This window comes from Pseudonocardia sp. NPDC046786 (assembly GCF_040645415.1).
In the GTDB taxonomy this organism is placed as follows: domain Bacteria; phylum Actinomycetota; class Actinomycetes; order Mycobacteriales; family Pseudonocardiaceae; genus Pseudonocardia; species Pseudonocardia kongjuensis.
This window is the reverse complement of sequence record NZ_JBEYYF010000019.1, coordinates 1-55,561: the sequence shown is the minus strand read 5'-3', so window position 1 is coordinate 55,561 and position 55,561 is coordinate 1. Positions and strand designations below refer to the sequence as shown.

The following is a 55,561-nucleotide window of genomic DNA, read 5'->3' as shown; positions in this document are numbered from 1 at the left end:
GCTCCCGAACCTCCCGGATCCGGCCGGCCGCCGCGATCCCGGACTGCAGCGTGCTGAGGTTCTGGCTGAGCTCCATGATCGGCCCCATCAGCCCGAAGGCGTAGAGCAGGAACGCGACCAGCGTCGACACGGTCATCTCGCCGCCCGCGACCCGCCACGCCCCGACGCCGAGGATCAGCACGATCGCGGCCTGCAGCCCGGACCAGGCGACGGTCCAGACCAGCGCCTCCCGGCGCACCGCGCGCACGCCGAACCGGCGCGCGTCCGCGGCGTGAGTGAGCAGCCGGTCCCGCGCGGCGTCCTCGACGCCGGCGGCCTTGACCGTCCGGACCGCGCGCAGCGTCCCGTCCAGCGAGCCGCCGAGATCGCCGAGCGCACCCTGGGCCCGTTGCTGGGCGGTCGCGATCGCGGGCAGCAGCACCGAGAACAGGACGACCACCAGCGCCGTCGCGCCGAACGTCACCAGCGCCAGCATCGGGTCCAGGACGGTCATCAGCACCAGCGACCCGACCAGCATCACCGCGCCGTTGAGCAGGCCGACCAGGCTGGACGACGCCGCCTCGCGCAGCAGCACGGTGTCCGAGGTGACCCGGGTGACCATCTCGCCCGCCGGACGGGCCAGCAGCGGCAGCACCTTGGCCCGCAGGTAGCGGACGATCATGTTCTCCCGGGCGTCGTAGACGATCCGCTCGGCGAGCGTCCCGAGCACGACCCACTGCCACCAGGTGACGCCGGCGCCGACCACGAGCAGCGCGAGCAGCAGCAGCACCGGCCCGGACAGCGATCCGCCCTCGGCGACGGTGTCGAGCACCCACTTGGTCACCAGCGGGCTCGCCAGCTCCATCGCCGAACCGGCGAGTGCGAGGACGAGGCCGAACACCAGCGTCGGCAGGTGCGGGCGGGCGTGGTCCCACAGGATCCCGATCCGGGACGGCGACCCGGTCACGACGGTCATGCCCTCAAGTAAGACAGAGATGTCCGATTTTCGCACATGGATTTCTTGTTAGGGTCGCGACGTGACGGTCGAGGACCAGGAGAGCCCCACCAGGGAGCGGACCCGGCGGGCGATCCTGCGCGCCGCCATCGGGGCCCTCTCCTGCAACCCCGGCGCCGCACTCGGCGAGATCGCCGAGACCGCCGGCGTCGCCCGCAGCACGCTGCACCGCTACTACCCGGACCGGGCCGCGCTCTCCGCAGGCGTCGAGGCGTTCGTCACCGCCGAGTACTCCGACGCGATCCGCCGCGCCCGGCCCGACGACGGCACCGGGCTCGCCGCCTACACCCGGCTCTGCGCCGAGCTGATCGACGGCCGGGAGATCTTCGCCTGGTGGCTGCGCGGCGAGACCGAGGAGGAGACGCCCGCCGAGTCCGACGACGACCGGCTGGTCGCCGGGATCGTCCACCGCGGCCACGCCGACGGCAGCATCGACCGCGAGCTCGACGCCGACTGGCTCGTCGGCCACATCTGGTGCGGGCTGTTCGCCGCGTTCCACCTGCCCGAACCGGCCGGGCGCAGCCCGCGCGAGACCCGCGAGATGTGCCTGCGGACCCTGGTGAAGACGGCCGCCGCATGACGTCGACGGCCCCGCCACCCACCCGCAGGTGGGAGACGGGGCCGTGGAGTCACGCGCTCAGCGGCTGTATCGATCGCGCCGCTCAGCGGCTGTATCGATCGCGCCGCTCAGCGGCTGTGCCGACCACGCCGCTCAGCGGCGGCGCGCCTTGACCTTCTTCGGCGGCGGCAGGTTCCCCTCCGCGCGCAGCTTCGCGGTGTGGCTCGCCAGCGCGTCGACCAGGGTCGGCACCCGGGCCTCCTCCGGCTGCACGTCCACCCGCAGGCCGAACTCGCGGGCCGTCTCCGCGGTGGCCGGGCCGATGCAGGCGACCAGCGTCCTGGCGTGCGGCTTGCCGGCGATGCCGACCAGGTTCCGCACCGTCGACGACGAGGTGAAGCAGACGGCGTCGAACCCGCCGGTCTTGATCGCCTCCCGGATCGGCGCGGGCGGCGGGGCCGCACGGACGGTCCGGTAGGCCGTCACGTCGTCGACCTCCCAGCCGCGCTCCTGCAGCCCGGCGGACAGCGTCTCGGTGGCGATGTCGGCGCGCGGCAGCAGCACCCGGTCGACCGGGTCGAGCACGTCGTCGTGCGGCGGGAAGATCTCCAGTAGCCCCTCGGAGGTGGACGACTGGGCCTCGTCGATGTCCGGGACCAGCTCCGGCTCGATGCCGAACTCGCGGACCTTCTCCGCGGTGGAGCGGCCGACACAGGCGATCTTGACACCGGAGAACGCGCGGGCGTCCAGGCCGAACTCGGCGAACTTCTCCCACACCGCCTTCACCGCGTTCGTGGAGGTGAACACGACCCACTGGTAGCGGCCGTCGACCAGGCCCTTGACCGAGCGCTCCATCTGGGCGGGCGACCGGGGCGGCTCGACGGCGATCGTCGGCACCTCCTCCGGGATCGCGCCGTGCATCCGCAGCCGCTCGCTCATCACGCCGGCCTGGTCCTTGGTCCGCGGCACCAGCACCCGCCAGCCGTACAGCGCGCGCGACTCCCACCAGGACAGCTCGCCGCGGCGACCGGCGGCGTCGCCGACGGTCAGCACCAGCGCGCCCTCCAGGTCGCTGCCGTCGACGGCCAGCTTGCCGACCGACGACGAGATCGTCTTCTGGGTGGAGGTGGTGCCGCCGGAGGTGATCGCGACCGCGGTGTCGCCCGGGACGCCCTGCGCGGACAGCCCGGCGGCGACGTCGGCCAGCAGCGCGCCGGTGGCGTGCAGCACCACCGGGCCCGGGCTGGCGGCCAGCGCGGCCCAGTCGACGCCCGCCCGCACGTCGGCCTCGACGTGCGCCGAGCCCAGCGCGACCCCGGCGTAGGCCGGCACCGCGGTCGAGGCAGGCACGCCCGGCACGACGTCGAACGCCGTCCCGGAGGCCGACACGGCGAGCGCCTCGGCGACGACCGCGTCGTTGGTGAGCGGATCGCCGGAGACCAGGCGGGCCACCGAGCGGCCCTGACCGGCCTCGGCCAGCAGGTCGCTCGCGATGTCGGCGGGCTGGCCGATCGCCGGGCGTACCTCGGCGCCGTCGGCGGCAAGCGCGAGTATGCCCTCCGGCACGTCCGGATCGGTGATCACCAGCGGCGAGCCGGCGAGCACGTCCCTGGCGCGCACGGTGAGCAGTGCCGGGTCTCCCGGTCCGCTGCCCACGAAGGCGATCCGCCCCGAGGTGTTGGCCTGTCCTGTCATTCCGTACTCCCGATCCAGCGGTTGGCGGGGCCCTCGAGGCCCGCGGGGGGCAGGTCCTCGGCTCCCAGGTCGAGAAGCTCGTGCGCGACCGCGGCCCCGAGCTTCTCGGCGTCGTCCATCTCTCCGGTGGCGGAGGCGCGCACCACAGCGCCCTCCGCGATGTCCCCCAGCCCCAGCACGCCGCGCAGCGACAGCCGGTCCACCGCGCGCCCGTCGTCGTCCAGGTCGGAGACGACGTCGGCGAGCGCACCGACCGGAACGTGGCAGCCGGCCTCCAGGGTGGCCAGGACGGCGCGCTCGGCGGCGACGGCGACCCGCACGCCCGGGTCGTCGAGCACGGCCTGCAGCGTCGCCACCAGCTCGGTGTCGCCCTCCCGACACTCGACCGCGAGCGCGCCCTGGGCGGGGGCGGGCAGCATCTGCAGCGGGTCGATCAGCTCGTCCGCCTCGCCGATGCGACCCAGCCGGCGCAGCCCGGCCGCGGCCACGACCACCGCGTCCAGCTCGCCGGAACGGACCTTCCCGATCCGGGTGTCGACGTTGCCCCGGATCGGCAGCACCTCCAGGCCCTGCCCCAGCGCGTACAGCTGCACGCCCCGGCGCGGGGAGCCGGTGCCGACCCGGGCGCCGCGGCCCAGCTCGCCGAGCACCCGCCCGTTGGTGACCAGCGCGTCCCGCACGTCCTCGCGCCGCGGGACGGCGGCGATCCGCAGACCCGGCGGCTGCGCGGTGGGAAGATCCTTGAACGAGTGCACGGCGACGTCGATCTCGCCGGCGGTCAGCGCGTCCCGCAGCGCCGACACGAACACCCCGACCCCGAGCTGGGTCACCGGCGCCATCGAGCGGTCACCGCTGGTGGAGATCGTGACCAGCTCGCAGGGCTGACCGGCCGCGATCAGCCGGTCGGCGATCGCGGTGGACTGCGCGACCGCCAGCTTCGACGGGCGCGTCCCGATCTTCAGAACGCTCACGAGATCTGCTCCGGGGGACGGGACCCGATCGACGGCGTGCGGTCGAGCGGGGCGTTCAGCGCGGCCGTCACGTCGGTGCCGTCGACGGTCGCGTCGGTGCCGCGGACCGGCGCCGCAACGGCGGCGGCGGCCTGCGGGTCGAGCTCGAACAGGGTGCGCAGCGCGGCCGCGTAGCTGTCCCCGTCCGGCCCCTCGGCCAGCCGTTTGACCTGCACCGTCGGCGTGTGCAGCAGCTTGTCCACGACCCGCCGGACGGTCCTCGAGAGCTCCTCGCGGACCCGGCCGTCGAGATCTGGCAGCCGGGAGTCCAGGCGCAGCAGCTCGGCGTCGACGACCTCGGAGGCGCGCCGGCGCAGCGCGGTGACGGTCGGGGTCACCTCGGCCGAGCGCTGCCCGGCCAGGTACTGCTGGGCCTCCTCCTCGACCATCCGGTGGGCCAGCGCGATCGAGCCGCCCGCGGCGTCGTCGGTGACGTCGAGCAGTCGCCGCTGCAGGGTGGTCAGGTCGACCATCCGGACGCCGGGCAGCTCGCCCACCGCGGGATCGACGTCGCGCGGGAGGCCCAGGTCACACACGACCAGCGGCCGCCCCCGACCGGCGGACAGCGCGTCGGCGACCGGGGCGGTGTGCACCACGTGCCCGATCGCCCCGGTACAGGCCAGCAGCAGGTCCGCGTCGCGCAGCTCGGCGGCCATCGAGTCCAGCGGGCCGGTGCGCGCGGCGGTGCCCTGCTCGCGGACCTTCTCCGCGAGCCGCTCGCCGCGCTCGACCGAGCGGTTCAGCACGACGATCTCGGACGCCCCGGCGCGCCGCAGGTGCGCCGCGGCCAGCGCGCCCATCGCACCCGCCCCGACGACGACGGCGCGCGCCCCGTCCAGGCCGGCGCCGCCGAGCTCGCGATCGGCGTCCCGCAGCGCCTCGGAGACGATCGAGGCCCCCGCCTCGTCGATCCCGGTGCCGGCGTGCACCCGCTTCCCGACCCGCAACGCCTGCTGCACCAGCTCGTGCAGCACCTTGCCGACCGAGCCCGACTCGTCGGCGGTGGCGTAGGCGCCGCGCAGCTGGCCGAGGATCTGCGACTCCCCGACCACCATCGAGTCCAGTCCGGCGGCCAGCTGGAACAGGTGCTGGACGGCCGATCCGGCGTAGTGCACGAAGAGATGGTCGGAGAGCTCGCCGATCGGGAACCCGGCATAGGACCCGAGCACGTCGGTGACGTCGCCGAGGCCGCCGTGGAACGCGTCCACGACCGCACAGACCTCGATCCGGTTGCAGGTCGAGAGGAGAACCGCCTCCTCGACGTGCGTTCGGTCGAGCATCTCCTCGAGCAGTTTGGGCACGTCGCCCGGCGCCACCGCGAGGCGCTCCAGCACCTCGACCGGCGCGCTGCGGTGCGACAGGCCGACCACGAGGACGCTCATCGCGGGGACACCACCGATCCGTTCGTCTCGCCCGTTGCGCCGACGGCCCCGTCCGGGGGATCCCCCGGGACCGTCACGTCGCCGGCGATGTGCCGCCGGGCCACGTGGAACGCGAGGACCTGCAGCTCGACCGACAGGTCGACCTTGCGGACCTCGACGTCGTCCGGCACCTGAAGCAGTACCGGAGCGAAGTTGAGAATGGACTGCACCCCGCCCCCGACGAGCAGGTCGCAGACGTTCTGCGCGGCCGGACCCGGCGTCGCGATCATCCCGATGGTCACGCCGTGCGCGGCGCACACGTCGGGGATCTCGCGGACGTGCCGGACCCGGATGCCGTTGATGTCGATGCCCACCAGGTCGGGCTCGACGTCGAACAGGGCGCTGACCGGGAAACCGCGGCCGGCGAACCCGGCGTACCCGGCGAGCGCGTGCCCGAGGTTGCCCACCCCGACCAGCGCCACCGACTGCCGGTGGTCCATGCCGAGCTCGCCCTGCAGCCGGCCCTGCAGCGACGCGACGTCGTAGCCGACCCCGCGGACGCCGTAGGAGCCCAGGTAGGACAGGTCCTTGCGGAGCTTCGCCGAGTTCACCCCGGACGCCCCGGCCAGCTCCTCCGACGAGACCGTCTCGACGCCCTGCTCGCGCAGCTCGCCGAGCACCCGCAGGTAGACGGCGAGCCGGGACACGGTGGCCTCGGGGACCGGGCGCACCGGCCGCTCACCGTCGGTCTCTGGGACGGACGGGACGCCGGGATCGGGCGGCAGGCTCACGGGCCTTCCTCCTCCGGCGTCGGTCTCGGGCGGGCGGGGCGCGGGCGCGTTCCGGCGCTCGTCCGGTGCACGGGGGGTTGTCCGCGGACGGTCGGTCATCGAAACTGATCGTGCTCCGGTCGGGGATGTGCTGGCCGCACCCCTGCGGCCCAGGAGCACGATCGCCACGCCCGGACCACGGCCCCGCCGGCGTGACGGCCGGAAGGTGCGCGCTCGGGCGGGCCCGATGGCGCGAGGTCACCGGGCCGGGCGACGGAAATCCACGGTAGCCGCTTGTGAAGGCCCGCACAAAGTTGCGATCTTGGTCCGGATCGTGCTGGATGCGACCGCTGACCTGGAGCTACCGGTGATCGACCGGCACGAACCGCTCACCGTGCGAGATTGGGCACGTCGAGGGCCGTGCCACCCCGGACCCGGGCGGCCGGGCGGTCGCGTGACACAGCTCTCGGCGGACCTCAGACGGCGGTGACCGGGCGCTCCGGCCAGCCGGTCGCGGCGCCCGGCAGCGGTGACCGGCGCTGCCCGGTCTGCACGGTCCCGGCGTCGTCGGTCGCCCGGCACCGGACCGTGTGCCCGCCGGCCGGCAGGTCCAGCTCGGCCCGCCACATCCGCCAGGTCGCGCCCTCGGCGGGGACCGGGCCGAGCTCGGCGTCCACCCAGCCGCCCGCCGCCGGGTCCCCGACGCCGACCTCGACCCTGGAGATCCCGCGCGGCACCGCCCAGGCGGCACCGGTGACGACCACCCGGCCGGCCGGTACCCGCGCGTAGGGCGTCGGTGAGTCGATCCGGGAGGCCGTCTCGGTCGGCCCTGGCGGCGCCCAGCCGCGCACCCGCCAGTAGTCGGCGCGCGCGGCGAACGTGGTGAGCTCGATGTCGGTGACCCACTTGGTCGCCGAGACGTAGCCGTAGAGCCCGGGCACCACGATCCGCACCGGGAAGCCGTGCTCGACCGGCAGTGCCTCGCCGTCCATCGCCACCGCGAGCAGCGCGCCCGCCGCCGGGTCCAGCACCAGCGACGACGGGCTGCCCGCCGTCCAGCCGTCGACCGAGGTCGAGAACACCTGGTCGGCGGCCGGGTCCGGGACGGCGGCGGCGAGCAGCGGAGCCAGCTCGACGCCGGTGAACCGGGTGGTCGACACCAGGTCGCCGCCGACCTCGTTGGAGACGCAGGACAGCGTCACCCAGCGTTCGACGAGCGGGCGGGCCAGCAGGTCGTCGAGGTCCAGCAGCAGCTCGCGGCCGACCATCCCGTGCACCCGCAGCGTCCAGCCGGCCGGATCGACCGCGGGCACCCGCAGGGCGGTGTCGATCCGGTAGAAGTCGGCGACCGGCGTCGCGAACGCGGTCCCGCCGGGGAACGCGGCACCGGCGGGCACCGGCGGGGCGGGCGGGATCCGGCCCGCGGCGGCGAGTGCCCGCAGCCGCGCGGTGAGCGCCTCCCGGGCCGGCCCGATCCGGCCGGACGGCAGCCGGGGCGCGAGCACACCGGCGCCCGCCGCGGCGGCGATCCCGCCGGCCCCGGCCAGCCCGGCGGCCCGCAGGAACCGGCGCCGGGTGAGCGAGTCGCGCAGCGGGCGGGCGTCCGGCAGCACCGGCCCGGCCGGGATCCGGGCGGCGAGCCGGTGCAGCCTGCGGAAGGCCGTGACCGCGACGACCAGTGCGACGACGGCGGGCAGCACGTCCAGCGGCCCGCCGCCGGTGGCCGTGCCACCGGCCAGCACGCCGAGCAGGCCGAGCACGGCCAGGCCGGCGGTCCCGGGCCGGTCCGAGCGCCCGGACAGCGCGCCGGCCGCGGCGACCGCGGCCGCGGCCACGACCAGCACCCCGGTGACGACGGTGGCCCGGTTGCCCAGGCCGGTCCCGACCGTCGCGATCTCGGCGACCGCGGGTGGGGAGAGCGCGACGACCCGGCCGGCGACCGCGTCCACCGGCCCGGTCCCCGGCCCGGTCACCAGCGCGGCGAGCTGCCCGGCGCCGACGCCGAGCGCGGCCGCGGCGAGCGCGCCGGCCGCGCCACGCAGCCGGCCGGGACGCGCCGGACCCGCCGCCGTCATCCCCGGCTCATCCGGCGGATCGTCCGGCCGCCAGGTCGGCCCGCAGTCGCGCCTCGTCGACCCGGAAGGAGTCGTGCTCCCGCCCGTCGAGCAGGACCACCGGGACCTGGTCGCCGTACTCGGCCCGCAGCTCGGGATCGCCGTCGACGTCCACCGTGTCCCATCCGGTGCCGGTCTCGGCACACACCCGGCGCAGCACCTCGGCGGCGTCCTCGCAGAGGTGGCAACCGGCCCGGGTGAGCAGCCGTACCCGGGCGCTCACATCCGGGCCAGGGTGCGGCGGGCGATCTTGCCGGTCGGCGTGCGGGGCAGCTCCTCGGCGAACGCGACGACCGCGGGCCGCTTGAACCGGGCCAGCCGGGCAGCGCAGTGCTCGTGCACCTGCTCGACGGTCAGGCCGGCGCCGGGCACGGCGACCACCACCGCCTTCACCGCCTCGCCGGTGCGGTCGTCCGGCACCCCGACGACGGCGACCTCGGCGACCGTGTCCAGCTCGGCGACGACCTGCTCCACCTCGCGCGGGTAGACGTTGAACCCGTTCACGATCACCAGGTCCGACGAGCGGTCCACCAGGAACAGGTCGCCGTCGGCGTCGAGGTAGCCGACATCGGCGGTGGTGAACCAGCCGTCGGCGTCCGGCCCGCCGTCTCCGTCCGGCCAGTAGCCGGAGAAGAGGTTGGGGCCGCGCAGCGAGATCAGCCCGGTGTCGTCGCCGGGCTCGGAGCCGACCTCGAGATCGATCTCGTCGTCGTCCGGCTCCGGCTCCGGCTCGTTGAGCGGGCGGCCGGCGGCGTCGACCAGCCGCAGCTCGACACCGGGCAGCGGACGGCCGACCGAGCCGGGCTTCGCCGGGCGGCCGAGCTCGTTGGTCGTGATCACCGGGCCGCCCTCGGACAGGCCGTATCCCTCGTGCAGGTCCAGGCCGGTGGCGGCCCGGAAGTCGGCCAGCCAGGACGGCGGCAGCGGCGCCCCGCCGGAGGTGCACAGCCGGACCCCACCCATCGCCGCGCGCAGCCGGTCGGCCGGCATGTCCAGCAGCGAGCGGAACAGCGACGGCACGCCGGCGATCACGCTCACCCGTTCCCCGACGACGGCCGACAGCAGCCGCTCCGGGTCGAACCGGCCGGGCAGGACGACCGTGGAGCCCGCCCAGCAGACCTGCAGCAGGCCCGCGGCGAACCCGTAGACGTGGTAGAGCGGCAGCGCCAGCAGCACCCGGTCGACCCCGTTCACCGGGGCCGGGCGCAGCTCGGCGGCCTGGGCCCGGTTCGCGAGCAGCGCGCGGTGGGTCAGCTGCACGCCGCGCGGCCGCCCGGTGGTCCCCGAGGTGAAGACGATCACCGCGGTCCGCTCCGGATCGGCCGGTGCGCCGCCGGTGGCCGGGACGTCCGGCGCCGGCGCGGAGGGGTCCGGCGGCGGCAGCAGCCGGGCCCCGCAGCCCTCCGCGCAGCCCTGCGCGACCCGGTCCCCGGGCGCCGCGACGACCACCACCGGGGCCGCCTGGGCGAACACGACCTCCAGCTCGCGGGTCACCGAACCGGTGCCGAACGGCACCACGACCGCGTCCGCGCGCAGTGCGCCGAACACCGCGACGCAGTAGGCCGCACCGTCCGGCAGGCCGACGGCCACCCGGTCCCCCGGCCGTACCCCGGTCGCCCGCAGCCGAGCCGCCTCCGCGCTGACCGCCGCGTCCAGGGCGGCCCAGCTCAGGGTCAGCGGGGAGCTGCCGGACAGGTCGCGGACGGCGTCGTGCCCGGGCCGCTCGGTGGCGTTGCGGGAGACCAGGTCCGCGACATGGACGGGGGCGGGGCGGGTACTCGACACGGGACGTCTTCCTCCTCGGTGCGCGACATCACCAGTCTGGCAAAACCCGGTCACCGGGCACCGCCCGGCAACGGCACCGCTCGTCGTGCACACGGACCGTGTCGATTCGGACACGCTGCGCTAACAGTTCACTGACCGCGCCCAACAGGCCGCTCGACGGAACGGGGCGCGGTGAAAGGCGGCGAGTGCATTGCGCCACCGCCTCAACGTTTATGCTCCGCCGCTACACGAGGTTCAACGCGCGAACCGCCGGTTCGTCGCGCGACTCACCCGAGGGAGTGGCATGCAGCTCGTCGCCAGCGCACCGCTGCGCCTGCCGCGCCGTGCGGCCCGGGGCACCCCGCCCCGCACCGCCCGCCGGGCCGTCCCGCGGCCGGACCACCGGGATCCATGACCCGGCCGATCCGACCGCAGCGGCTGTTCCGCCCCCGAGAACGCCCCGAGAACGATCCCCCACGTTCAGTCGATCACGTCCGTTCAGCCGACCCAGCCGTCCGTCCCGACCGGGCCCCCGATCCCGTTCGAGACCGACCCGACGCCGTCCGCCCCCAGCCGGACGGGGAGGTGTCCGTGACTTCAGCGACCTCTGCACCGTCCGCACCGACGGGGCCGATCGCGTCCGCTCCCCTCGACGCTCCCCCGCACGACTCCCGGTCCGCCGACTACCCGGCCCGGCCGGCCGCCAACCGCGCGGGCGGCGCCCCCACCCGTCCGGGGCACCCGGGCCGGAACGAGCAGGAGATGCCGTCGCCGCGCCGGGCGCCGCAGATCTCGCAGGGACTGCCCCGCCCCGAGCAGGACCCGGCCGACGAGGCCGCCCGCGCCGTCGAGGACGCCAACAGCTCCTGGGCGCTGGTCGAGGCCTGCCAGGCCGGCGACGCCGCCGCGTTCGGCGAGCTGTACGAGCGCTACCACGACGTCGTCTTCCGCTACGTGCTGTTCCGGATGGGCGATCGCGCCTTCGCCGAGGACGTCACCCAGGAGACCTTCGTCCGCGCGCTGCGCCGGATCTCCTCGGTCAGCTACCAGGGCCGCGACATCGGCGCCTGGTTCGTCACCATCGCCCGGAACCTGATCTTCGACTACGTGAAGTCCAGCCGGTACCGGCTGGAGCAGACCACGTCGGAGATCGCCGACCACTCGCCGGCGACCAGCGGCCCCGAGCAGCAGGTCCTCGACATGGCGACCAACGACGAGCTGCTGGCCTCGATCGCGAAGCTCAACCCGGACCAGCGCGAGTGCATCCAGTACCGCTTCCTGCGCGGGCTCTCGGTCGCCGAGACCGCCGAGCTCATGGACCGCAACGAGGGCGCTGTGAAGGCGCTGCAGCACCGGGCGGTGCGCCGCCTGGCCCAGCTGCTCCCGGACGGCCTGCGATGAGCGGCCATGTGGCCCGAACAGCCGCGACGGGAGAGCAGATGCTGATCACTGCGGTGAACGCACTACTCGATGCGGTGAACGGTCCGGGGTCCGTAACCTCTGCGCCGGTCGGTCGTTGTGCAGACGAGCGCGCCGTGAACGCGCCGACGAGCAGCGCGAGACTGCAGTGAGGACGGACGGCATGCCCAGGGCATGGGACGACAGGCACCGGGGCGGGGACGACTTCGACCGGGCCCCGGCGGGCGCACCCGCGTCGGAGGAGCTGGCGCACGAGATCGCGCTCTCCGCCGCGCTGGACCGCTCGCGCCGTGACCTCTCGCCGGATCCGCACGCCTCGGCCCGGATGCGGCAGCGGCTGTTCGACGTGCTGGCGCAGGAGGGTATCGGCCGGCCGGACCAGTCCGGTCCGGGGTCCCCGTTCGGCGGCCGCCCCGCGGACCAGCTGGACCGCGCGGACCTGACCGCCCCGATCGGACCCCCGATCGCCGACGACCTGGACCACGAGGCCGTCTCCACCCGCCGCTCGGCGGGGGAGCACCAGCCGGAGTCCGACGACCCGGGTGCCCGCCAGTCGCGGCCGCGCCGCGGCCGGCACGTGCTCCCGACCCACCATCCCGACCACCCCGAGCAGGTCGTGGGCGCCGCGCCCGGGCCGGCCCGGGAGGCCGAGGCCGGTCCCGGCCGGGACGAGTCGGCCCGGCCGCCGCGGATGCTGGACCGCCGCCGGCCGAGCATCCGAAAGCGGTTCGGCGTCGTGGTCGGCGGGTTCGCCGCGCTCGCCGTGATCGCCGGGGTCACCTCCACGGTCAGCCGGGACGCGCTGCCCGGCGACGCCATGTACGGCGTGAAGCGGGCCAGCGAGAGCGTCGGCGGGGTCTTCACCGTCGGCGAGCAGGCCGAGGCCGACCGGCAGCTCGATCTGGCCCGTTCCCGGGTGGACGAGCTGGAGAACCTGATCGCCCGGGCGACGCCGCCCTCGCCGACCGCGGTCGCCGCCGCCATGAAGGACTTCGACCGGGCCACCAGCACCGGCAGCAGGCTGATGCTGACCGGGGCCGGCGCCGAGGGTTCCGACGCGGCCCGGCTGGCCGAGCTGCGCACCTGGGCGGCCGCCCAGTCCGGCCGGATCACCGGCCTGCAGGAGCAGCTGCCCGCGGAGAGCAGGCCGGAGACGGCCGAGGCGATCCAGCTGCTCGACCGGGTGCTCGCCCGGGCCGAGGCGCTGCGCGCGAACAGCGGCTGCATCGCCGACAGCGGCGGCACGGTCGACGACCTGGGCCCGGTCCCCGGCGAGTGCCGGCCCGGCAGCGGCGGCGCTCCGGACGCGTCCCGCCAGTCGGCGACAGCCACCCCGGACGGCGGCAGCTCGTCGGCGAACCCGGGCCCGACCTCGGAGACGGCCGGCCCGGAGACCTCGAGCCCCGGCACCTCCGAGGCGCCGACCAGCACCGGCGCGCCGGACAGCGGGCTGCCACTGCTCGGCGGGTCCGGGCCGTCGACGAGCAGCTCGCCGAGTTCCTCGCCGTCGGAGAGCTCGTCGTCGACCCCGTCCGACGACCGGCTGCTGCCGCCGATCACGATCCCGCCGCTGCTGCCCGGCCTCGGCCCGGTGACGATCGGCTGAGTTCCCCGGCACCAGTAGGCTGGGGCCGCGCCCGGGTACCGCGGGGCGCGTGACGCCGTCGTACCAGGAAGGCCGCCGTGGTGAGTGATCCCGGGTCCGTTCCCGACGAGGTTCGGGTCGAGCACACCGGTGCCGGTGGCGAGACCGGCCTGGCCGAGGAGCCCGGCGTCCTGGAACGCGCCACCGCACTCGATCCGGCCCAGCGGGCCGGCCAGGCGTCCGCCGCGGCGGCGGTCGCCGCGGAGAGCGCCGACCAGCAGCCGCCGGACGCCGACGCGCCGCCGCCGGATCTGACCGCGGCCGCGTTCTTCGACGTCGACAACACGATGATGGTCGGCGCGTCGATCTTCCACTTCGCCCGCGGGCTGGCCGCGCGGAAGTTCTTCACCACCTCCGACCTGGCCGGGTTCGCCTGGCAGCAGCTCAAGTTCCGGGTCGGCGGCCGGGAGGACAAGGGCGGCATCGCCGGGCACCGGGACACCGCGCTGTCGTTCGTCGCCGGCCGGCCGGTCGCCGAGGTGGTCGCGCTCGGCGAGGAGATCTACGACGAGCTGATGGCCGACCGGATCTGGGCGGGCACCCGGGCGCTGGCCCAGATGCACCTCGACGCCGGCCAGCGGGTCTGGCTGGTCACCGCCACCCCGGTCGAGCTGGCCCGGATCATCGCCCGCAGGCTCGGCCTGACCGGCGCGCTGGGCACCGTCGCGGAATCCGTGGACGGGCTCTACACCGGACGCCTGGTCGGCGAGATCCTGCACGGCCCGGCGAAGGCGCACGCGGTCCGCGCGCTGGCCGCGTCCGAGGGCCTGGACCTGCGCCGGTGCACCGCGTACTCGGACTCGGTGAACGACGTCCCGATGCTCTCGGCCGTCGGCACCGCGGTCGCGGTGAACCCGGACTCGGAGCTGCGCGACGTCGCGAAGGCCCGGAGCTGGCAGATCCGCGACTTCCGCACCGGGCGCAAGGCCGCCCGGATCGGGGTGCCGTCGGTGCTGGGTGCCGGCGCGCTGGCCGGTGCGGTCGCCGCCGGGATGGCCTACCGCAGGCGCTGAGGCCGGGCGCGCGCTCAGCCGCCGCCGCGGTAGCGCTGTGCGTAGCGCCGGGCCGCCTCGGCGCGCTCCCCGGCGCTCGCCCGTGCCCGGGTGGCCCGCGCCGTGCCGGCCGGGTAGCCGGCCTTCACCACCCGGTTCTCCACCGACTCCTCCATCACGAACAGCGCGTACTGCAGCGACACCAGCCAGCCGAGCAGGACGGCGGTCAGCCGCAGCCACAGCGGCCCGGGGACCAGCAGCATCAGCGGCACCGACAGCAGCGTCAGCATCACCGCGGTGCGCACGAAGTGGCGCAGGTGCCAGGTGCGGCAGGTGGTGTCATGCAGCACCCAGGTCCGGTAGCGGGCCGGGAGCGACCCGCCCGCGGCGTAGCGCAGCCAGCGCAGCGGGCCGGGGCGGAGCCGCTCGGTCACCCGCTCAGCCCAGGAAGACGTTCCGGCGCTGGGACAGCAGCCGGTACAGGGTGTGCTGGATGGTCTCCCGGACCTGGTCGGTCAGATTGAAGACCAGCATCGGGTCGTCGGCGTCGGACGGGGAGTGCCGGTCGGTCGGGATCGGCTCGCCGAACTCGATGTACCACTTGGACGGCAGCGGGATCAGCCCGGCCGGGCCGAGCAGCGGGAAGGTCGGCGTGATCGGGAAGTACGGGGCACCGAACAGCCGGGCGATCGGGGCCAGGTCGCCGATCTTCGGGTAGATCTCCTCGGCGCCGACGATCGAGCACGGGATGATCGGCACCCCGGTCCGCAGCGCGGCCGAGACGAAGCCGCCGCGCCCGAACCGCTGCAGCTTGTAGCGGTCCCGGAACGGCTTGCCGATGCCCTTGAAGCCCTCCGGGAACACGGCGACGACCTCGCCGGAGCGCATCAGGCGTTCGGCGTCCGGGTTGCAGGCCAGGGTGGCCCCGGACTTGCGGGCCAGCGAGCCGGAGACCGGCAGCCGGAACATCAGGTCGGCGCCCAGCAGGCGCAGGTGCCGGTGCGCGGGGTGGTCGTCGTGCACCGCGACGGTGGTCATCACCGCGTCCAGCGGCAGGGTGCCGGAGTGATTGGCGACCAGCAGCGCGCCGCCGGTGTCCGGGATGTGGTGGGTGCCGATCGTCTCCACCCGGAACCAGCGCTGGTAGAGCGGCCGCAGTGCGGGCAGCACCATCGCGTCGGTCAGCTCGGCGTCGAACCCGAACTCGTCGACCTGGTAGTCCCCGGCGAGGCGGCGGCGCAGGAAGTCCAGTGCCTGCTCCAGGGCCGCCTCCCAGGCCGGCTGCTCCTCGGCGTCGTCGGTCTCCGGCGCCGGGGGGACCGCGGCCGGCCGCACCTGCTCCTCGCCGCGGACCGGCCGGGCGGGACCGCGCTCGCCCCGGATCGGGATCACCCGTGCCTCGGTCATGCCGTTCCCCCCTGTCGTGTCACGCCGCCCGGGCGCGTCGTCCGCTCCACCCACACGATCAGCGCAGCGCCCTGGCCAGGCCGAGCAGCCCGCGCTCGACCGAGGCGATCCGCTCCTGCCCGAGCACCGGCCGCAGGGCCTTGCCGCGGACGAAGTCGTCGAACGCCTGGGTGGTGGTCCAGCGCGGTTCGAAACCGAAGTCGTCGATCAGCCGGTGCAGGTCGACGACACGGCCGAAGTTGAGGAAGCGCATCTGCTCGGGCGAGAAGTCGACCACCCGGGCGCCGCGCAGCACCCGGCTGACCGGGCTGACCGCGCTGCTCGGCACCGGGACGGCGATCTTGCCGGCCCGCCGGATCGCCTGCGACAGCATGAGCACGCCGTGCGCGGCGACGTTGTAGACGCCGGGCAGCTCGTGGGTCGCCGCCCGCTCCAGCACCGCCAGGCCGTCCTCCTCGTGCAGCAGCTGCATCCGGGCGTCGTAGCCGAGCACGGTCGGCACCACGGGGAGCGCGAAGTAGCGGCTCAGGACGGTGTCGATCCGGGGCCCGATGAAGTTCGCGAACCGCAGCACCGTGGTCGTGACGTCCGGCCGGCGCCTGCTGAACCCGCGCAGGTAGCCCTCGATCTCCGCGGCGTCCTTCGCGTAGCCGCCGGACGGCAGGTCCTTCGGCCCGGTCGCCTCGTCGAAGACGGCGGGATCGCGCGGGCTGGACCCGTACACCGCGGTGGTCGACTTCAGCACGACCCGGCGCACCGTCGACGCCTTCTGACAGGCGGCGAGCAGCTGCATCGTGCCGATGACGTTCATCTCCTTCATCGTCGCCCGGCCGCCGGACGACGCCGGGCTGGCCGACAGCGAGGCATGCACGACGGTGTCGACGCCTGCGGTGGAGATGACCTTCGCGATGAGCGGATTGCGGATGTCCGCGCGGACGAACTCGGCCCGGCCCATCCGGCGCAGCAGGTCGCGCGGCGGCGGGACGGTGTCGACGCCGAGCACCCGGTCGATGTCCGGGTTCGCGGCCAGCCGGGCGGCGAGATGACCGCCGAGGAACCCGCTCACGCCCGTGACCAGCACGACGTTCGGTGTCGGCTGGGACATGGGCGACCTCCCTGGACCTGACCGGCGTGGCCGGCTGGGCGGTGGGCGTGCGGACACGATGGGTGCCTGCTGCACGGGACGACGGCGGCGGACGGACGACGCGGGCAGGCGGGCGGGCCAGGCGGGGCCGGGCGGCGCGGGCACGGACCCCGCGGCCGGGAGAGCGGCGTCGCTGCTCCGGTCGATCGCCGGGCCAGTGGCCGATGGTAGTCCGACTCGTCACCCGCGGCACTCGCCCGCGCACGTGAAACGCGTGACGTGTGGGTGAATTACACCGCCGAACGACACCGGCCGCGCACCCGCCGTGGCGGATGCGCGGCCGGCGCGCGAGTCACTTGCCGAGCTTGCGGCGCTGCACCCGGGTCTTGCGCAGCAGCTTGCGGTGCTTCTTCTTCGACATCCGCTTGCGGCGCTTCTTGATGACCGAGCCCATGGGTGCTCCTCCTGTATCGACGCAGATCGCCCGCGACCGCACCACCGGGTGGCCTCGAGGCGGGCCGCCCGCGTACGGATACGCGGGACGGGCGACCGGTGGGAGTCGGCAGCCGGTTCGTCAGTCTACCGGGGCCGGTGCGGGCGCCCGGACGGGGGACTCAGCCCGCGTCGAAGTAGGCGTTGCGGAGGTAGTCCTCCACGGCCCGCTGCGGTACCCGGAAAGACCGGCCGACCCGGGCGGCGGGCAGCTCACCCGAGTGCACCAGCCGGTACACGGTCATCTTCGAGACCCGCATCATCGAGGCGACCTCGGCCACGGTCAGGAACTGGACCGGACGCAGAGGCTCGGATCGTTCCGCCACCATCGGGCACCGCCTTCCTCCCCCGGTACGGGCCCCCGGACGCCCGGTGGTGGGGGATGCGCGTGCAGTCTACCGGGACGGCTGTGACGATCGGTCCGCCAGAGGGTGCCCCGATCGTGGCACACCTCGGCGCGTCAGGGTGTCATTGCGTCATCCGATGCGCTGATCGGGTGAATACGGAGGGCGATCGGCGCACCGGGGCCCGGCGCGACGGGCCGTGCCGGTCAGCGGCCGAGCTCCACCGACCTGTCGTGCGCGGCGGTGACCGCGTCCGCGAGGGCGGACCGCAGGCCGTGCCGCTCCAGCTCGCGCAGCGCGGCGGCCGTCGTACCGGCCGGGGAGGTGACGTTCTCCCGCAGCACCGCCGGGTGCTCGCCGGTCTCGCGCAGCATCCGGGCCGCGCCGAGCGCGGTCTGCACGGTGAGCTCGGTCGCCGCGGGCCGGGTCAGGCCGAGCGCCACCCCGGCCTCGATCATCGCCTCGGCGACCAGGAAGAAGTAGGCCGGGCCGGAGCCGGAGACGGCGGTGGCGGCGTCCTGTTTCGACTCGTCGATCCGCAGCACCGCGCCGACCGTGCCGAGCAGGCGCTCGGTCTCGGCGAGATGCTCGTCGCCGGCGTGGCTGCCCGCGGAGATCGCGCACATCGCCGCGCCGAGCAGCATCGGGGTGTTCGGCATGACCCGCACCACCGGGGTGCCGCCGGGCAGCGCCCCCTCGAACAGCGAGGTCGGCAGCCCGGCGCACAGGGACACCACCAGCGCGCCCGGCTCGAGGGTGGGCGCGACCTCGCCGAGCAGCCCGACGACGTCCTGCGGCTTGACGGCGACGACGACCGTCCCGGCCCCGCGGACGGCGTCGGCCACCGGGGCGGCGGTGATCCCGAGCGCGGCGGACAGCTCCTGCGCGCGGGCCGCCGACTTCTCCGCGACCACCAGCTCGCCCGGTTCCCGCCCGGCCGCCAGCAACCCGCCGAGCAGCGCCTCGCCGATCCGCCCGCCACCCAGTACCGCGATCCTCGAACCCATGGGCGCAACCCTAGGCGGCGTGCTCAGCGCTCCAGCGGTGCCAGTGCGAGCTGACGGGCCTGGCAGACGGTCCGCCCGGCGGCGTCGACGACGGTGACGTCCTCGTCGAACTGGGTGCCCGAGACGGTCCGGGACCGCGAGACGACCCGCAGCCAGCCCGGCGCGGGGCGGGCCCGCAGCAGCGCGGTGAGCTGCACGGTCGGGGCCCAGCCGGGCCGCCCGCCCAGGTTGAACACGGTCGGCGGCAGGATGTCGCCGGCCAGCAGCGCGAACAGCACGTCCGGTTCCTCGCCGCGCGGCCGCACCCAGCCGGTCATCTCCGGCGGGCCGGTCTCGCCCCGCAGGAACGGCAGCGCGGTTGCCGGGTACCGCAGGTCGCAGGCGGCGGCCAGGCCGCGCGCACCGCCCTGGGACCGGGCCGGGTCCAGCGCGTCGGCGTCCGGCTCGGGCGCGAGCTCGGCGGTGGTCTCCCAGCGCGGCTCGCCGTCGGGCAGGGCGCCCGCGGTGACCGTGGCGTGCAGCATCAGCCGGTCGTCCTGCTCCAGCCGGACCAGGACCGAGGAGATCGTGCGCCCGATCTTCAGCGGGGTCGCCGTCAGCTCGACCGGCCGCAGGTCCGGCGCCCGCAGGAAGTCCACCGACACGGCGAGCGGATCGGGGGCCGGTGCGCCGGCCGGGAGATCGGCCCGGAGCCGGGCGAGCGCCGCCTGCGCCATCAGCACCATCAGCAGGCCGCCGAAGGCCTTCGGGCCAACCGCCCAGACCTCGTCGAGACGGGCCCGGAACCGGCCGTCGCCGAGATCCTCGAGCCCACTGGCGTCAGCGAACGGGCGTCCGGTGCGGAGCGCGGAACTGCTCATGCCGATCAGGCTAACCCGCCGGTTACCCACGGGTAAGGAGATCTCAGCGACGGGCGGACGGGATCGGCGCGGGATGCCGGGTCGGCGCCAGGTGCAGCCGGGCGAACAGCAGCGACTCGGCGAGCAGGCCGATCCGCTCCTGGCGGGTCCGGCACCGCCGGGTCGACACCTCGAGCGCGACCGTGCCGCCGCGCCGGACGAACCCGTCGTCGGCGAGCCGCTGGCAGACCTCGGCGCACGGCTGCTCACCCCGGCCCGGGACCAGGTGCTCGTCCTTCGCGGCGCCCGAGCCGTCGGTCAGGTGCAGGTGGGTGAGGCGCTCGCCCATCCGGTCCATCAGGCCGAGCGTGTCGACCCGGGCGGCGGCGGTGTGCGACAGGTCGAGGGTGTAGGCGCCGAAGCCGACCTCCGTCGGGTCGTGGCCGAGCGCGTACGGGACCGTGCTGATCGATCCGCGGGTCACCGGGAACATGTTCTCCACCGGCAGCGTGATCCCGCGGTACTCCTTCGCCCTGGCGACCTCGTCGGCGAACACCGACGCGTAGCGGCGCTGCCAGCGGAACGGCGGGTGCACCACGACGGTGCCGGCGCCGAACCGGGCAGCGACCTCGACGGTGCGCCGCAGCCGCTGCACCGGGTCCGCGCCCCAGACCCGCTGGGTGACGGCCAGGCACGGCGCGTGCACCGCGGTGACCGGGACGCCGTGCCGCTCCGCGAGGCGTTCGACCGCCCGCGGGTCCTGGCTGACCGGATCGGTCCAGATCATCAACTCGACCCCGTCGTAGCTGAGGTCGGCGGCGATCTCGAAGGCCGCGGCGACGCCCTCCGGGTAGACCGACGCGGTGGACAGCAGGATTCGAGGGGTTCCGGGATAGGTGTGTGCGCGCGGACGGAAAGAGGGTGCCACAGTCCGTGGAGTCGCCTCTCCGTCGCTCATCGTTACCGGTCCAGGAGCACCAGGAGCGCCGGGGACACCGTCAGCAGCAGGCCGACGAGGACCGCGAACAGGGTGGTCTTCAGGTCGTCGTTGCGCAGCAGGGCCCGCACGCCGAGCACCAGGCCGACGGTGAGCACCACCGCCGAGGCCAGCGCGACGATCGGGAACGAGAACCAGAGGAACCGGAACAGCACCCAGATCGCGGCACCGGCGACGGCGCCGCCGATCCACTGCGCAATCACCACCGCCCATGCCTGGCCGGTGCCCGCGGCGCCGGCGGCGGCCGCGTCGTCCAGACCGGCCGGCGGCTCGGCGCCGTCGGGATCGCCGGCATCGTCGTCGTCGGCCGGGCCGCGACGCCTGCCGCGCCGGCCGCCCGGCGCGGCGGCGCCGGTCCGGTCATCGTGACCGGGGGCGAACCGGTCGTGCTCCTCGGGGCAGTCGTCCCACGGTTGCGGGTCGTCCGGGCGATCCGGGGCGAGCACGCCGGTCCGGCCGCCGTCGAAGCCGGCCTCCCGGTCGTCGGCGAACGGGTCGTAGGCGCCGGTCGGTGGGCCGTCATCCACCGGGCCGCCGCCCGGGCCACCGCCCGGGGCCTGGCGGGCCCGGGCGCGACCGGTCGGCGACTCGTCGCCGTCGTCCAGCGGCGGTGCACCGAACTGGGTGGGCGGGCCGCCGTCGTCGTCCGGGTCGACGACCGGGCGGCGGGCGCCCAGCCTGCTGGTCGGGATCTCGTCCGGGTAGCCGCCGAAGGAGTCGGTGTCCGGGTGGCCCTGGGTGTCCGGGTAGCCGTTCGGCTGCGGGCCGCCCCGGTCCTCGTCGGGACGCCCGGCGTAGGCCTGCGGGCGGCCGTGCGGCGGCGGGCCGTCGTCGGTGCGGCCGGGCCTGCCGTACGCCTCGTCCGGGCGGCCTGCGCCGTTCGGGCCGGCGTACCCGGGCGGCGGGCCGCCACGGTGCAGATCGGGGGCCTGACCGTTCGGGGCGTGGCCGTTCGAGGCGTGGCCGTTCGAGACATGGCCGTTCGGCCGGTTCCCGGGGTGCGGCTCGGGGGTGTGCCCGTTCGGCCGGTGGCCGGGACCGCCCGGGCCGAAGCCCTGCGGCGGGTGCCCGTTCGGTCCGCCGCTGCCGTTGGGTGCGTTCCCGTTCGGCACGAACGGATCGGGCCGCTGTCCGCCGGGGGCGCCGGGCCGGCCGCCCTCCACCGGGTCCGGCCGGCGGGCCGGCGGGAACGACGGGTGCTCGGCGAGCGGTGCGGGCGGACGCATCCGGTCCCCGCCCGCGGCCCCGCGCGGCGGCCCCTGCTCGGGGGGTGCCGGCGGCGCGCCGACGGCCGGCCCCGGTGCCGGGGCGCCGCCCGGCTCGTCGTCCTCCGAGGCACGGCGACGGCGGCGGCGCCCGGTCTGGGAGCCGCCGTTCGCCGCCAGCAGCTCGGCGACCGTCCGCTGGCGAGGCTCTCCGAATCCCGCGCTGTCCACACTCATCACGACCACCGTGCCCTGTGTGTTGTCAAGGGTCCAAGTCCGTCCGCGGAAGTCTGCGCCGAGCGGTCGTCCCCGTTCGTTCCGTCGAGCATGTCGAAGCGGCGCAGGATCACGCCCTCGCGCAACGCCCAGGGGCAGATGTCGAGCTCGGTGACACCCAGAGCGTCCATCGCGGCCTGGGCGACGACCGCGCCGGCGACCAGCTGGTGCGCCCGGCTGGCGCTCACGCCGTCCAGCTCGGCGAGGTCCGGCCCGGACATCCGGGTGACGAACGCGGACAGCTGGCGCAGGCCGAGCGCGGTGAGGGTGCGGTGCGCGCGCGGCCCGGCGCTGGACGGCGCCGCGCCGGCGAGCCGGGCGAGCGTCCGGAAGGTCTTCGACGTCCCGACGGCCCGGTCCGGCCGGCCTGCCTCGCGCAGCCGCCCGGCGACCGGGGCGATCTCGTCGCGGACCCGCTCGGTCAGCGCGGCCACCTCGGCCCGCGACGGCGGATCGGAGGTGAACGCCTCCCGGGTCAGCCGGCCGGCTCCGAGCGGCACCGAGGCGGCGACGTCCGGCGTCTCGTCGCGGCCGACGGCCAGCTCCAGCGAGCCGCCGCCGATGTCGAGCACCAGCAGCCGCCCGGCGGACCAGCCGCACCAGCGGCGGACGGCGAGGAAGGTCCAGCGGGCCTCGTCCTCGCCGGGCAGCACCTCCAGCACCACGCCGGTCTCCCGCTGCACCTTCGCCAGCACCTCGGCCGAGTTGGTGGCGTCGCGCAGCGCGGAGGTGGCGAAGGCCATCAGGTCGTCGCAGCCCGCCTCACGCGCGGTGTCCCGGGCCCGGTGAACGCTCTCCAGCAGCGCCTTGACCCCCACCTTGCTCAACGCGCCCCGGCGGTCGAGGTGCTCGGCCAGCCGGAGCTGGTCCTTGTCGGAGGACATCGGCTTGGGATGGGCACCACGGTGGGCGTCCACCACCAGCAGGTGGACGGTGTTGGAACCCACGTCGAGGACGGCCAGTCGCACGCGCACAGGTTACCGAGCCGTTATCGACGGCCGGGCAACCCCATGGCTCCCAGTCGTTACACGTCGAACTTGTAACCGAGCCCGCGCACCGTCACCAGGTGCTTCGGGTTGGACGGGTCGTCCTCCACCTTGGAGCGCAACCGCTTCACGTGGACGTCGAGGGTCTTGGTGTCGCCGACGTAGTCGGCGCCCCACACCCGGTCGATCAGCTGGGCCCTGGTGAGCACCCGGCCAACGTTGCGGAGCAGGTACTCGAGCAGGTCGAACTCCTTGAGCGGGAGCGCCACCTCGTCGCCGTTCACCGACACGACGTGCCGCTCGACGTCCATCCGGACCGGACCGGACTCGAGCACGCCGCTGCCGCCCTCGGCCTCGCCGGCGCCGCCCTCGCCGCCGCGCCGCAGCACGGCGCGCACCCGGGCGATCAGCTCGCGCGCCGAGTAGGGCTTGGTGACGTAGTCGTCGGCACCCAGCTCCAGCCCGACCACCTTGTCGATCTCGCTGTCCCGGGCGGTCACCATGATCACCGGGACGGCGGAGCGGGAGCGCAGCGCCTTGCACACGTCGGTGCCGCTCATGCCGGGGAGCATGAGGTCGAGCAGCACGATGTCGGCACCGTTGCGGTCGAACTCGGACAGCGCGTCGTTGCCGTTCACCGCGACCGCCGTGGTGAAGCCCTCCTTGCGCAGCATGAACGCGAGCGGGTCGGCGAAGGACTCCTCGTCCTCCACGATCAGCACCCTGGTCATCTCATCCTCCGGTTGTCGCGGTCTGGGGGGCGAGCTCGGCGCCGGGGATCCCGAGCCGCGCGGGCAGCCGCACGGTGAAGGTCGATCCGGTGCCCTGGCGGCTCCACAGCCGCACCTCGCCGCCGTGGTTGGCGCAGACGTGCTTGACGATCGCCAGGCCGAGACCGGTCCCGCCGGTGGCCCGGGAGCGGGCCGGATCGACCCGGAAGAACCGTTCGAACACCCGCTGCTGGTGCTCGGGGGCGATGCCGATCCCGCGATCGGTGACGGCGATCTCGACCGAGCCGTCGACCGCGCGCCGGCTCACCGACACCGACGAGTCGGCGGGTGAGTAGACGATCGCGTTCTCGACCAGATTGGTCAGTGCGGTGACGAGCAGCGTCCGGTCGCCGTCGACGACCAGACCGGACGGCGCGTCGGCGATGATCTCGACGCCGTGCGCCTCGGCCGAGTTGCGGCTGCGGGCGAGCGCCTCGCCGACGACGTCGTCGACCTCCACCGCGGCCAGCTCGGGCAGCCGCTCGGCGCCGGTCAGCCGGGACAGCGCGATCAGCTCGGACACCAGGTTGCCCATCCGGGTCGCCTCGCGGAGCAGCTTCTCGCCGAACCGGCGGACCTCGGCGGCGTCCTCACCGGAGCCGGCCGCGGGCTCCAGGCCGTCCAGCGAGTCGAGCAGCGCCTCGGCCAGCAGCGCGACGGCGCCGACCGGGGTCTTGAGCTCGTGGCTGACGTTCGCGACGAAGTCCCGGCGGGTCGCCTCCAGCCGGGCGATCTCGGAGGTGTCGACCGCCTCGACCAGCGCGAAGCCGTCGCCCAGCGGGCGGATCCTGGCCTGCACCTCGACCGGCCCGCGCGGCGTGCGGTCCAGCGGCGAGAGATCGACCTCGACCAGCCGGTCACCGGCCAGCACCCGCTGGCAGGCCGCCCAGGCCCGTGGGTCGAGCCGGTCGCCGGTGACCGCGCCGAGCGCGCCGGCCCGCGGATTGTGCAGCAGCACCTCGCCGCCGGCGCCGACCACGGCGAGCCCCGACGACGACGCGCGGAAGGTGCGGTGCAGCAGCTCGCCGAGCGTCGGGCCGCCCGGCTCCGCGCCCCGCGCGCGGAGCTCCGGATCGGGATCGTGGTCGGGGCGGCCGTGCGACGACCGTCGCGCGAGCGCGAACCCGGCCAGCAGGCCCAGGCCGAGCGCGGCGGCCGCGATCAGCCACGCGAGCGTGGTCACGGCTGCATGGTAGGCAAGCGGGGGTGCCCTCTGGCCAGCGCCGACCCGCGAAGGTGACGCCCGCGACCCGCCCGGGCGACAGTGTTCGGCCCGCGTTCACCGCGGGTTCACGGGCGCCCCCCGCCCGCGGCCTCAGCGGCCCTGGTTCGCCACCCCGGCGATCGCCTCCTGCGCCGCCGCCGGATCGAGGTAGCGCCCGCCCGGGACGGTCGGCGACAGGTCGTCGTCGAGGTCGTAGACCAGCGGGATGCCGGTGGGGATGTTGAGGCCGGCGATGTCGGCGTCGGAGATGCCGTCCAGGTACTTGACGAGCGCCCGCAGCGAGTTGCCGTGCGCGGCGAGCAGCACCACCTTGCCGTCCCGCAGGTCGGGCACGACGGCCTCGGTCCAGTACGGCAGGAACCGGTCGACGACGTCGGCGAGGCACTCGGTGAGCGGCGCGTCGACGCCGGCGTAGCGCGGGTCGGCGTCCTGGGAGAACTCGGAGCCCTTCTCGATCGGCGGCGGCGGGGTGTCGTACGAGCGGCGCCAGAGCATGAACTGCTCCTCGCCGTACTCCTCCAGGGTCTGCTTCTTGTCCTTGCCCTGCAGGGCGCCGTAGTGGCGCTCGTTGAGCCGCCAGTCGCGGCGGACCGGGATCCAGTGCCGGTCGGCGGCGTCCAGCGCGAGATTGGCGGTGGAGATCGCGCGCCGCAGCAGCGAGGTGTGCACGACGTCGGGGGCGACGCCGGCTTCCTTCAGGAGCTCGCCGCCGCGGCGGGCCTCCGCCTCGCCCTGCGGGGAGAGCGGCACGTCCACCCACCCGGTGAACAGGTTCTTCGCGTTCCAGTCGCTCTGGCCGTGGCGCAACAGTACGAGGGTCGGCATGGGCCCAGCCTGCCACCCGCGCGCGGTGAGGTCCTCCCGCCGCGCACCGAACGTGTCCACCCGCACGTTCCCCCGGTACCGTCCCGGACGCCACCGACCGTTCCGACCGTTTCGCCCGTATCACCTGTACCGCCCTGTACGGCCCGGTACGGCCGGACCGCCCTGCCGGCCGGGCCGCGCTGTCGTGACCGTCGCGTTCCCCGACCGGCAGGAGTGCCCGTGCGCCGATGGACCACCGGCGCGCTCACCACCGCCCTGCTCGCCGTGCCGGGCCTCGGCGCCGTACTCCCGGCTCCCGTCACGGCCGAACCGGCAGGCGCGCCCGGCGGGCCGTCGGCAGCCGTGGACGCCGGCGATCTGGCCGGGCGCGTCGAGCGGCTCGCCGCGGCCCACGTCGGGCGCAGCACGCCGGGGGCGGTGGTGGCCGTCGTCGACGCCGACGGTCCGCTGCTCCTCCGGGCGTGGGGGGACACCGGCGGCCCTGCTCCGCTGACCATCGGTTCGCCGCTGCCGGTCGCATCGGTGTCCAAGGTCGTGACCGCGCTGACGGCGTTGCGGCTGCACCACGACGGCGTCCTCGATCTGGACGCCGCCATCACGACGTCGACCGGTGTCGCGCCGGTCGACCGGCGCGACCCGGGCGCGCGCACCCCGGTCACCGGCAGGCACCTGCTGACCCACCACTCCGGGTTGACCGAGCCCCTCCTGATGCATCCCGATCCACCGGGCGGCCCCGGCGACGTGACCCCGCTGCTCGGACCGTGGCTCCGGGAGCAGCCACCCGTGCTCGACCGCCCGGCCGGTACCGGCCTGCACTACTCGCCGCTCGCGGGCCACGCGCTGCTCGGCGCGGCGATCGAACGGGCGACCGGGCTGCCGTTCGCCGAGGCGGCCCGGGCCCTGGTCCTCGGTCCGGCCGGTGCGACGACCGCGGACTTCCCGGCCGATCCCGCATCGGCGGCGGTCGTGCCGGTGGTCGCGGCCGACGACGGCTGGGCCGCCGCGCCGTGGCCCGCCGTGCACGAACGGCCGGCGGCCGGGCTGACCTGGTCGGCCGCCGACGCCGCGGCGCTGCTGCACGCCCTGGTCGCCGACGACGGCCGGATCCCGGTTCCGGTCGTGTCCGAGGCGCTGGCCACCGCGGTCCGCCCGCCGCACGGCGGCCCCGGCCACACCCAGGTGTTCTTCGAGGCGCACCGCGCAGGTGTGCGGGTGGTCGAGCACGCCGGCGCGAACGGGGTCGCCTGGGTCGCGGTCCTCCCCGAGGCCGGGATCGGGGTGTTCGCCGCGGTCCCGACCGACGGCGCCGACGCCATGCCGTTCGCGCCGGGTGTGGTGGACGAGGTCGCCGGATGGGCGGTGGCGTCCGGGCGGGTCGAGGCCCGGGAACGCCCGCCGCAGGGGTACGAGGCGCTGCCGGGGCCCTGGCCGGAGCAGACCCGGGTGGTGGACCCGGTGGGGGTGTTCCAGGAGCGGCTGTTCGCCGACCGGGGCCCGGAACGGGCGCTGCGGACGCTGTCGTCGCGGGTCGTGGTCGGCCGCGACGGCGACGATCTGGTCATCGGGGACCGGCGCTACGCCCCGGCCCCGGGGAACCGGTGGTGCGATCCGGCCGGCTGCATCGCCGGGGTCCGCGCCGACGGTGGCGAGGTGCACCTGCTGCGCGGTGACCGCGCGATGCTGGAGCAGACGCTGGTGCCGGCCCCCTGGTGGTCCGACCGGACCGTCGTCGGCCCGGTCCTGGTGGCCGGGGTGCTGGTGGCGCTCACGGTTCTCGGGAGCGCGGTCCGGGCCGGGTGGCGGCGGCGACGCGGGAACCCGGCCGGGGGTGGGTCGCCGGCGGGCCCCGGCACGTCGTGGGCCGCGCTCACCCTGCTGCTCGTCGTCGCGGGGCCGCTCCTGCCGGTGTGGCCGCTGCTGACCGGTGCGGCCGAGTGGGTGCCGTCGGCGGGTCCTCTCGTCCGGACGTGGCAGATCGCGACGGCGGCCGGCACGGTGGCCGGTCTCGCGTCCGCGGCGCTGCTGGCGGCCCGGTGGAACCGGTTCGGCGGACGGCGCCGGTGGACGGCCCTGTTCGCGCTCGTGGTGGGCGCCGCGACCCAGGCGGTGCTGGTGACCTGGGCCTGGCCGGTCTGAGCCGCCGCCCCACCATCGTCCGGCCGGGCGGTCAGCCGGCCAGGTCCCGGAGCACGGCGCCCAGGGTGTCGGCGAGCAGGTCGATCTCCTCGTGGGTCACCACCAGCGGCGGCGACAGCCGGACGGTGGCGCCGTGGGTCTCCTTCGCCAGCACCCCACGGCGGGCCAGCTCCACGCACACCTCGCGGCCGGTGCCGATCGCGGGATCGACGTCGCAGCCGAACCAGAGCCCGATCCCGCGCACCGCGGTGAGCCCGGGCAGGGCGCGCAACCGCTCCCCCAGGCGGGCGCCGTGCGCGCGGGCGACAGCCTGGAACGAGCCGTCGGCGAGCAGCCCGCACACCGCGGAGCCGACCGCGGCGGCGAGCGGGTTCCCGCCGAAGGTGGAGCCGTGCTCGCCGGGGCGCAGCACGCCGAGCACGTCGCGCCGCCCGACGACGGCGCTGACCGGCAGGATCCCGCCGCCGAGCGCCTTGCCGAGGGTGTAGAGGTCGGCCTCGACGCCGAACAGGCCGGTGCACAGGGTGGCGCCGGCCCGGCCGAGCCCGGACTGGATCTCGTCGCAGATCAGCAGCACGTCGCGCTGCTCGGTGAGCCTGCGCACCTCGGCCAGGTAGCCGGTCGGCGGCAGGATCACCCCGGCCTCGCCCTGCACCGGCTCGACCAGCACGGCGACCGCGTCATCGGTGAGCGCGGCGGCCAGCGCGGCGGCGTCGCCGTAGGGGACGCGATCGAACCCGGGTGCGAACGGGCCGAAGCCGTCGCGGGCGGCGGCGTCGTCGGAGAAGCCGACGATGGTCGTCGTCCGGCCGTGGAAGTTGCCGCCGGCGACGACGATCCGGGCCCGCCCGTCGGGCACCCCGCGGACCCGGTGCCCCCAGGCCCTGGCGACCTTGATCGCGGACTCGACGGCCTCGGCACCGGTGTTCATCGGGAGCACGGCGCCGGTGCCGGTGAGCTCGGCGAGGTCGCGCTGGAAGGCCGGCAGCCGGTCGTTGTGGAACGCCCGCGCGGTGAGGGTGAGGGTGTCGAGCTGGCGGTGCGCGGCGGCGAGCAGCGCCGGGTGCCGGTGCCCGAAGTTCAGCGCCGAGTAGCCGGCGAGCGCGTCGAGGTAGCGGTTGCCATCGACGTCGGTGACCCAGGCGCCGTGCCCCTCGGACAACACGACGGGCAGCGGCGCGTAGGTGGCGACGCCGTACCGGTCGGCCAGCGCGATCTGCTCGTCGGTCCGGCCCGCGAGGGCGGTCACCGCCGGATCTCCAGGGTGGCGCACTTGATCCCGCCGCCGCCGCGGCGCAGCTCGGAGGTGTCGATCCCGACCGTGCCGAAGCCGCGCTCGGCGAGCTCGGCGGCGAACTTCTCGGCCTGCGGGGCGTGCACCACGGTGCGGCCGTCGGAGAAGCAGTTGAGCCCGAGCACCGCGGCGTCCGGCTCGGAGACGATCACCGCGTCCGGGAAGCGGAACCGCAGGACCTCCTGGGCGGCGTCGTCGAACGCGGACGGCAGGTAGGCCACCGAGCCGGGCCCGCCGGCCGGGTCGAGCACGGCGAACGCGGTGTCCAGGTGGTAGTAGCGCGGGTCGATCAGCCGCAGCCCGACGACCTCGCGGCCGAACACCCGGGCGGCCTCGTCGTGCGCCCGCGGGTCGGTGCGGAACCCGGTGCCCGCGTAGATCGTGTCGCCGACCGCCAGCAGGTCGCCCTCGCCCTCGTTGACGTGCACGGCCTCGCGGACGTCGAGGCCGGCCGAGCCGAACCAGGCGCCGTAGGCGGGGCCCTCGGCGGCCCGCTCGGCGTGCCGGAACCGGGCGGTCAGCGCGATCCCGTCGATCACCGTGCCGCCGTTCGCGGCGTAGACCATGTCCGGCAGGCCGGGCAGCGGATCGATCAGCGCCACGTCGAAGCCGAGATCGCGGTAGGCGGCGTGCAGGTTGCGCCACTGCGCCAACGCCAGGGCGGCGTCGGTCGGCTGCTCCGGGCGCATCCACGGGTTGATCCGGTAGCTCACCGTGAAGTGGGTGGGCGGGCACATCAGCACCGAGACGGTCATGGGCACATCGTGTCGCGCCGACACCGTGCGTTTCCCGCCATACCGCGCACGATCGGCGCGTTCTGGACCGATCTTGCGCACGGGACTAGCGTCCGACGCCGTGGACGAGACCGACCGGCGGTTGCTGGACCTGTTGCGGGTGGACGGCCGGGCGGGCTGGGCCGAGCTCGGCGCGCGGATCGGGTTGTCGGCGTCGGCGGTGCGCCGCCGGGTGGACCGGCTCACCGAGCGCGGGATCATCCGCGGCTTCACCGTCGAGGTGGCACCGGACGCCGACGGCGGCCCCGGCGTCGCCGCCTACGTCGAGCTGTTCTGCCGGGGCACGGTCGCCCCCGGCGAGCTGCAGCGGATGCTGTCGGCGGTGCCCGAGGTGGTCACCGCCGGGACGATCACCGGCGAGGCGGACGCGCTGGTGCTGCTCCGCTCCCGCGACGTCCGCTCGCTGGAGGACGCGCTGGAGCGGCTGCGGATGGCGCCGAACGTCGACCACACCCGGTCGGCGGTGGTGCTCACCTGGCTGGTGTCGCGCTGAGCCCCCAGCCGTCGACGATCCGGCGCACCGCGTCCACCACCGGGGGCGCCGGCCGGGTGGCGGGCGGGCGCACGTCGGGCCGGCAGAGCCCGATCCGGGCCAGCGCCTCCTTGACCACGCCGACGTTGTCGGCCGACCGGTCGGCCGCGCGCAGCCGCTCGAACTCGTGGACCTCGTCCCACACCCGCATCGCCGTCGGGAGATCGGCCCGGGCCAGCGCCTGCTGCATCCGGTCGGACAGCTCGGGATGCACGACGGCCAGGCCGGAGGTGAAGCCGACCGTGCCGGCGACCGCGGCGGCCGGGGCGTGCGACTCGGCGAGGCCGGCGATCCAGGCGAACCGGTCGGCGCCCGGGCCGCGCACGACGGCCGCGACCCGCACCGGATCGGGAACCGCGTACTTCACCGCGACCACGTTCGGGCAGGCGTCGGCCAGCGCGGCCAGCTCGGCCGAGCCGATCCGGTCGTCCCGCAGGTAGGGCACGACGGCCAGGCCGGGCAGCTCGCCGGCGATCCGCACGTGGTGGTCGACCCAGCCCTGCGGCGACACGTAGGGGTGCACCGGGGGGTGCACCATCACCGCGTGCGCGCCCAGCTCCCGGGCGCGGCGGGCCGACTCCACCGCGGTCCGCGGGTCGAACCCGACGCCGGCGACGAACAGCGCGTCGCCGGTGCGACCGGCGGCCAGCTCCACCAGCCGGCCGGCCTCGGCGGGCGAGAGCGTGAAGAACTCGCCGGTGTTGCCGTTGACGGTGATCGCGGCGACGCCGCCGGCGGTGAGCCGGTCGAGCAGGCCGCCGAACGCGGCCTCGTCGATCCGGTCGTCGCCGTCGAACGGGGTCGGGACGATCGCGACCACGCCGGCGATCCGGCGTCGTACCTCGTCGGGGTGCACGGGGGTTCCTTCCGGTCGGGTCAGCGGCCCAGGTGGGCGCGCAGCTGTGCGACGACGAACGCGTGGTCCTCGACGTGCGGGAGCCCGGACACCGACACGACCCCGACGGTCCCCGCACCGGTGGTGCGGATCGGGAACGCGCCGCCGCGGGCGGCGTGCCCGTCGGCGGGCAGCCGGGAGTCGGCGTCGAAGTCCTGGCCGCGCTCGGCGAACCAGGCCGCGACGCCGAGCGAGCTGCGCTGGTAGTGCAGGGCGGTGGCGGCCTTGCGCCGCAGCCACAGGTCGTTGTCGGCGGTGGCGCCGTCGAGCACGCAGCCGAACACCCACTGGCCGTTCAGCGCCACGCCGATGCTCAGCCCGTGCCCGGCGCCGACGGCGGTGGCCCGCAGCAGGCAGCCCAGCTCCCAGGCGTCGTCGCGGGTGCAGCCGTCGAAGACCAGCGCGCGCTCGTCGTCCTCGATCCGCTCCAGCGGCGGGGCGTTCACGCGTCCGACGAGGCGGCCCAGATGTTGAGCCCCCCGTCCTGCGCGTACTGCTCGATCTCAGTGAGCTCGTCGTCGGTGAACGGCGGCGCGGCCGGCGCGCCGACCGAGTCGTCGAGCTGCTCCGGCCGGCTCGCCCCGACCAGCACCGAGGTGATCCGCGGGTCGCGCAGCACCCAGGCCAGCGCCATCTGGGCCAGCGTCTGGCCGCGCCTGCGGGCGATCTCGTGCAGCGCCTTGATCCGGGCCAGGTTCTCCTCGCCGAGCATGCCCTCGCGCAGCGTCTTGCCCTGGGTGGCGCGCGAGCCCTCCGGGACGCCGTGCAGGTACTTGCCGGTGAGCAGGCCCTGGGCCAGCGCGGAGAACGCGATGGCGCCGATCCCCTCGTCGCCGAGCACGTCGAGCAGGCTCGGCTCGCCCTGCTCCACCCACCGGTTGAGCAGCGAGTACGACGGCTGGTGCAGCACCAGCGGGGTGCCGAGCCGGTGCAGGATCGCGGCGATCTCCCGGGTGCGCTGCGCCGAGTACGACGAGATCCCGGCGTAGCGGGCCTTCCCGGAGCGCACAGCGGCGTCGAGCGCGGCGGCGGTCTCCTCCAACGGCACGTCGGGGTCGTAGCGGTGGCTGTAGAAGATGTCGACGTGGTCCAGCCGCAGGCTGGTCAGCGAGTGGTCCAGGCTGGTGAGCAGGTGGCCGCGGCCGCCGCCGGAACCGTGCGGGCCCTGGAAGAACGGGTAGCCCGCCTTCGTCGAGACGATCAGCTCGTGGCGCAGCCCGGCGAAGTCCTCGGCCAGGATCCGGCCGACGTTCTTCTCCGCCGACCCGAACGGCGGGCCGTAGCCGTTCGCCAGGTCGAAGTGCGTGATGCCCAGGTCGAACGCCCGGTGCAGGATCTCCCGCTGCCGGGTGATCGGGGTGTCGTCGCCGAAGTTGTGCCACATGCCCAGCGAGATCGTGGGCAGCTGCAGCCCGCTGCGCCCGGCGCGGCGGTGCGGCATCCGGTCGTAGCGGTCGGCGGCGGGGACGTGGGCGGGGGTGACGTGCGTGGTCACGGGTTCTCCTCGCGGATCCGGGGACGGTGGGTCGTGGGGGCCGGACGCTCAGGCGAGCGCGGCGAGCCGGTCGACGGCGGCGAGGTCCTCCAGCGCGGAGCCGACGGCGACCGCGGCGGCGCCCGCGGCCAGGTACCCGGCCGCGTTGCCGGCGTCCATCCCGCCGGTGGCGACGAACCGGGCCTGCGGGAACGGGCCGTGCATCGCGCCGAACCAGCCCGGCCCCAGCAGCGACGCCGGGAACGCCTTGAGCCAGCGCAGGCCGAGCCCGACGGCGCGCTGCACGTCGGTGGCGGTCGCGACACCCGGCAGGTGCGCCAGCCCGGCGGTGGCGCTGGCCACCGCGACGGCCGGATCGGTGCCCGGCGAGACGGTGAAGGCGGCCCCGGCCGCGGCGGCCCGGGTGACGTGCTCCGGGGACAGCACGGTGCCGGCACCGACCGGGCGGCCGCGGCGGCGGCCGGCGTCGACGGTGGCCCGCAGCGCGTCCAGCGACGCGGCCGACTGCACCGGCACCTCGACGGCGCCGAACCCGGCGTCCCAGGCCCGCTCGGCGAGCTCGACGGTCCGGTCCGGCGGCAGTCCGCGCAGGATCGCCATCAGCGGGCGCTCGCCCAGCTCGGCGTCGAAGAAGTGGGTCAGGTCCGCCATCCGAGCTCCTCGGAGATGTGGGTGGTGACCTCGGCCAGCCGCGGGCGCAGCAGATCGAGGTCGTCGAGCGTGGCCCGGGCCTTGAGCGCGGTCACCGAGACCGCCGCCATCACCCGCCCGGCGTGGTCGCGCACCGGCATCGCGATGCAGTTGACGTAGTCCTCGTACTCGCCGTCGTCGACGGCCCAGCCGCGCTCGACGACCCGGGCCAGCTCGGCCCGGTACCGCTCGCGGGTGGTGATGGTGGTGTCGGTGTGCCGGGCGAAGTCGGCGGTGTCGAGCAGCGCGTCGATCTGCTCGGCGGGCAGATGCGCCAGGATCGCCTTGGCGACCCCGGCGGTGTGCAGGCAGACCTTCTGCCCGACCTGGGAGTACAGCCGGACCATGCCGGGCTGCTCGATCTTGTCCACGTAGACGATCGCGCTGTCCTGCAGCGCCGCCAGGTGCACGGTGTGCGAGCACTCGGCGCCGAGCCCGACCAGGTAGGGGCGGGCGAGCGCGCTCAGGTCGAACTGCTCGACGGCGATCGCGGCCAGCCCGGCCAGCCGGTACCCGACGCCGTAGCGGCCGTCGGTGTGCCGCCGGGTGAGCCCGCACTCGGTGAGCGTGTGCAGGATGCGCAGCCCGGTCGACCGGTGCACGCCCAGGTGCTCGGCCACCTCCAGCTGGGTGCGCGGTGCGACACTGACGAACTCCAGGACCTCGGCGGCGCGCTGGATGCTCTGCGACATGATCACCTCGTGGGGACGGGCAGGAAGTCGTGCGTGCTGCTCAGCGCGCGGGCCGCGAGATCGTGACCGGTGCGCAGCCGGCTGGTCGCATTCTCCCCGCGCAGCAGCGCCGACAGGTATCCCGCGGCGAACGCGTCGCCCGCGCCGACCGCCTCGACGACGTCGACCTCGTGTGCGGCCACGAACACCGGCGGCGCGCCGGGGGTGATCTCGGTGGCGCCCACCGGGCCGTCCTTGACGACGACCCGCCCGGCACCGGCCAGCAGCGCGGCGACCTCGGCCGGGCCGCCGGTCCCCCACAGCGTGTGCGCCTCGTCGCGGCCGACGAAGACCACGTCGGCCCGGCGGGCCAGCTCGCGCAGCACCGGGGCGGCGGCCTGCGCCGACCACAGCCCGGGCCGGTGGTTGATGTCGAACGAGACCGTCACGCCGTGCTCGCGGGCCGGGCCGAACACCGCGTCGAGCAGCTCCCGGCAGCCCGCCGAGAGCCCGGCGGTGATCCCGGAGACGTGCACGATCCGGGTCCGGTCCCAGCGCACCGCGTCCAGCACGGACGGATCCATCCGGGACGCCGCCGAGCCGGCGCGGTAGTAGAGGACGCGGGTGCCCTCCGGGCCGGGGTCCTTGAAGTAGACGCCGGTGGGCGCGCCGGGCAGCACCCGGACGGCCGAGACGTCCACCCCGGGGGCGGCGACGGCGGCGACCATCCGCCTGCCCAGCGCGTCGTCGCCGACCTGGCTCAGCCAGGCGCTGCGGTGCCCGCGCTCGGCCAGGTAGAGGGCCACGGTCGATTCGGCCCCGCCGACGCCGAGCGCGACCTCCCCGGCGTGCTCCAGCGGCTCCGGGTGCACCGGGGCGACGAGGATCATGCTCTCGCCGATGCAGAGGACGTCGAGCTCCTCAGGGGGCGCGGACGGCGTCACGGTCTTCCTTCCTGCCGGGGCGGCGGACGATCCGGCGCAGTGCCGGACCGGCCAGTGCGAGCGCGCCGAGCAGCAGCAGCCCGAGCGCGACCGGGCTGGTGTAGATCGCGGCGGCGCCGTCGATGAGCAGTGCGCGGCGCAGGCTGCTCTCGGCCAGCGGGCCGAGGATCAGGCCGAGCACCAGCGGCCCCGGCGGGAAGCCGAACTGGCGCATGAACAGCCCGATCAGGCCGAAGACCATCATCAGGCCGACGTCGAACACGCTGTTCTGCACGGCGAAGGTCCCGACCATGCAGAAGGTGAGGATCACCGCCCACAGGTGGTGCTGCGGCAGCGCGAGCAGCTTGACCACGCCGCGCATCCGGACCAGTGCCAGCGCCAGCGCACCGGCGGTGGCGAGCAGCATGATCGTCCCGATGCTCCACACCAGGTCCGGCGAGTTCACGAACAGCGACGGGCCGGGCTGCAGCCCCCAGATGATCATCGAGCCGAGCATCACGGCCATCACCGAGTCGCCGGGCACACCGATCGCCAGGGTGGTGGTGACCGAGCCGCCCATCGTCGCGGTGCTCGCGGTGTCCGCGGCGGCCACGCCCTCCAGCGAGCCCCGGCCGAAGTCCTGCGGGCGGCGCGACGCGCGCCGGGCCCGGTCCCAGCCGATCACCCCGGCGATGTCGCCGCCGGCGCCCGGGACGATCCCGACGACGGCGCCGACCCCGGCCCCGATCGCGGTCGGCCGGCGCAGCGTGCGGCGGTCCTCCCGGCACGGCCACCACTGCCCGAGCTGGGTGATCGGCGCGGGCCGGTCCCCGGTGCGCGAGCAGAGGACCTGGTGCAGCACCTCGGCGACGCCGAACAGGCCGACGATCGCGGCAATGAACGGGATGCCGCTGCTGAGCTCGTCGACACCGAGGGTGAACCGGGCGTCGCCGGTGATCGGGTCCCGCCCGACGGTGCCGAGCAGCAGCCCGGCGACACCGGCGACGAGGCCCTTGGTGACCTTCCCGGCCGCGACCCCGATCATCATCGTCAGCCCGAACACGACCAGCGCGAACAGCTCCGGCGGGCCGAACCCGAGCGCCAGGTCGGCGAGCGGGCGGGCGGCCAGCAGCAGGATCGCGATGCCGACCACCGAGCCGACCGCGGAGACCACCGCGGAGCTGGTCAGCGCGACCCCGGCCCGGCCCTGCTTCGCCATCGGGTAGCCGTCGAAGGTGGTCGCGATCGACGCGGGGGTGCCCGGCGTGTTGATCAGGATGGCCGGCACCCGGTCGCCGAACTGGGCCGCGACGTAGATCGACAGCAGCACGGCGAGGCCCTGCAGCGGCTCCAGGGTGAGGGTGAACCCGGCGGCCAGCGCGACCGCCATCGTCGCGGTCACCCCGGGGACGGCGCCGACCAGCGTCCCGAGCAGCACGCCGATCAGCAGGCACAGCCCGATCGTCGGGTCGAGCAGCGCGCCGACGCCGTCCAGCAGCGCGGTCACAGCGGGACCCGCAGCAGCAGGCCGAACACGCCGTAGAGGACGGCGGTCGCGAGGGCGGGCACGAGCAGCAGGTCACGCAGGCCGCGGCCGCCGCCGACGGCGACCAGGCCGGCCAGCAGGAACGGCATCACCAGCAGGAAGTGCAGCCGGTACCAGGCGAGCCCGAAACCGGCGACGAGCGCCAGCACCAGGGCGAGCCGGAGCAGCCCGCCCAGGGTCGGCTCGCCCTCGGCCGGGCGCGGGCGGAGCAGGCCGGTCGCCGCGACGGCGACCGCACCGGCGAGCAGCAGCACCCCGAGCACGCTCGGCCACCAGCGGGGGCCGAGCGCGCCGCCGTCGACCGAGGAGGTGATGCCGGCGGCGGCGACCAGCACGACCACCGCGACGCCGGCCACCACGCCGGCGACAGCGAGCTCGCGGAGCCGGGCGCGCGGCCCCGGAGCGGTCCCGGTGCCGGCCTGCGGTTCGCCGGTGGTCACGGCCGTCGTCCCGGTGGTCGCGGCCGTCACTGCCCGGCCTCGGCGAGCTCCCCGAACCGCTGGTGCTCCTCCTGCACGAAGGCGGTGGTGTCGGCGGCGGAGCGGTACTCGACCAGGTTCCCGCCGCTGGTGATCAGCTCCCGGTAGCCCTCGGCGTCGACGGCGGTGCGCACGGCGGCCTCCAGCCGGTCGCGGACCTCGGCGGGCAGGCCGGCCGGTGCGGCCAGGACGGCCCAGCTGCCGGTGACGACGTCGTGCCCGAGCTCGGTCGCGGTGGGCACGTCGGGCAGGGCGGGCGCCCGCTCGGGGGTGAAGACGGCGAGCACGCGGAGCCGGCCGTCGTCGTGCGCGGGCGCGGTCTCGCCGATGCCGGCGACGACGGCGTCGACCTGCCCGCCGACCGCGGCGGCCACCGCGGGGGCGCCGCCGTCGAACGGGACGCCCTGGAACTCGACGCCCGCGGTGCGGGCCAGCTCCTTCGACGCAGCCTCCCAGCTCGATCCGGGACCGGCATTGGAGACGGTGACCCGGCCCGGCTCGGCGCCGGCGGCGGCGAGCAGCTCGTCGAGCGTGGTGTACGGGCTGGACGCCGGCACTGCGACGGTGCCGGGCTGGGTGTTGGCCTGGCCGAGGAAGTCGTAGTCGGCGGGATCGGTGTCGTAGCCCTGATGGCCGAGCATGCTCACCTCGACCGGCAGGACGGCGATCGAGTAACCGTCCGGTGCCAGGCCGGCGAGATGGGCCATGCCCACCGAGCCGGATCCGCCGGGCCGGTTGTCGACCACGACGGACGTGCCGAGATCGGCCTCCATCTCGGTGGCGAGGGTGCGCGCGGTGAGGTCGGTCGCGCCGCCCGCCGAGGTCGGGGTGAACATCGTGATCGTGCCCGTGGGGAAGTCGTCCCCGGCGGCGGCACCGCCGCCCGAGCGGTCGGCACATCCGGTGAGCACCAGCGCAGCGGTCGCGGTCAGCGCCACGAGCAGGCGGGCCCGCAGGTTCGGTACGGACATCCTCGTCCTTCCTCGAGCGGCGTCCTCGCCACCCTGAGTGTGCAACATATGCAACTGGAGTGCGTCTTGTGCACAGAGATTAAAGGGGGTTGACGAAACGGACAAGACCTCGCATCCGTTGAACTTCCGGACCGCCGGGCGTACCGTTCAAGTTGAGAGTTCAACTTTTTGGGAGCGACCATGCCCGTCCAGCGCCTCAACCACGCCGTGCTCTACGTCCGCGACGCCGCCCGCAGCGTCGCCTTCTACCGCGACGTGCTCGGCTTCCGCACGGTCGTCGAGCTCCCCGGCGGGCGCGGCGCCTTCCTGCAGGCGGCCGGCTCGACCAACGACCACGATCTCGCCGTGTTCGCGATCGGCGACCGGGCCGGGGCCTCGCAGGCCGGCCGGTCCACCGTCGGGCTCTACCACCTGGCCTGGGAGGTCGACACCCTCGGCGAACTGGCCGCCGTCGAGCAGCGGCTGCGCGGGGCCGGCGCCCTGGTCGGCGCCTCCGATCACGGCTCCACCAAGGCGCTCTACGCGCACGACCCGGACGGGCTGGAGTTCGAGGTGTGCTGGCTGGTGCCCGCCGCGCTGCTCGGCGACGACACCGACATGCGCACCGTCCGGCTCGACCTGCAGGCCGAGATCGCCCGCTACGGCGCGGACACCCCGGGCGGGATCGGCGTGTCCGTCCCGGCGTAGCGTGCAGATGACCTCAGGTTATGCGGTGGTTTCCACCATCACCGACGGTTGACTTGGAGGTTTCCCCACCACAGTGATCTCGTGGTTATCTCGCCAAGCTCGACGAGCTGGACCGCCGTATCGTCGCCGCCTTGCAGGCCAACGGCCGCGCGTCGTGGACCGCGGTCGCCGAGGCCGTCGGCGCGCCCGAGACGACCGTGGCCCGGCGCGGCCAGCAGCTGCTGGAGTCCCGCACCGTCAAGGTGACCGGCCTGCTCGACGACCTGCGCTGCGGGCTCGGCATCTCGCTGCTGCTGCGGGTGCGCTGCCGGCCGGGCCGGGCGAACGCGGTCGCCGCCGCGCTCGCCGGCCTGCCGGTCACCCGGTTCGCCACCGTGCTGTCCGGCAGCGCGGACGTCGCGGCCGAGATCGTCGTCCGCCGGCACGAGGACGTCGCGACCGTGCTGGTCGACGAGCTGCCCCGGACGGGCCGGAACGCCCGCAGCCCGCCGTCGCGGCCGGGGTGGCGCCGGGCGGGCACTCGCCGAAGTTCGTGCCGACCGGGGTGGAGCCGACCCTGGAGCGGGCCGCCGCCGCGCTGCTGGTGGCCGCGTCGACCTGGCTGTCCCCGCGCTGAGCACGGGGGCCGGTCCGGCCGGCCGCTACCGGCCGGCCGGGCGGTCCGCCGTGGGCTCGGAGAGGTCCACCCGGTACCCGGCGCGGGCGGAGAACTGCGCGGTGACCGAGAACCGGTCACCGCGGACGAGGGTGTGCCGCCACTCGACGGGCCGGCCGCCGGCCAGGCCGAGCCGCTCGATGGACAGCGCGGCGACGCCGTCGTCGATCCCCAGCAGCTCCTGCTCGCCGCGGCCGGGGATCACCGCCCGGATGTTCTCGCTGCCGCCGTCCACCCGGATCCCGCAGCGCCGCCGGTACTCGGGATAGAGACCGGTGTGCGAGAAGTCGACGTCCAGCAGCGGTGCGGCCAGGTCCTCGGGCAGCCACACCCGGTCGACGGCGAGCGGCTCGGCGTCGGCCAGGCGCAGCCGCTCCAGGTGCACCAGCGGGGTGGACTCCTCCAGCCCCATCCGGGCGGCGACGACGCCGTCGGCCCGCACCTCGAACGTCCGGACCACGCTGCGCTGCGTCCGGCCGGCCGCCTCGACGGCGACGTAGAGCGAGTACGGCTCGTCGAGCGGCTGCTCGATCGCGGCCGGACCGGCCGGGCGGGCGACCCGGCCGCGGCTGGCGACGACGGCGCCGTCCTCCCGCATCCGGCGCAGCGCCTCGCGGACGGTGTAGCGGCTCACCGCGTACTCGGCGGCGAGCGCGAACTCGCCGGGCAGCGCCGCCGCGAACTCACCGTCCTCCAGCCGCCTGCGGAGATCGGCCAGCAGCTGCTGCCACAGCGGCGTCCCGTCGCCGCGGACCAGCGATCGCCCAGCCATGTCCGCACTCCCGTTCCGGGTCGATGATCGGTCAACCGTAGGCGACCGGCCCGGACGGGGCCCTACGGTGGGTGGCATGTCGTTCAGCGGGCAGCTGCGGGAGTCGAGCACGACGGTGTGGGACGCGGCGGTCGGGCACCGCTTCGTCGACGAGCTGTGGACCGGGAAGGTGGACCGCGCCGTCCTGCGGCACTACCTGGAGCAGGACCTCCAGTTCGTCGACGCGTTCGTCGCGCTGCTCGGCGCGGCGGTGGCGAACGCCGACCGGCCGGTCCCCCGGGTCCGGCTGGCCCGCCAGCTCGGGCTGGTCGCCGGCCCGGAGAACGACTACTTCGAACGCTCGCTGGGCGAGCTCGACGGCAGCAGCACGCCGGTGCGGGCCGCGCCCACCGTCGGGTTCCTGGAGCTGATGGACTCCGCGCGCACCGACGGGTACCCGGAGGCGCTCGCCGTGCTGGTGGTCGCCGAGTGGCTGTACCTGGACTGGGCGTCGCGGCCCGGCACCGCGCTCCCGGACGACGCGATCTGCCGGGAGTGGATCGAGCTGCACCGCGGCGTCGAGTTCGAGGAGTGGGTGGCGTTCCTGCGCGCCGAGCTGGACCGGGTCGCCGACGGTCTCGACGCGGCGCGGCGGGACCGGGTGGCCGCGCTGTTCGTCCGCGCGGTCGACCTGGAGCTGGCCTTCTTCGACGCCGCCTACGAGGTCTGACCCGCATGACCGGCCGGGCCGTCGTCGTCGGTGCCGGGATCGCCGGGCTGAGCTGTGCCGTCCGGCTGCGCGAGCGAGGCTGGTCGGTCCGGGTGCTGTCCGACGTCGCGGTGCACGAGTCCACCTCGCACCTGGCGGCCGCGAGCACGACTGCACCCTCGACGAGGGCGCCTGGGACGCCACCCCCGATCCGGCGGTCGGCGCGGCCATCGTCGAACGCTGCGCGGACATCGCCCCCGCGCTGCGCGGGACCCGGGTGCTGGAGCACGTGGCCGGGCTGCGCCCGGCCCGCCCGGAGGTCCGGCTGGAGGCCGAGCCGGCGACCGCCGACCGGCCGCGGGTCATCCACGACTACGGCCACGGCGGGTCCGGCATCACGCTGTCCTGGGGCTGCGCGGACGACGTCGCGGCGTTGGCCGGGCCGGCTGTCCACAGCTGATCCACATGTGGAGAACCCGCGCACTACGGTGCCCGGCATGAGTGAGTACCGGACCGCCGTGTGCACCGTCGTGACCACCACCGACAGCGAGGCGGCCGCACGCGACCTGGCGGCGGGCGCGGTGGCGGCCCGGCTCGGTGCCTGCGCGCAGGTCGCCGGCCCGGTCACCAGCGTGTTCCGCTGGGAAGGTGCCGTGCAGACCGAGGCGGAGTGGCGGGTGGAGGTCAAGACCGCCGCCGACCGGGTCGACGCCCTCACCGACCACCTGCGGGAACGGCACTCCTACGACGTCCCCGAGATCATCGCCGCGCCGGTCACCGGCGGCAGCGCCGACTACCTGTCGTGGGTGGTCGCGCAGACCCGCTGACCAGGGGGCCAGGTCGGGTCGCGCACCGGGCCGGGCGGGGGTACGTTCCGGAAACCGCCCACCCGGGCGACCCGCACGGAGGACGACGTGGCCGATGGCGTTCCCGGAACCGGCGTCGGCCGGATCAGCTTCCGCTCCAGCGAGCCCGCCGACGTGGAGCAGTTCGCCGCCGAGCACTATGCGGCCACCTCGGTGCGCCCCGCCGAGAGCGGGCGCGCGTTCGAGATGGGCCACGACACCCTGGTCGTCCCCGGCCTGGAGCTGAGCCAGCTGTGGGTCACCCTGGGGATCGACGCCCAGGTGGACCCGGTGGAGAACCGGTACGTGGTGGACACCGTCTGCGACGGCCGGATGGAGTGGGACACCGAGGCGTACGGCTCGATCCGGCTCGGCGCCGGGGACGTCGCGGTGATGCCGGTGCAGGGCCGGTTCCGGGACGTCGTCGAGGACATCGATCTCGACGTCGCCGCGCTGGACGCGCGCCGGGTCGCCGAGTTCGCCGAGCAGGTGCACGGGATCCCGGCCGAGCGGTTCGCGCTGACCGGGCTGCGGCCGGTGTCCGAGCCGGCGGCCCGGTGGTGGGAGGCCACCCTCGTGCACGTCCGCGACCGGGTGCTGGGCAACCCGATGCTGCTCGACAACCCGGTCGTCCTGGACGCCGCGTTCCACCGGCTCGCCGTCACCTTCCTGGCGACCTTCCCGAACACCGTGCTCGACGGCGCGGCCGAGCGGGCCAGGCGGCCGGTGCCCCGGCTGGACCGGGGCGTCGTCTCCCGGGTGGCCGACTACCTGTGCGCGCACGCGGACGTACCGATCGGCCCGGCGGACCTCTCCGCACTGACCGGGATGCCGGCCCGCACCGCGCTGGCGAGCCTGCACCGGGCCGGCGTCGATCCGGCGCTGCTGCTCTGGCACACCAGGCTGCACGGCGCCCACCGGGACCTGCTCGACGGCGACCGGCCCGATCCCGCCCGGATCGCCGCCCGCTGGGGCTTCACCCACCTCGGACGGTTCCGGATCGCCTTCGCCCGCGAGTTCGGCGAGACCCCGGAGCAGACCGCCCGCTCGTGACCCGGTTTGATGGATTAAGATTTCCATCAAACAAGGAGGTCGACGGCGAATGCCTGCACGACTGCGCAGCACCGAACCGCTCTACCGGATCAAGGCCGACCTGTTCAAGTGCCTGGCCCACCCGGCCCGGATCCAGGTGCTCGAGGAGCTCGCCGCGACCGGACCGGACGGCGTCGGGGTCACCCGGCTGCTGGAGATCACCGGCTGCGAGGCGTCCCAGCTCTCCCAGCACCTCGCCGTGCTGCGCCGGGCCGGCGTGGTCACCTCGGCCCGGACCGGCAACGCGGTCGACTACCGGCTGACCGAACCGCTGGTCGCCGAGCTGCTGGTCGTCGCGCGGGCGTTCCTGCTGTCCAGCCTGACCCGCGACGAGGCCCGGCTGGAGGCCGCCCGGGCGCTGCCCCCGCTGCCGGGCGCGACCCCGGAGACCCTGCTCGACGCGACCGCCGAGCACGGCCGGTGAGCGGCCTGCGCGGACTGCTGCCCGCCCGTGCCGACTACGACCTGCGCCCGCGCACGCTGCGCGCCGACCTGGCCGCCGGGCTGACCGTCGGCGTCGTCGCGCTGCCGCTCGCGCTGGCGTTCGGCGCGAGCGCCGGGATCGGGCCGGCGGCCGGTCTGGTCACCGCGGTCGTCGCCGGGATCGTCGCGGCCGTGTTCGGTGGCTCGAACGTGCAGGTCTCCGGGCCCACCGGCGCGATGGCGGTGGTGCTCGCCCCGATCGTCGCGGTGCACGGCCCGGGGGCGGTGACCGTGGTCGCAGTGCTCGCCGGGGTGCTCGTGCTCGTCGCCGGTCTGGCCCGGCTGGGCCGGGTGGTGACCGTCCTGCCGTGGCCGGTCGTGGAGGGCTTCACCCTCGGCATCGCCTGCATCATCGCGCTGCAGCAGGTGCCCGCCCTGCTCGCGGTCCGGATCGAACCCGGCGGCAACACGCTGGTCACCGCGGTCGACGCGGCCGGACGGGCGTTGACCGCCGCCGACCTCACCCCCACCCTGTGGACGCTCGGCACGGTCGCGCTGGTCGCCGCCGCGATGGTGCTGCTGCCGCGGTTGCACGCGGCGATCCCGGCGTCCCTGATCGCGGTCGCCGTCGTGACCCTGATCGCCGAGCTCACCGGCGCCCCGGTCGCCCGGATCGGGGCCCTGCCGGACTCGCTGCCGCTGCCGTCGATCCCGGCGATCGATCCCGGCGTGCTGCGCGAGCTCGCCGGGGCGGCCCTCGCGGTGGCCGCGCTGGCCGCGATCGAGTCGCTGCTCTCGGCCCGGGTCGCCACCTCGATGACGCGCACCGCGCACCATCCGGACCGCGAGCTGGTCGGGCAGGGGCTCGCCTCGGTCGCGAGCGGGCTGTTCGGCGGGATGCCGGCCACCGGGGCGATCGCGCGCACTGCGGTGAACGTGCGGTCCGGCGCGCGGACCAGGCTGGCCGCCGTCGTGCACGCCGTGGTGATCCTCGCCGTGCTCTACCTGGCGACCGGCCCGGCGTCGGCGATCCCGCTCGCCGCGCTCGCCGGGGTGCTGCTGGTGACCAGCGTCCGGATGATCCCGGCGGCGACGGTCCGGGCGGTACTCGGGGCCGGTCGGGGCGCAGCGCTGACGTTCACCGTGACGGCGGTGGTCACGGTCGCGCTCGACCTGGTGCAGGCGATCCAGGTCGGCATCCTGGTGGCCGCGTTCCTGGCGTTGCGGCACGTCGCGCGGTCCACCGACGTGCACCGGGAGCCGCTGCCCGGCCCGGCGGCGCCGGGCGACGAGCACATCGCGCTGTTCCGGCTGGAGGGCTCACTGTTCTTCGGGGCGGCCGAGCGGGTGTTCGGCACGGTCACCGAGCGGTCAGTCGACGACGGCGTGCTGGTGGTGATCCTGCGGCTGTCCCGGATCGGGATGCTGGACGCCACCGGTGCCCGGGCGCTCGGCGAGCTGATCGGCGACCTGGAGGCGTCCGGACTGACCGTGCTGGTCAAGGGCGTGCAGGGGGAACACCGGACGATGCTGCGGCGGGTCGGTGCGATCGACGCGCTGCGCCACCCGTCACACCTGATCGACGATCTCGGCGACGCCGTCGCGCACGCCCGGTCGCACGTGCGGCGATCGGCGGTCGCCGAGGTGACCGAGCCGGGCCGGACGGGCGGCTGAGGAGGATCGTCAATCGGGCCGACGAGGACGGCCGGGGCCGCGGGCGACGATCACCGGTGGCCGCCGGTCGGCGGCCGTACCGCACCAGGGAGGGCTCCCGATGCTCGGCGACCTGCTCGGCCCGTTCGCGAACTTCCTCAAGCGCTGGGACTACCGGCCCACGACCAGCTGGTTCAGCGACTTCGTCACCGTCAACTGGAACTCCCGGGACGCCGACCTGGAACGACGGGTGCTCGGCGACGTCGGCAGCTACGGCCTGCAGCTGTCCCGGGTGCTCGACGCCGTCGAACTGCTGCTGGACGGCACCGACCTCGCGACCCTGACGCCCGAGGCGCAGCGCACGGTCGTCCGGCTGCGGGACCTGGCCGACCAGGCCCGCGCCTCGGTCGACCGGCACCGCGGACCCGATTCTAGTTGCCTTATAGGAAAGTAGTCTGGTAACACTGTCCTGTGCCCACCCGACCCACACCTGAGGACGCCGCGGCGAACGTGGCCGAGGTCGACGCGGCCCGGCGTGCCGTCGACACCGCGCACCGGCGGAACGTGCCGATCATGCTGGCCGCCACGTCCGTCCTGACCTTCCTCGACTTCGCCGCCAAGGACGAGATCACCGGCCCGCGCCGGCGGATGGTCGCCTCGGCCGTGATCCAGGCGGCGCTGCTGGGCCTCTCGCTGCTGGACGTACGCGGGAGCCAGGTCGTCCCGTACGCGCCGGGCGACGGCCCGCAGCCCGCCCTCGCGGGGAAGATCGCCGGCGTCGGCCTGGGCTGGTACGCCGCCGAACGGGTCGCCGTGCACCTGATCCGAAGGAGCCGGCTGACCCGGCCCAACACGGTCGCCGGGCTGGTGCTCGCGGTGTCCCGGCCGGCCGGCTACCTGGCCGTCACCAGGATGCTGCCGCGGGCGGGCCGGGATGCCTGAACCGGGCCCGGACACCCGGCTCGTCCCGCTGCTGCTGGACCCGACCCGGCTGCGGATCGCGGCCACCCTGGTCGCCGCCGGCGAGGTCGAGTTCGGCTTCGTGCGGGACCGGGTCGGCCTGTCCGACTCGGCGCTGTCCAAGCAGCTCAAGGCGCTCGCCACGGCCGGGCTGGTCGAGTCGTGGCGGGAGCCGACCGGGTCCGCGCGCAAGTCCTGGGTCCGGCTGACCGGGGACGGCCGGGAGCAGGTGAGCGCGCACATCCTGGCGCTGCGCGAGATCGCCGCCGGCGGGGAGCGGTCGTGACCGGCACCGTGATCCGCCGGGCCGTCGAGGCCGACGTCGCGGCCGTCGCGGCACTGCTCGCCGACGACGGCATCGGCGCCGGCCGCGAGTCGGCCGACGATCTCGCGCCCTACCTGGCCGCGTTCGCGACGGTCGACGCCGACCCGTCGGAGCTGCTGGTCGTCGCCGAACGGGACGGCGCGGTCGTCGGGACGCTCCAGCTGTCGCTGCTGCCCGGGCTGTCCCGCCGGGGTGCGCTACGGGCGCAGATCGAGGGGGTCCGGGTCGCCGGGACGGCCCAGGGTGCCGGGCTCGGCGAGACGCTGCTGCGCTGGGCGGTGGACGAGGCCCGGCGCAGCGGGTGCGCGCTGGTGCAGCTGACCTCGGACGCCCGCCGGACCGAGGCGCACCGGTTCTACCAGCGGCTGGGGTTCGAGGCGAGCCACCTGGGGTACAAGCTGTCGCTCTGACCCGGGACCACGATTGCGGTCGAACATCAGTTCTACCACGGTGGACGCATGCCCATCGGCCGGTTCGGCACCGCGCGCCGCCTCCTCACCGAGGCGGTCGCCGCGCTGGAGTCCGCCGCCGATCCGGCCGCCGATGCCGGCGACCTGCTGTCGGTGCTGACCCTCTGCGGGGAGGCGACCCGACGCCCCGACCGGGCCGCCGTCGCCACCATCGCGCCCCTGGACCGGCGGGGCGCCTTCGCCGAGCGCCGCTACCGGTCCCCCGAGCCCGACGACGCAGCCCTGTTCGATGCGCTCGCCACCGCCGTCGACGCGCTGGCCGCCCCGCGCGACGCGCTCGACGAGCGCCGCCCGGAGGAGCGCCGGGCCGAGGCACTCGCGGAGATCTGCGGGCACGCGCTCGATCGCGGCGCCGTGCCCGACACCGGCGGCCGCCGCTCGTCAGCGTGCTGATCGGGCTCGACGACCTGCAGCGCCGGGCCCGCGCCGCGGTGCTCGACTTCGGCGGGACCACCACCCCGGAGAGCCTGCGGATCCTGGCCTGCGACGCGGGCATCGTCCCGATCGTGATGAACGGCCGGGGGCAGCCGCTCGACGTGGGCCGCACCCGGCGCAGCGTCCCCGACGGGCTGCGCCGCGCCGTCACCGCCCGCGACCGCGGCTGCGCGCATCCCGGCTGCGACCGGCCACCGTCCTGCTGCGAGGTTCACCACCTCGTGCCGTGGGAGACCGGCGGCGCCACCGCGCTGGACAACTGCGTGATGCTCTGCAAGGTCCACCACCGCCTGGTGCACCACTCGGAATGGACCATCCGCATCCGGCACGGGCTGCCCGAGTTCATCCCGCCCCGGTGGATCGACCCGCGGCAGCGGCCACGCGGCAGCCCCCGGCCGGCCGGCGCCGCCTGAACCGCCGCGGACGGGGCACGGCTCTTGACCGTGCCGCTACGGCACGGTGTCGACTCGTGTGTGCCGGGCCGCCCGGCAGGTGGAGGGAGACTGCCGGGCGGCTGCGGGTCCGGGGTTGCCGGGACGGCAGCGCAGTCCGGAACCACAGCGGAAGCCGGCCGGACATCCCCGACGTCGGGGCCGACCTCGTGGTCCACCACGATCTCGCCGCATGGAACCTGGTCGCGGACCCGGCCGCCGGATAGGGCTGATCGACTGGGGCACCGCCGCACCCGGTACCCGGCTGTGGGATCTCGCCTACGCCGTCCACGGTCTCGTCCCGCTGTCCGCCGCGCCCGAGTGGACCAGGCCCGACGCCGACCGTCGGTGACGAGTACTGGTGGACGCGTACGGCCTCGACGAGAGCGACCGCCATGCGCTCGTGCAGCTGCTCCCCCGGCGGACACGGGCGATGGCCGACCTGCTCGCGGACGGTGCCGCGACCGGCCGAGAACCGTGGGCATCGCTGTGGGCCACCGGGCACGGTGACGTCTGGGCCCGGAACACCACGTACATCGAGCGACACTCGCTCCGCTGGCTCGCCGCCCTCACGGGCTGACAACCGGCCCGGCTGCCGCCGCGCGGGTCCGCCCCGCGGTATCGAACGGGGCACGCTCCGAGCCGACCGGCCCGGGATGTCCGGCCGGAGCACCGCGTCTCGATACCGTCCGGGTCCACAGACGACGGACGGGTGGGACATGGACGGCACGCACGGCCGGGCACACGCCACGGCCGCCATCGGGGACGGCTGAGCGGCGTGTGGGTCTTCTACATCGTCGCCGCCTGCTTCGGCCTGGCGTTCGTGATCGGGGTCGTCCGGGACCGGCGCCGGTTCCGCAACGCCGTGCTGCTCGGCCTCACCGCGGTCTGCGTGGGGTTCGGGCTGATCGGGGAGGCGTACCGGCTGGGCCCAGTCGCGTTCGACCTCTTCCAGTTCATCCTGCTCGGCACCCCGGCGCTGGTCGTGCTGGTCCTCGCGATCTTCCTGATCCTCAACGGCCTGGTGATGGTCCGGCGCGAGGGGCGCCGACTCGGGAACCTGCTCTCGCTGCTGGCCGGGCTGGCCTGCCTCCCCGTCCCGTTCCTGCCGCTGATCGGGGCGTATCTGGAGGAGAACACGCTGGGGGTGGCCGCCGCCCTCGCCGCGCTGCTCGTCGTCACCTACCTCGGGTTCCTGTTCTGCTGCTACCTCGGCTACAGCTGGCTGTACGGCCGGATCCGGCCCCGGCCCGGCTTCGACTTCGTCGTGGTGCTCGGCTCGCGGCTGATCGGCGGCCGGGTACCGCCGCTGCTCGCGAGCCGGCTGGACCGGGCCGCCGCGCTGTGGCGGGCCGAGACCGAGCGGGGCGGCGCACCGCTGATCGTCACCTCCGGCGGCCAGGGGCCGGACGAACCGGTGCCCGAGGCGCACGCGATGGCCGACCACCTGCTCACTGCCGGTGTCCCGGCGGACTCGGTGGTGCGCGAGGACCGCTCGAGGACGACGCTGGAGAACCTCGGCAACAGCCACGCGATCATGACGGAGCGGCGGCCCGGCTACCGGTGCGTCGTCGTCACCAACAACTTCCACGCCTTCCGCGCCGCGCTGATGACCCGCAAGGCGGGCATCGACGGCCAGGTGGTCGGCTCGCGGACGGCCGCCTACTACTGGCCCAGCGCCACCATCCGCGAGTTCGTCGCGATCCTGGTCGAGCACCGGATCGTGAACCTGGTCGTCCTGGTCGCCCTCGTCTGGCTCGGCGCGATGGTCGCGTTCCGCTGAGCCGTTGCGCCCCGGCTCGCCGGCTCACCGGCGCAGGGCGACCACCGCGACGACCAGCCCGCACAGCGTCAGCATGTAGGCGGCGAACGCCCAGGCCACCGGATCCCAGGTGGTCACCGTGAGCAGGGTGAGGATCGCGCCCAGACCGACCAGGACGTAGAACAGCAGGTTCTCGGAGCCGGGATCCCGCCACGCCTTGCGGACCGTCGGCGCGGCGGCCGCGGCGTCGGCCCCGACGGCGACGAACACGGCGAGCGGCGCCGCGTCGAACACCAGCCAGACCGCCAGCGCGACGACGGCGACGGTCCCGCAGGCGACGTCGAACGCCCCGATCCGGACCCGGTCGTGCCGGGTGAGCAGTCCCGCGGCGACGACGAGCAGCGGCCCGGCCCCGGCCGCCAGGGTGAGCACCGCGGGCAATCCGGCACCGGCGTCGACCTGGGCGGCGAACGCGATCAGCGGGGCCGCCGCCCACAGCGTCCAGGTGACGAGGTTCGGCCGGGCCGAACCGGTGAGCGTGGCGATCACGTACCGGACGCAGCCGACCATCCCGAGGGCCGCGCTCACGAACACCCAGTTCGGATCGAGCACCCGCGTCCCCCCACCGGCCGGCCGGGCCGTCCACGAGCCCGGACGCTACTCCGGCGGCACCGGAAACCCGCAGACACCGGCGGCCCCGATCCGTACCGTCGCCGGCGTGCCCAGCGCTGCGACGACCGTCGCATTCCTGCTCGGGAGCCTCGTCTTCATCGTCATGCCGGGCCCGAGCGTGCTGTTCATCGTCGGCCGGGCGGTCGCGCTCGGGCGTCGTGCCGCCCTGGTGACGGTGGCCGGGAACCTCTCCGGCGTCCTCGTGATCGTCGTGCTGGTCGCCCTCGGGATCGGCGCGGTCGTCGAGCGCTCCGCCGTCGTGCTGACCGTGCTGAAGTTCGCCGGAGCGGCATACCTGGTCCTGCTCGGCGTGCGGGCCTGGCGGCACCGAGGCGACCGGCCCGGGCCGACCGGGGTCGTCGCGGGGCGGCGGGCGTTCCGGGAGGGGCTGGGCGTGGGGGTCACGAACCCGAAGGCGATCGTGTTCTTCGCGGCCGTCCTGCCCCAGTTCGTCGATCCCACCCAGGGCACGACGACCGGGCAGATGCTCGTCATCGGCCTGCTGTTCTGCGCACTGGCGACCACCGTGGACGTCGGGTGGGCGCTCGGCGCGGGGGCCGCCCGCGACTGGTTCGCCCGGTCCCCGGGCCGGCTCCGCGCCACCGGCGGTGCGGGCGGCCTGATGCTCGTCGGGCTGGGGATCGGCGTCGCGGGGACCGGCCGGAGCGGCTGACGGTCCGGCCGGAACCGGGTCGACAACGGGTACGACGCCGGTAGCGTCCGGTCCGATGCCGAAGACCGTCACCCTGATCCGTTCCGCCACCCTGTCCGACGTCGCCGAGTACGCCTACGCCGCGACCGCCCCGAGCGACGCGCGGCTGATCTTCCTCGCCGGAGCGTGCCCGCTGAACCCGGACGGCAACACCGCCGCGGCCGGTGACTACGCCGGTCAGGCCCGGGTCGCCTTCGACACGATGCGCACCGCGCTCGCCGACGCCGGCGCCGCCGTCGACGACGTGATCAGCACCCGGGTGCTGGTCGCCTCGTCCCGGCAGGCGGATCTCGTCGCGGCCTGGGAGGCGGTCCGGGACCGGTTCGGCGAGCACGACCCGCCGAGCACCCTGTTCGGTGTCACCGTGCTCGGCTACGACGACCAGCTGGTCGAGATCGAGGCCGTGGCCGCGGTGCGCGACCCGGCCTGATCGCGCGGGCACTGCCCGGACCGCCTACCTCCGGACCCAGTTCCCCCAGCTCATGGACGGACTACGCTTGCTCGGCCCGGTCGTGGGCGCCCCCGTACCCGCCCGGACCACGTCCTGGCCGACAAGGGCTACAGCTCACGCGCCAACCGCGGACTGCTGCGCCGACGCGGCATCGCCCACACGATCCCCGAACCGGCCGACCAGCAAGCCGACCGGCGGCGCCGCGGCAGCAAGGGCGGGCGCCCGGCCGGGTTCGACCGGGCCCGCTACAAGCACCGCAACGTCGTCGAACGAGGCTTCTGCCAGCTCAAACACTGGCGAGGACTGGCCACCCGCTACGACCGCCTCGGCCGCAACTACCTCGGCGCGGTCCAACTCGCCGCCACCCTGACCTGGATCCCATGATCCGGCAGACACTCACTAGCCGTCGCGCTCCGGCAAGGCTAGGATCTCTGCTGTGAAGAAATCCGCACCGGGAACGGGGGATGGCGTAGGGCCGAAGCCTCCGCAGTATCCGATCGAGTCCGTGGACAACGCCTTGAAGATCCTGCTGCTCTTCGGGGAACGGTCGGAGGTGCGGTTGACCGACATCAGCGACTACCTCGGCGTTGCGTCGTCCACTGCGCACCGGATGCTCGCAATGCTGCTCTATCGCGGTTTCGTGCGACAAGACTCGCGCAGCAAGGTGTACCTTCCCGGGACGGCGCTGACTGGGGTGGCCTATTCGATCCTGCAACGTTTCGACTTTCGCAAGGAGCTCCATCCGTTCCTCGAGCGACTGAACCTCGAGTTGCAGGAGACGGTGCATCTTGGCCTGCTCGACGGGACGATGGTCCGGTTCATCGACGCGATCGAGAGTCCGAAGGGCGTCCGCGTCGCCTCGAGACTTGGTGTGTCGATGCCCGCGCCCTCGACGTCGACCGGCAAGGCGATGTTGGCGCAAATGTCGCAGGCGGAGGTCCACGCGCTCTTCCCCGACGAGGAGCTGGAAGCGCTCACCGAGAAGAGCCTGCGCGGCCGCTCCGAGCTGGACCGACAGTTGGCCCTCGTCCGGAAGCACGGCTACGCGGTCAGCTCAGAGGAAAGTGAGCAGGGCGTCTCCTCCGTCGCCGTGGCCTTCGCGCCGAGCCGCGCCCCAGCTCGGCTCGCGTTCAACGTCTCCGTCCCGACCTCCCGGATGTCCAGGCAGGACCAGGCCCGGATCGCGAAAGCCCTCCAGGTCGCTGTCCACGACGCGGGTTCAGTGCTCCACGGCTGAGCGTTCTCGTCCGCGACGCCCCTGTTCAGCGATCTTGGACAGGGGCGTCGTGCTCTGCAGCGCCCGATGTCCACGCGGCTTGACACCCCGCAGTTAGTCATCGATTCTGTTGCTAGGTCAGCTACTCTGACAGGCAGAGAATAGTGGGAGTCGTCGATGACCGACCTCGACCCCGTACTGGGGGATGTACGACAGGGGATGATGTCCGCGCACATCTACAACGACGAGGAGATCTTCCGTTTGGAGAAGGAGCGGCTGTTCAGCCAGGCATGGCTCTTCGTGGGGCGCGAGTCGGAGATCCCGCAATCGGGCGACTACGTGGTCCACCGCGTGCTGGACGACTCGTTCATCCCCTCCCGCGGCGAGGACGGTCAGGTCCGGGCCCTGTTCAACATGCGCCTGCACCGCGGTATGCAGGTGTGCCGCGACGAGATGGGCAACGCGAGCCACTTCCGCTGCCCCTATCACGGCTGATCCTATCGCAACGACGGCCGGATCGTGGGGCCTGCCGTTCCACAAGGACGCGTACGGCGGCGAGACGGGCTTCAAGCGTAAGGGGCAGACCCCTGCTACCAGCGCCCTCGCTGGACACCTACAACGGGCTGATCTTCCTGAGCATGGACCCGGACGTCCCGCCGCTGCGGGACTGCCTGGGGGACTTCACGTTCTTCCTCGACCACTACACGCGCCAGTCGAGCACTGGGATCGAGCTGCGCGGCCCGCAGCGCTGGCGGGTTAAGAGTGCAACGCTATGGCGCACCCGCATCGGCGTCCATGGAATAGTTAGAGTATAAGCTAATTAACTGGAGTATCAATGGAGCTGCGCCAGCTGCGCTATTTCGTCGAGGTTGTCAACGTGGGGTCCTTCCTCGGCGCCGCCGAGCGCCTGGAGGTGGCCCAGCCCTCGCTGTGGCGCCAGGTCAAGGCGCTGGAGGCTGAGCTGGGCGTGGCGCTGTTCGAGCGCTGCGGCCGCGGCGTGGTGATCACCAGCGCAGGGTCCCAACTGCTTCCGCGAGCCGAGCAGCTGCTCGTCCAGGCCGAGGGGATCCGAACCCTGAGCACCGAGTTGGCGCGTGGTCGCGCCGGCGTGGTGACGATCGCCTGCGCGCATCCGCACGTGTCGCACTTCCTCGCACCGGTGATCGGCCGCCTGCACCGCGCCTACCCGCTCATCCACGTCGCGCTGCACGAGTTGCCCGGACTGCCGCCGGTGGAGCAGGTGCTCACCGGCGACGTCGACTTCGTCACCGCGCTCCCCCGCAGCGACGAGAGGCTGGCGGGGCACCGACTGGGGGAAGTCCGCGTCGTCGTAATCACCCACGACGACCACCCGTGGCGGGACCGCCGTGAGGTTCCCGTGTCGGACCTGGCGGGCGTGCCGGTGCTCACCGGTGGACCCGAAAGCCTGACCCGCCGCCTCCTCGAACCGGCGCTGCGCGAGGGCGGCCTCGTCCTCGACGTCGCGCTCGAGTCGGGCAACACCACCACACTGGTGGCGATGGCCCGCGCGGGGCTAGGGGTCGCCGTCCTCGCCGACGACAACCTGTCCGGGATCGCCGAGGCGGCTGGCTGGCCGATACTGGTCGACGAGCACTCTCCGATGACCGCCCCCATCTGGATCTACTGGGCTCGCCACCGACATCTGGCTCCGCCGGCACGAGCCTTCGCCCGCGAGGTCACCGACGGCTTCGACAGGCCCGATGTCGGACCTCCCATTAACCCCGGCTTTTCACGTTGTTGAGGGGCGATCGGGGCCCCGGATGCAGAAAGTGCCCCGTGACCAGGTAGGACAGCGCTTGCTGAGGGCTATGTCCGGCGGGTCGAGGGGGCACTTTCCAGGTGGAGGCCACAACCACGCGTCCGAAGATCATCGTCTCGGCTGACGGGGACGGGCTGGTGTCGCATGTCGGGTCGCGGCTGCTGGCTGATGTCGCGGACCGGACCACGCTGACCGGCGAGGTATCCCAGACGCTGGCCGGGCTGCGTCGACCGCGGACCCGCCACGACCCGGGTCGGGTCTTGATCGACATGGCGGTCGCGCTCGCTGACGGGGCCACCACGATCGGTGAGATCGCGGTGCTGGCTGATCAGGACGCGGCATTCGGACCGGTGGCCTCGGACTCGACGGTGTGGCGGCTGCTGGACCGGCTCGACGAGCGGGCGCTGAGCGCGATCGCGGCGGCACGGGCACGGGCCCGAGAGGTCGTCTGGGCCCGGCACGCCGAAACCCATGGCCGTATCGTGGCGCCGTCGCGGGCGGGCGGTCGTGCTCTCGGCAAGACGCTCGTGATCGATCTCGATGCGACGATCGTGATCGCGCACAGCGAGAAGGAACAGGCGGCGCCGACGTTCAAGGGCACCTTCGGCTATCACCCGATGCTGGCGTTCTGCGACAACACCGGCGAGTTCCTGGCCGCCCGGCTACGGCGCGGCAACGCCGGCGCGAACACCGCCGCCGACCACATCACCGTCCTCGACCAGGCGCTGGCCCAGGTCCCCGACGACCACCGCCACGGCCGCGACATCCTGGTGCGCGCGGACACCGCCGGATGCACCCGGACGTTCCTCGCCCACATCCGCAGCCTGCACCAACAGGCCGTGGCCTGCGAGTTCTCGGTGGGATGGGCGATCACCGACCGCGAACGCGGCGCCATCGCCGCGGTCCCGAACAAGGTGTGGGCTGCTGCGGTCGACACCGACGGCGAGCCCCGTGACGGCGCGGCGGTCGCCGAGATCACCGGTCTGCTGCCCGCCGCGTCGCCGGCCGGCTACCCCGAGAGCACGCGGGTGATCGTGCGCCGCGAACGCCCGCACCCCGGCGCCCAGCTCGATCTGATGGAGACCCGTGACGGGTGGCGCTACACCTGCTTGGCCACCGACACCCGCGCTGGGCAGCTCGCGTTCCTCGACGCCCGCCACCGCGCCCACGCCCGGGTCGAGGACCGCATCCGCACCGGCAAGGACACCGGGCTCGGGCACTTCCCGTCCCGGACCTTCGCGATCAACGCCGCCTGGCTGACCGTCGTGATGCTCGCGGTCGACCTGATCTCCGCCACCCAGCACCTGCTCCTCGACGGTGAACTCG

The 55,561-nt window shown here is 74.7% G+C and carries 62 protein-coding genes and 2 pseudogenes (1 of these 64 cut by a window edge); 30 read left to right on the top strand and 34 right to left on the bottom strand.

Annotation, left to right across the window (positions count from 1 at the left end):
* Positions 1-955, bottom strand: partial view of an ABC transporter ATP-binding protein gene (locus tag ABZ881_RS21905; RefSeq protein ID WP_358487191.1) — the 5' portion only. The gene continues 815 nt to the left of window position 1, outside the view; 955 of the gene's 1,770 nt are visible here — the first part of the coding sequence; it begins with the start codon at positions 953-955; its stop codon lies beyond the left edge, outside the window.
* 61 nt (positions 956-1,016) lie between these two features.
* Here ABZ881_RS21905 and ABZ881_RS21900 point away from each other — a divergent pair, with 61 nt between their 5' ends.
* On the top strand, positions 1,017-1,574 hold the full coding sequence (locus ABZ881_RS21900) for a TetR/AcrR family transcriptional regulator (RefSeq protein ID WP_358487188.1): 558 nt from the start codon (positions 1,017-1,019) through the stop codon (positions 1,572-1,574).
* A gap of 132 nt (positions 1,575-1,706) precedes the next feature.
* On the opposite strand, the gene ABZ881_RS21895 is transcribed toward ABZ881_RS21900, so the two are convergent.
* The 7 genes from ABZ881_RS21895 to ABZ881_RS21865 form a co-directional block, all read right to left on the bottom strand.
* The gene (locus ABZ881_RS21895) at positions 1,707-3,248 is read right to left on the bottom strand and encodes a bifunctional uroporphyrinogen-III C-methyltransferase/uroporphyrinogen-III synthase (protein WP_358487187.1); all 1,542 of its coding nucleotides are present in this window, start codon (positions 3,246-3,248) and stop codon (positions 1,707-1,709) included.
* Complete coding sequence (gene hemC / locus ABZ881_RS21890; RefSeq protein ID WP_358487185.1) at positions 3,245-4,219, bottom strand: hydroxymethylbilane synthase; 975 nt, start codon at positions 4,217-4,219, stop codon at positions 3,245-3,247. Before hemC ends, ABZ881_RS21895 begins: the two co-directional genes overlap by 4 nt.
* On the bottom strand, positions 4,216-5,640 hold the full coding sequence (locus ABZ881_RS21885) for a glutamyl-tRNA reductase (protein ID WP_358487183.1): 1,425 nt from the start codon (positions 5,638-5,640) through the stop codon (positions 4,216-4,218). The genes hemC and ABZ881_RS21885 overlap by 4 nt, the downstream gene beginning before the upstream one ends.
* Positions 5,637-6,410, bottom strand: a complete 774-nt coding sequence (locus tag ABZ881_RS21880) for a redox-sensing transcriptional repressor Rex (RefSeq protein ID WP_358487181.1) — start codon at positions 6,408-6,410, stop codon at positions 5,637-5,639. Before ABZ881_RS21880 ends, ABZ881_RS21885 begins: the two co-directional genes overlap by 4 nt.
* 455 nt (positions 6,411-6,865) lie before the next feature.
* Complete coding sequence (locus tag ABZ881_RS21875; RefSeq protein ID WP_358487180.1) at positions 6,866-8,464, bottom strand: molybdopterin-dependent oxidoreductase; 1,599 nt, start codon at positions 8,462-8,464, stop codon at positions 6,866-6,868.
* Positions 8,465-8,471: 7 nt separating this feature from the next.
* Positions 8,472-8,726, bottom strand: a complete 255-nt coding sequence (locus ABZ881_RS21870; protein WP_344027030.1) for a glutaredoxin family protein — start codon at positions 8,724-8,726, stop codon at positions 8,472-8,474.
* Positions 8,723-10,288 (bottom strand): AMP-binding protein, encoded by a 1,566-nt coding sequence (locus ABZ881_RS21865; RefSeq protein WP_358487179.1) that lies wholly within the window; start codon positions 10,286-10,288, stop codon positions 8,723-8,725. Before ABZ881_RS21865 ends, ABZ881_RS21870 begins: the two co-directional genes overlap by 4 nt.
* Before the next feature lie 741 nt (positions 10,289-11,029).
* Here ABZ881_RS21865 and ABZ881_RS21860 point away from each other — a divergent pair.
* The 3 genes from ABZ881_RS21860 to ABZ881_RS21850 all read left to right on the top strand — a co-directional run bounded on the left by ABZ881_RS21860 (position 11,030) and on the right by ABZ881_RS21850 (position 14,344).
* Complete coding sequence (locus ABZ881_RS21860) at positions 11,030-11,668, top strand: sigma-70 family RNA polymerase sigma factor (RefSeq protein WP_344027026.1); 639 nt, start codon at positions 11,030-11,032, stop codon at positions 11,666-11,668.
* A 181-nt stretch (positions 11,669-11,849) separates the two neighbouring features.
* Positions 11,850-13,292: a DUF5667 domain-containing protein gene (locus ABZ881_RS21855; RefSeq protein ID WP_358487176.1), complete on the top strand. Its 1,443-nt coding sequence runs from the start codon at positions 11,850-11,852 to the stop codon at positions 13,290-13,292.
* A gap of 170 nt (positions 13,293-13,462) precedes the next feature.
* The gene (locus tag ABZ881_RS21850) at positions 13,463-14,344 is read left to right on the top strand and encodes an HAD-IB family hydrolase (RefSeq protein ID WP_344027148.1); all 882 of its coding nucleotides are present in this window, start codon (positions 13,463-13,465) and stop codon (positions 14,342-14,344) included.
* 14 nt (positions 14,345-14,358) lie between these two features.
* On the opposite strand, the gene ABZ881_RS21845 is transcribed toward ABZ881_RS21850, so the two are convergent.
* From ABZ881_RS21845 to ABZ881_RS21785, 13 genes are all read right to left on the bottom strand, one after another.
* Positions 14,359-14,757, bottom strand: coding sequence for a DUF5313 family protein (locus ABZ881_RS21845; RefSeq protein ID WP_358487174.1), 399 nt, complete (start codon positions 14,755-14,757; stop codon positions 14,359-14,361).
* A gap of 4 nt (positions 14,758-14,761) precedes the next feature.
* Positions 14,762-15,730, bottom strand: a complete 969-nt coding sequence (locus ABZ881_RS21840; RefSeq protein WP_344027020.1) for a lysophospholipid acyltransferase family protein — start codon at positions 15,728-15,730, stop codon at positions 14,762-14,764.
* Positions 15,731-15,788: 58 nt separating this feature from the next.
* The gene (locus ABZ881_RS21835) at positions 15,789-16,835 is read right to left on the bottom strand and encodes an NAD-dependent epimerase/dehydratase family protein (protein WP_344027018.1); all 1,047 of its coding nucleotides are present in this window, start codon (positions 16,833-16,835) and stop codon (positions 15,789-15,791) included.
* A gap of 331 nt (positions 16,836-17,166) precedes the next feature.
* A complete protein-coding gene (locus tag ABZ881_RS21830; RefSeq protein WP_010241351.1) occupies positions 17,167-17,268 on the bottom strand; it encodes an AURKAIP1/COX24 domain-containing protein in 102 nt (33 codons plus the stop codon).
* Between the two features lie 160 nt (positions 17,269-17,428).
* Positions 17,429-17,635 (bottom strand): helix-turn-helix domain-containing protein, encoded by a 207-nt coding sequence (locus ABZ881_RS21825; RefSeq protein ID WP_358487171.1) that lies wholly within the window; start codon positions 17,633-17,635, stop codon positions 17,429-17,431.
* 221 nt (positions 17,636-17,856) lie between these two features.
* Positions 17,857-18,657: a pyrroline-5-carboxylate reductase gene (gene proC / locus ABZ881_RS21820; RefSeq protein WP_358487170.1), complete on the bottom strand. Its 801-nt coding sequence runs from the start codon at positions 18,655-18,657 to the stop codon at positions 17,857-17,859.
* Positions 18,658-18,680: 23 nt separating this feature from the next.
* Entirely contained in the window at positions 18,681-19,517 is an 837-nt protein-coding gene (locus ABZ881_RS21815) for a thioesterase family protein (RefSeq protein ID WP_358487169.1), read from the bottom strand.
* Between the two features lie 43 nt (positions 19,518-19,560).
* Positions 19,561-20,424 (bottom strand): sugar phosphate isomerase/epimerase, encoded by an 864-nt coding sequence (locus ABZ881_RS21810; protein WP_358487166.1) that lies wholly within the window; start codon positions 20,422-20,424, stop codon positions 19,561-19,563.
* A 32-nt stretch (positions 20,425-20,456) separates the two neighbouring features.
* Positions 20,457-21,935 carry a hypothetical protein gene (locus ABZ881_RS21805; RefSeq protein WP_358487165.1) on the bottom strand — a complete coding sequence of 493 codons (1,479 nt, stop codon included), beginning with the start codon at positions 21,933-21,935 and terminating at the stop codon, positions 20,457-20,459.
* Entirely contained in the window at positions 21,935-22,942 is a 1,008-nt protein-coding gene (locus ABZ881_RS21800; protein ID WP_358487164.1) for a Ppx/GppA phosphatase family protein, read from the bottom strand. The genes ABZ881_RS21805 and ABZ881_RS21800 overlap by 1 nt, the downstream gene beginning before the upstream one ends.
* Positions 22,943-22,998: 56 nt before the next feature.
* A complete protein-coding gene (locus tag ABZ881_RS21795) occupies positions 22,999-23,691 on the bottom strand; it encodes a response regulator transcription factor (RefSeq protein ID WP_358487161.1) in 693 nt (230 codons plus the stop codon).
* Position 23,692: 1 nt separating this feature from the next.
* Positions 23,693-24,913 (bottom strand): ATP-binding protein, encoded by a 1,221-nt coding sequence (locus tag ABZ881_RS21790; RefSeq protein WP_358487159.1) that lies wholly within the window; start codon positions 24,911-24,913, stop codon positions 23,693-23,695.
* 132 nt (positions 24,914-25,045) lie between these two features.
* On the bottom strand, positions 25,046-25,780 hold the full coding sequence (locus tag ABZ881_RS21785; protein WP_344026999.1) for a phosphoglyceromutase: 735 nt from the start codon (positions 25,778-25,780) through the stop codon (positions 25,046-25,048).
* A 219-nt stretch (positions 25,781-25,999) separates the two neighbouring features.
* On the opposite strand from ABZ881_RS21785, the gene ABZ881_RS21780 reads away from it, so the two are divergent.
* Positions 26,000-27,916: a serine hydrolase gene (locus tag ABZ881_RS21780; protein ID WP_358487157.1), complete on the top strand. Its 1,917-nt coding sequence runs from the start codon at positions 26,000-26,002 to the stop codon at positions 27,914-27,916.
* A gap of 31 nt (positions 27,917-27,947) precedes the next feature.
* Here ABZ881_RS21780 and rocD read toward each other — a convergent pair whose 3' ends face one another.
* Together rocD and ddaH are read right to left on the bottom strand one after the other, a co-directional pair.
* Positions 27,948-29,165 (bottom strand): ornithine--oxo-acid transaminase, encoded by a 1,218-nt coding sequence (gene rocD / locus ABZ881_RS21775; RefSeq protein ID WP_358487156.1) that lies wholly within the window; start codon positions 29,163-29,165, stop codon positions 27,948-27,950.
* Positions 29,162-29,989, bottom strand: a complete 828-nt coding sequence (gene ddaH, locus ABZ881_RS21770) for a dimethylargininase (protein WP_358487154.1) — start codon at positions 29,987-29,989, stop codon at positions 29,162-29,164. Before ddaH ends, rocD begins: the two co-directional genes overlap by 4 nt.
* A 76-nt stretch (positions 29,990-30,065) precedes the next feature.
* On the opposite strand from ddaH, the gene ABZ881_RS21765 reads away from it, so the two are divergent.
* Entirely contained in the window at positions 30,066-30,497 is a 432-nt protein-coding gene (locus tag ABZ881_RS21765) for an Lrp/AsnC family transcriptional regulator (protein WP_344026991.1), read from the top strand.
* Here the strand turns inward: ABZ881_RS21765 and ABZ881_RS21760 are convergent.
* The 9 genes from ABZ881_RS21760 to ABZ881_RS21720 are packed head-to-tail and all read right to left on the bottom strand — an operon-like array spanning position 30,475 to position 38,206.
* The gene (locus tag ABZ881_RS21760; RefSeq protein ID WP_358487152.1) at positions 30,475-31,392 is read right to left on the bottom strand and encodes a dihydrodipicolinate synthase family protein; all 918 of its coding nucleotides are present in this window, start codon (positions 31,390-31,392) and stop codon (positions 30,475-30,477) included. The two genes, ABZ881_RS21765 and ABZ881_RS21760, sit on opposite strands and share 23 nt — an antisense overlap.
* Positions 31,393-31,412: 20 nt before the next feature.
* Positions 31,413-31,877: a heme-binding protein gene (locus ABZ881_RS21755; RefSeq protein WP_358487150.1), complete on the bottom strand. Its 465-nt coding sequence runs from the start codon at positions 31,875-31,877 to the stop codon at positions 31,413-31,415.
* Positions 31,874-32,926, bottom strand: coding sequence for an L-glyceraldehyde 3-phosphate reductase (gene mgrA / locus ABZ881_RS21750; RefSeq protein ID WP_358487148.1), 1,053 nt, complete (start codon positions 32,924-32,926; stop codon positions 31,874-31,876). The genes ABZ881_RS21755 and mgrA overlap by 4 nt, the downstream gene beginning before the upstream one ends.
* Before the next feature lie 48 nt (positions 32,927-32,974).
* Positions 32,975-33,577 carry a bifunctional 4-hydroxy-2-oxoglutarate aldolase/2-dehydro-3-deoxy-phosphogluconate aldolase gene (locus ABZ881_RS21745; RefSeq protein WP_358487145.1) on the bottom strand — a complete coding sequence of 201 codons (603 nt, stop codon included), beginning with the start codon at positions 33,575-33,577 and terminating at the stop codon, positions 32,975-32,977.
* A complete protein-coding gene (locus ABZ881_RS21740; protein WP_358487143.1) occupies positions 33,565-34,308 on the bottom strand; it encodes an IclR family transcriptional regulator in 744 nt (247 codons plus the stop codon). The genes ABZ881_RS21745 and ABZ881_RS21740 overlap by 13 nt, the downstream gene beginning before the upstream one ends.
* 2 nt (positions 34,309-34,310) lie before the next feature.
* Complete coding sequence (locus ABZ881_RS21735) at positions 34,311-35,231, bottom strand: sugar kinase (RefSeq protein WP_358487141.1); 921 nt, start codon at positions 35,229-35,231, stop codon at positions 34,311-34,313.
* Positions 35,209-36,717 (bottom strand): tripartite tricarboxylate transporter permease, encoded by a 1,509-nt coding sequence (locus ABZ881_RS21730; protein WP_358487139.1) that lies wholly within the window; start codon positions 36,715-36,717, stop codon positions 35,209-35,211. The genes ABZ881_RS21735 and ABZ881_RS21730 overlap by 23 nt, the downstream gene beginning before the upstream one ends.
* Positions 36,714-37,196, bottom strand: a complete 483-nt coding sequence (locus ABZ881_RS21725) for a tripartite tricarboxylate transporter TctB family protein (protein WP_358487138.1) — start codon at positions 37,194-37,196, stop codon at positions 36,714-36,716. The genes ABZ881_RS21730 and ABZ881_RS21725 overlap by 4 nt, the downstream gene beginning before the upstream one ends.
* A gap of 26 nt (positions 37,197-37,222) precedes the next feature.
* Complete coding sequence (locus ABZ881_RS21720) at positions 37,223-38,206, bottom strand: tripartite tricarboxylate transporter substrate binding protein (RefSeq protein WP_358487137.1); 984 nt, start codon at positions 38,204-38,206, stop codon at positions 37,223-37,225.
* Between the two features lie 180 nt (positions 38,207-38,386).
* Here ABZ881_RS21720 and ABZ881_RS21715 point away from each other — a divergent pair, with 180 nt between their 5' ends.
* On the top strand, positions 38,387-38,893 hold the full coding sequence (locus tag ABZ881_RS21715; RefSeq protein WP_358487135.1) for a VOC family protein: 507 nt from the start codon (positions 38,387-38,389) through the stop codon (positions 38,891-38,893).
* Between the two features lie 641 nt (positions 38,894-39,534).
* Here the strand turns inward: ABZ881_RS21715 and ABZ881_RS21710 are convergent.
* Entirely contained in the window at positions 39,535-40,320 is a 786-nt protein-coding gene (locus ABZ881_RS21710; protein WP_344026955.1) for a GntR family transcriptional regulator, read from the bottom strand.
* A gap of 76 nt (positions 40,321-40,396) precedes the next feature.
* Between ABZ881_RS21710 and ABZ881_RS21705 the strand changes: the two genes are divergently transcribed.
* The 16 genes and pseudogenes from ABZ881_RS21705 (at position 40,397) to ABZ881_RS21630 (ending at position 49,425) form a co-directional block, all read left to right on the top strand.
* The gene (locus ABZ881_RS21705; protein WP_358487133.1) at positions 40,397-41,029 is read left to right on the top strand and encodes a TenA family protein; all 633 of its coding nucleotides are present in this window, start codon (positions 40,397-40,399) and stop codon (positions 41,027-41,029) included.
* Positions 41,030-41,034: 5 nt separating this feature from the next.
* A pseudogene (locus tag ABZ881_RS21700) lies at positions 41,035-41,136 on the top strand (FAD-dependent oxidoreductase); the annotation flags it as partial.
* Positions 41,109-41,468: an FAD-dependent oxidoreductase gene (locus tag ABZ881_RS21695; RefSeq protein WP_358487288.1), complete on the top strand. Its 360-nt coding sequence runs from the start codon at positions 41,109-41,111 to the stop codon at positions 41,466-41,468. The pseudogene ABZ881_RS21700 and the gene ABZ881_RS21695, both read left to right, overlap by 28 nt.
* 37 nt (positions 41,469-41,505) lie before the next feature.
* Positions 41,506-41,835, top strand: coding sequence for a divalent-cation tolerance protein CutA (cutA, locus tag ABZ881_RS21690; RefSeq protein WP_358487287.1), 330 nt, complete (start codon positions 41,506-41,508; stop codon positions 41,833-41,835).
* A gap of 87 nt (positions 41,836-41,922) precedes the next feature.
* Positions 41,923-42,906, top strand: coding sequence for an AraC family transcriptional regulator (locus ABZ881_RS21685; protein ID WP_358487130.1), 984 nt, complete (start codon positions 41,923-41,925; stop codon positions 42,904-42,906).
* 49 nt (positions 42,907-42,955) lie between these two features.
* On the top strand, positions 42,956-43,369 hold the full coding sequence (locus tag ABZ881_RS21680; RefSeq protein WP_358487128.1) for a metalloregulator ArsR/SmtB family transcription factor: 414 nt from the start codon (positions 42,956-42,958) through the stop codon (positions 43,367-43,369).
* Positions 43,366-45,042, top strand: coding sequence for a SulP family inorganic anion transporter (locus tag ABZ881_RS21675; RefSeq protein ID WP_358487126.1), 1,677 nt, complete (start codon positions 43,366-43,368; stop codon positions 45,040-45,042). The genes ABZ881_RS21680 and ABZ881_RS21675 overlap by 4 nt, the downstream gene beginning before the upstream one ends.
* A gap of 100 nt (positions 45,043-45,142) precedes the next feature.
* On the top strand, positions 45,143-45,475 hold the full coding sequence (locus tag ABZ881_RS21670) for a hypothetical protein (RefSeq protein WP_358487125.1): 333 nt from the start codon (positions 45,143-45,145) through the stop codon (positions 45,473-45,475).
* Between the two features lie 17 nt (positions 45,476-45,492).
* Positions 45,493-45,963 (top strand): hypothetical protein, encoded by a 471-nt coding sequence (locus ABZ881_RS21665; protein WP_358487123.1) that lies wholly within the window; start codon positions 45,493-45,495, stop codon positions 45,961-45,963.
* Entirely contained in the window at positions 45,956-46,267 is a 312-nt protein-coding gene (locus ABZ881_RS21660) for a transcriptional regulator (RefSeq protein ID WP_344026937.1), read from the top strand. Before ABZ881_RS21665 ends, ABZ881_RS21660 begins: the two co-directional genes overlap by 8 nt.
* Positions 46,264-46,716, top strand: a complete 453-nt coding sequence (locus tag ABZ881_RS21655) for a GNAT family N-acetyltransferase (protein WP_358487121.1) — start codon at positions 46,264-46,266, stop codon at positions 46,714-46,716. The genes ABZ881_RS21660 and ABZ881_RS21655 overlap by 4 nt, the downstream gene beginning before the upstream one ends.
* Before the next feature lie 48 nt (positions 46,717-46,764).
* A complete protein-coding gene (locus ABZ881_RS21650) occupies positions 46,765-47,169 on the top strand; it encodes a hypothetical protein (protein WP_358487120.1) in 405 nt (134 codons plus the stop codon).
* The gene (locus tag ABZ881_RS21645; protein WP_358487117.1) at positions 47,163-47,624 is read left to right on the top strand and encodes a DUF222 domain-containing protein; all 462 of its coding nucleotides are present in this window, start codon (positions 47,163-47,165) and stop codon (positions 47,622-47,624) included. Before ABZ881_RS21650 ends, ABZ881_RS21645 begins: the two co-directional genes overlap by 7 nt.
* Before the next feature lie 211 nt (positions 47,625-47,835).
* Positions 47,836-47,994, top strand: coding sequence for a hypothetical protein (locus tag ABZ881_RS21640; protein ID WP_358487115.1), 159 nt, complete (start codon positions 47,836-47,838; stop codon positions 47,992-47,994).
* A gap of 9 nt (positions 47,995-48,003) precedes the next feature.
* Entirely contained in the window at positions 48,004-48,222 is a 219-nt protein-coding gene (locus ABZ881_RS21635; RefSeq protein ID WP_358487113.1) for a hypothetical protein, read from the top strand.
* 198 nt (positions 48,223-48,420) lie between these two features.
* Entirely contained in the window at positions 48,421-49,425 is a 1,005-nt protein-coding gene (locus ABZ881_RS21630; protein ID WP_358487110.1) for a YdcF family protein, read from the top strand.
* 24 nt (positions 49,426-49,449) lie between these two features.
* Here the strand turns inward: ABZ881_RS21630 and ABZ881_RS21625 are convergent, their stop codons facing one another.
* A complete protein-coding gene (locus ABZ881_RS21625) occupies positions 49,450-50,016 on the bottom strand; it encodes a hypothetical protein (RefSeq protein WP_358487108.1) in 567 nt (188 codons plus the stop codon).
* Between the two features lie 106 nt (positions 50,017-50,122).
* On the opposite strand from ABZ881_RS21625, the gene ABZ881_RS21620 reads away from it, so the two are divergent.
* The 7 genes and pseudogenes from ABZ881_RS21620 to ABZ881_RS21590 form a co-directional block, all read left to right on the top strand.
* Positions 50,123-50,749, top strand: a complete 627-nt coding sequence (locus tag ABZ881_RS21620) for a LysE family translocator (protein ID WP_358487106.1) — start codon at positions 50,123-50,125, stop codon at positions 50,747-50,749.
* A gap of 55 nt (positions 50,750-50,804) precedes the next feature.
* The gene (locus tag ABZ881_RS21615) at positions 50,805-51,218 is read left to right on the top strand and encodes a Rid family hydrolase (RefSeq protein WP_358487105.1); all 414 of its coding nucleotides are present in this window, start codon (positions 50,805-50,807) and stop codon (positions 51,216-51,218) included.
* Positions 51,219-51,284: 66 nt separating this feature from the next.
* Positions 51,285-51,623, top strand: a pseudogene (locus ABZ881_RS21610) (transposase); the annotation flags it as partial.
* Positions 51,624-51,744: 121 nt separating this feature from the next.
* Positions 51,745-52,476, top strand: coding sequence for an IclR family transcriptional regulator (locus tag ABZ881_RS21605; RefSeq protein WP_358487103.1), 732 nt, complete (start codon positions 51,745-51,747; stop codon positions 52,474-52,476).
* 156 nt (positions 52,477-52,632) lie between these two features.
* Complete coding sequence (locus ABZ881_RS21600; RefSeq protein WP_358487100.1) at positions 52,633-52,950, top strand: Rieske 2Fe-2S domain-containing protein; 318 nt, start codon at positions 52,633-52,635, stop codon at positions 52,948-52,950.
* 340 nt (positions 52,951-53,290) lie between these two features.
* On the top strand, positions 53,291-54,217 hold the full coding sequence (locus ABZ881_RS21595; RefSeq protein ID WP_358487099.1) for a LysR family transcriptional regulator: 927 nt from the start codon (positions 53,291-53,293) through the stop codon (positions 54,215-54,217).
* A 155-nt stretch (positions 54,218-54,372) separates the two neighbouring features.
* Positions 54,373-55,561 (top strand): IS1380 family transposase (locus ABZ881_RS21590; protein WP_358487097.1); only part of this gene is annotated, 1,189 nt, incomplete at its 3' end.

Bases quoted from the DNA above. Each gene is read 5' to 3' on its own strand.
- ABZ881_RS21860 (WP_344027026.1), top strand. From the start codon at position 11,030: ATGCCGTCGCCGCGCCGGGCGCCGCAGATCTCGCAGGGACTGCCCCGC.
- ABZ881_RS21705 (WP_358487133.1), top strand. From the start codon at position 40,397: ATGTCGTTCAGCGGGCAGCTGCGGGAGTCGAGCACGACGGTGTGGGAC.
- proC (WP_358487170.1), bottom strand. From the start codon at position 18,657: ATGGGTTCGAGGATCGCGGTACTGGGTGGCGGGCGGATCGGCGAGGCG.
- ABZ881_RS21720 (WP_358487137.1), bottom strand. From the start codon at position 38,206: ATGTCCGTACCGAACCTGCGGGCCCGCCTGCTCGTGGCGCTGACCGCG.
- ABZ881_RS21805 (WP_358487165.1), bottom strand. From the start codon at position 21,935: ATGAGTGTGGACAGCGCGGGATTCGGAGAGCCTCGCCAGCGGACGGTC.
- cutA (WP_358487287.1), top strand. From the start codon at position 41,506: ATGAGTGAGTACCGGACCGCCGTGTGCACCGTCGTGACCACCACCGAC.
- ABZ881_RS21745 (WP_358487145.1), bottom strand. From the start codon at position 33,577: ATGGCGGACCTGACCCACTTCTTCGACGCCGAGCTGGGCGAGCGCCCG.
- ABZ881_RS21855 (WP_358487176.1), top strand. From the start codon at position 11,850: ATGCCCAGGGCATGGGACGACAGGCACCGGGGCGGGGACGACTTCGAC.
- ABZ881_RS21615 (WP_358487105.1), top strand. From the start codon at position 50,805: ATGCCGAAGACCGTCACCCTGATCCGTTCCGCCACCCTGTCCGACGTC.
- ABZ881_RS21650 (WP_358487120.1), top strand. From the start codon at position 46,765: ATGCCCATCGGCCGGTTCGGCACCGCGCGCCGCCTCCTCACCGAGGCG.
- ABZ881_RS21840 (WP_344027020.1), bottom strand. From the start codon at position 15,730: ATGACCGAGGCACGGGTGATCCCGATCCGGGGCGAGCGCGGTCCCGCC.
- ABZ881_RS21660 (WP_344026937.1), top strand. From the start codon at position 45,956: ATGCCTGAACCGGGCCCGGACACCCGGCTCGTCCCGCTGCTGCTGGAC.
- ABZ881_RS21710 (WP_344026955.1), bottom strand. From the start codon at position 40,320: ATGGCTGGGCGATCGCTGGTCCGCGGCGACGGGACGCCGCTGTGGCAG.
- ABZ881_RS21795 (WP_358487161.1), bottom strand. From the start codon at position 23,691: ATGACCAGGGTGCTGATCGTGGAGGACGAGGAGTCCTTCGCCGACCCG.
- ABZ881_RS21835 (WP_344027018.1), bottom strand. From the start codon at position 16,835: ATGTCCCAGCCGACACCGAACGTCGTGCTGGTCACGGGCGTGAGCGGG.
- ABZ881_RS21895 (WP_358487187.1), bottom strand. From the start codon at position 3,248: ATGACAGGACAGGCCAACACCTCGGGGCGGATCGCCTTCGTGGGCAGC.
- ABZ881_RS21875 (WP_358487180.1), bottom strand. From the start codon at position 8,464: ATGACGGCGGCGGGTCCGGCGCGTCCCGGCCGGCTGCGTGGCGCGGCC.
- ABZ881_RS21670 (WP_358487125.1), top strand. From the start codon at position 45,143: ATGCTCGGCGACCTGCTCGGCCCGTTCGCGAACTTCCTCAAGCGCTGG.
- ABZ881_RS21825 (WP_358487171.1), bottom strand. From the start codon at position 17,635: ATGGTGGCGGAACGATCCGAGCCTCTGCGTCCGGTCCAGTTCCTGACC.
- ABZ881_RS21785 (WP_344026999.1), bottom strand. From the start codon at position 25,780: ATGCCGACCCTCGTACTGTTGCGCCACGGCCAGAGCGACTGGAACGCG.
- ABZ881_RS21885 (WP_358487183.1), bottom strand. From the start codon at position 5,640: ATGAGCGTCCTCGTGGTCGGCCTGTCGCACCGCAGCGCGCCGGTCGAG.
- ABZ881_RS21640 (WP_358487115.1), top strand. From the start codon at position 47,836: ATGGAACCTGGTCGCGGACCCGGCCGCCGGATAGGGCTGATCGACTGG.
- ABZ881_RS21715 (WP_358487135.1), top strand. From the start codon at position 38,387: ATGCCCGTCCAGCGCCTCAACCACGCCGTGCTCTACGTCCGCGACGCC.
- ABZ881_RS21595 (WP_358487099.1), top strand. From the start codon at position 53,291: ATGGAGCTGCGCCAGCTGCGCTATTTCGTCGAGGTTGTCAACGTGGGG.
- ABZ881_RS21680 (WP_358487128.1), top strand. From the start codon at position 42,956: ATGCCTGCACGACTGCGCAGCACCGAACCGCTCTACCGGATCAAGGCC.
- ABZ881_RS21830 (WP_010241351.1), bottom strand. From the start codon at position 17,268: ATGGGCTCGGTCATCAAGAAGCGCCGCAAGCGGATGTCGAAGAAGAAG.
- ABZ881_RS21815 (WP_358487169.1), bottom strand. From the start codon at position 19,517: ATGAGCAGTTCCGCGCTCCGCACCGGACGCCCGTTCGCTGACGCCAGT.
- ABZ881_RS21600 (WP_358487100.1), top strand. From the start codon at position 52,633: ATGACCGACCTCGACCCCGTACTGGGGGATGTACGACAGGGGATGATG.
- ABZ881_RS21740 (WP_358487143.1), bottom strand. From the start codon at position 34,308: ATGTCGCAGAGCATCCAGCGCGCCGCCGAGGTCCTGGAGTTCGTCAGT.